Here is a 57671-nt window from a genome sequence, read left to right as displayed (position 1 = left end):
AAGGAAGCCTATCCGAACGTCACGATCGACCTGAACGTCGACACCAGCCTGAACCTGGCGCGCCAGATCCAGGACGGTCAGATCGATCTCGGCCTGGTCATGGGGCCGGTCGTCGCTCCCCATATCCGCAATATCGAGCTCTGCACCTTCGAATGCCTCTGGATCGCCTCGCCGAAGCTGCCCCTCAAGCCCGGCAGGCTCGCGATCGCCGATCTCGTCGACTATCCGATCTTTGCCTATTCAAAGGGCTCCCAACCGCATCAGGCCGTGCTGCGGGTGATCGAAACGGCGGGAGTTGACCCCAGCGCGATCCGCATCTTCAACTCCAACTCGCTCGCCACCATCACGCGGCTGATCCGCGACGGCGTCGGCATCGCCGTGCTGCCGCGCGTCGTCGTGCAGGAGTTCCTGGAGACGGGTGATCTACGCGTTCTCGATGTCGATGCGCGCTTGCCGCCGCTGAATTTCCATGCGGTTTTCGCCGATGATCCGGGCAACACATTACCGGCGCTGATCGCGGACATGGCCGTCGAGATCGCGGCCTCCAACTGACCATACGGCGGATGCCCAAGGAAACGGCAGGGCATGGCGCTGGCGTTCTCATAAGCAATTCTTGTCGAGGCGAACAAGAATTTCGCGTTTGCCGGGCCGGCTCGCGTTTGTTCTGCTGCGGCAACACCTGCAGGGAGAACGCCGTTGAAAGTCTCGCTCATCCAGATGAACTCGCAGGACGACAAGTCCGCGAACCTCAAGACGGCCCGGGCCATGATCGAGAAGGTCGTCGCCGAGGACCATCCCGATCTCATCGTACTGCCGGAATACTACGCCTTCCTGGACGGCAGTCCGGCGGCGATGCGCGAGAGCGCCGAGACCTTTCCGAACGGCGAGAGCTATCGCCTGATGTCGGGCCTGGCCGAGAAGCACGGCGTCACCATCCATGCCGGCAGCGTCTGCGAGCGCGACGGTGACGACTATTTCAATGCGACCCTCGTCTTCGGTCCCGATGGCAAGCAGATCGCGCATTACCGCAAGATCCACCTGTTCGATGTCGATGCTCCCGGCGGCTCGAGCTACCGTGAGTCCAACATGGTCTCGCGTGGCAAGGAGGTCGTGACCTATAAGGTCGGGGACGCCACGGTCGGCTGCGCCATCTGCTACGACATCCGGTTCCCGGAGCTCTTCCGCAAGCTGCGCGACGCCGGTTCCGATCTGATCGTGCTGCCCGCCGCCTTCACCCTGATGACCGGCAAGGACCATTGGGAACTGCTGGCCCGGGCCCGCGCGGCCGAGACGCAGACCTGGTTCCTGGCGACCGGACAGACCGGCACCCATGCGCAGGGCAAGAACGCCTGCTACGGCCATTCCATGGTCATCAACCCCTGGGGCCATATCGCCGCCCAGGCTTCCGACGGTATCGGCACGACGAGCGCCAGGCTCGATTTCGACTACACCGCCAAGGTCCGCGCTGCGGTCCCCGTCGCCAATCATCACGTCATCGGCTGACCGGAGCGCAGCATGTTCATCGTCAATCCCATGCCGGCGCAGATTCCGGCCAGCCTCGTTGCGCTGCTCGAGAAATGCGAAGTCGCGACCATCGGTCATGTCCTGCATTCAGGCTTCGTCGACCGCGAGATCCGCGCGGTGCTGCCGACCAAGCGCATCGCCGGCACGGCGGTCACCATCCGCATCCCACACGCGGATTCGACCGCGTTGCACTACCTGACCAAGCTCGTCCGTCCGGGCGATGTGGTCGTGATCGACCGCTGCGGCGACACCAAGCATGCCTGCTGGGGCGGCGTCGTCACCCACGCCATGAAGAATGCCGGAGTGGCTGCCGGTGTCATCGACGGCCCGGCCACGGATTTCTCCGAGATCGTCAAGACCGACATGCCGATGTGGTGCCGCGGTCCGTCGCCGATCACGACCAAGATCCTCGGCACCGAGGGCGCGATCAACGTTCCGGTCAGCGTCGGCGGCCAGACGATCGAGCCGGGGGATGCCGTGCTCTGCGACGAGAGCGGCATTGTCGTCCTCAAGGCCGCGACGGCCGAAGCCTATGCCCGCCGCGCCATCGAAATGCAGGAGCAGGAACTCGTCCTGCTCGAGCGCCTGCGCAAGGGCGAGAAGCTGCCCGATATCTCCGGCGCTACCGCCATGGTCGAGGGCAAGCTCGCCAGGGTCTGAATGTCCGACATGTCGAAGCGGGCGGCACAAAGCCGCTCGCGCAACCATAAACAGAGGGGAAGTCGCATGAAGACATATGCCAAGATCGCGATCGGAGCCGGGCTCGCGACCGCACTCCTGTCAAGCACCGCCATGGCCCAGCAGACCGTGACGGTGATGGCCTATTCCGGTCTCTTCCAGGAGCGCTACACCAAGGCGGTGGTCGAGCCCTTCATGAAGGCCAATCCCGGCATCAAGGTCGAATATTTCCCGATGCCGAACTCGGCCCAGATGCTGGGCAACCTGCGCGCCCAGAAGGCCGCGCCGCAGGCCGATGTCGTGATCATGGACGTCTCGGTCTCGAAGGCTGCGACCGACGAGAAGCTGCTCACCAAGATCGACGAGAAGAACACCCCGAACGTCGCCGATCTCTACCCCAGCGCGCGCATTGCCGATGTCGACGGCGTCGCCGTGACCTTCGACAACCTCGTGCTGCTCTACAACATCGATACGGTGAAGGAGACGCCGAAGTCCTGGATGGACCTCGCCGACAAGAAGTTCGCCGGCAAGGTCGCAATCCCCGGCATGCCTGACATCCAGGGCCTCTCGCTCGTGCTGATCACCGACAAGGCGCGCGGTGGCACCGACTATCTCAAGAATGTCGACAAGGGCATCGCCGCGCTCGGCGAGATCGCGCCCAACGTGCAGACCTGGGAGCCGAAGCCCGAGGTCTATGTCACGATCATCTCCGGCCAGGCGACGGTGGGCGCCGGTTGGAACGCCCGTGCGCAGGTGAACATCGACACCTCGAACGGCAAGCTCGGTGCGACCCTGCCGAAGGAAGGCAGCGTCTTCCAGATCAACACCATCAACCAGGTCGCCGGCGGCCCCGGCAAGGATGCCGGCGCGAAGTTCATCAACTACGCGCTCAGCCCCGAGGCGCAGAAGGCTTTCACGGAAGCGATGTTCTACGCGCCGACCAATGCCAAGGCGCAGATCTCGGACGCCGCGATCGCGCGCACGGCGGTGAAGTCGATGGACAAGGTCATCCCGGTGGATTGGATCGCACTCGCCAAGGTCCGCGAGCCGATCATGGACCAGTGGCGCCGCAAGGTGATCCCGCTGAGCCGCTGAGCCAAAGGAGGATGTCGACCATGACCAGCCGAACCGATGCACCAGAGGGCTTCCTTTCGATCCGGAGCCTGACCAAGCGCTATGGCGACTTCGTCGCGGTCGACAATCTCGATCTCGAGGTGCCGAAGGGCGAGCTCGTCGCCTTCCTCGGCCCCTCGGGCTGCGGCAAGACGACTTCGCTGAGAATGATCGCGGGCCTCGTGCCCGCGACCTCCGGACGGATCGTCGTCGGCGGCAGCGACCTGACCGAGGTCGCGACGCATCGGCGCGACATGGGTCTGGTCTTCCAGAGCTATGCGCTGTTCCCGCACATGAGCGTGGCGCGCAACGTCGCTTTCGGCCTCGAGATGCGCAAAGTCGACAAGGGCGAGATCGCCAAGCGGGTGAAGGAGGCGATCGCGCTCGTCCACCTCACCGGCAAGGAGGAGCACCGGCCGGCCCAGCTCTCCGGCGGCCAGCAGCAGCGCGTGGCGCTGGCGCGTGCGCTCGTCATCCGTCCCTCGATCCTGCTCCTCGACGAGCCGCTCTCCAATCTCGATGCCAAGCTGCGCGACGAGATGCGCAACGAGATCCGCGACATCCAGAAGCGCCTCGGCATCACTGCGATCTTCGTGACGCATGATCAGGTCGAGGCGCTGACCATGTGCGACAAGGTCGTGGTGATGAATCAGGGCCGGCTCGAACAACTCGGAACCCCGGTCGAACTCTATGAGACGCCGAAGACGGCCTTCGTCGCGAGCTTCGTCGGCCGCAGCAATCGCCTGACGGCGGTCGCCCGCAATGGCGCGGCCGAGTTCGCAGGCCAGCGCATAGCCGCTCCCGCCGGCCTCGAGGGACCGGTGCAGGTGATGATCCGCCCGCATCGTCTCGGCCTTTCGCCGGACTCTCCTGCAGCCGCGGATTCCGCGCGCCAGCACGTCACAGGCACCGTCGCCCGCGCGATCTTCGCCGGCGACATCCTGCAATATGACGTCGATGTCGGCGGCCAGATCGTCTCGGTCGAGCTCGCGACCCGCGGCGGCGAGAGCGTGATCGAGCCGGGCCGCCCGGTGACCCTGTCCTGGCGGCCGCAGGACATCTTCGTCTACGGAGCGGCAGCATGAGCGCCGTCGCGCCAGCCGCAGCGATGGCGGCCCCGATGCCGGCCGCGGAGCGGAGCAGCGGCCTGCCGCTCGTCGTGCTGCTGCTCCTGCCGATCGCGCTCGTGAACGCCTTCGGCTTCCTCGCACCCGTCTTCAACCTCCTGCGCATGTCGTTCTACGAGTCGCAGGCGACGGGCGCGATGGTCGAGGTCTATACGCTCGCGACCTGGGCCTCGGTGCTGCGTGACAGCTTCTACGCCGAGCTCATTCTCAACAGCATCCTGGTCAGCCTCGGCATCACGCTGATGACGCTGGTCTGCTCCTATCCGATCGCGCTCTATCTTCATCGCTCCAGCGGCACATGGCGCACGATCCTGCTCGTGCTGGTGATCTCGCCGCTGCTGACTTCGGCGGTGGTGCGGACCTATGGCTGGGTCGCGATCCTCTCGGAGAACGGACTCGTCAACAATGCGCTCGGTGCCATCGGCATCGCGCCGCTCAAGCTGATGTTCAACAAGACCGGCGTGGTGATCGGGCTGACCGAGATCCTGATGCCCTACATGATCCTCGCGCTGCTTGCCGGCTTCGGCCGGCTCGATCCGCGTGTCGAGGAGGCCGCCTCAACGCTCGGTGCGCCGCCCTGGAAGGTGTTTCGCCATATCGTCGTGCCGCTGACCCTGCCGGGCATCGCGTTGGGCTCGCTCCTTTGCTTCGTGCTGGCCGTCTCATCCTTCATCACGCCGAAGCTCCTCGGTGGCGGCCGTGTCTTCCTGCTTGCGACCGAAATCTACGACCAGGCCATCGTGACGCTGAACTGGCCGCTCGCCGCGACGCTCTCGATCCTCGTGCTCGTCATCTTCGGCGGTGCTCTCGTGCTCTACACCCGCGCCCTGCGCGCCATCATGTGAGGGGAGGACATCATGGACGAACGCCCGATTTCTCCCGCCCTGAAGATCCTCGCCGGTGCGATGTTCATCTTTCTGCTGGCCCCGCTGATCGTCGTCGTACCGATCTCGTTCTCCGGCGACAGCTACATGATGTTCCCGCCTTCGAGCTGGAGCACCAAATGGTACCCGGCGATCTTCGCGGACGGAAAGATGGTCTCCGCTTTCTGGACGAGCCTGTTGCTCGCCTTCGTGGTGACCGTGCTCAGCCTGCTGATCGGCCTGCCGGCGGCCTATGCCCTGGTCAGGCTCAAGCCGCGCGGCGCGGAATTCCTGTCGAGCCTGTTCACCGCGCCGCTGCTGCTGCCGACGATCGTGCTCGGCCTGGCGATCCTGATCGTGTTTTCCGGATATGGCCTACTCGCGACCTTCCAGGGTCTCGTCGCGGCACATCTGGTCGTGACCTTGCCCTACGCCATTCGCGTGCTCTCGACCGCTCTCGCCACCCTGCCGATCCCGGTCGAGGAAGCGGCCGCGACGCTGGGCGCCTCGCCGCTGACGGTGTTTCGGCGCGTCACCCTGCCGATGATGCGCTCGGGCATCGTCGGCACCACGGCGCTCTGCTTCCTCGTCTCCTTCGACGAGGTCGTGCTCTCGCTCTTCATGACCGGCCCCCGCATCTCGACGCTACCGGTTGCGATGTATCACCGCGTCGAACAGCAGGCCGATCCGCTGGTCGCGGCCTTGTCCGTGCTGCTCGTCGTGCTCACGCTCGTCGTCGTTCTCGTTGTCGACCGGACCTCCGGCCTCGCCAAGACCTTTGTCAAATGAACACCTTGGTCGCATCAGGACTGCCCGACAAAGGAAGCCTCATGGTCTCGAGCTGTCGTGAAGCAGGCCGCTAGCCCGGCCGAACACTGAAGGCGGTCGGGCAGGGCCCGCCGCCGCGCCGAAACGCCCACTCTTCGAACCTGGCCTGCTCGCGGCGCGAGCGGGAACCCTGGAGCTTTGCCTGATGGAACAGGATATCCGCATCGCCGTCGACATCGGCGGCACCTTCACCGATATCGAGATCCTCGATGCCGGTACCGGCGCGATCCACCAGATCAAGACCCCGAGTACACCGAAGGATCCGTCCGTCGGCCTCCTCACCGGCATCCGCCAAGCGTCGGAGCGCTTCGGTTTCCCGCTGGAGGCAGTGCAATACCTGCTGCACGGTACCACGATCGCGACGAACGCCGTGCTGGAACGCAAGCTGCCACTCGGGGCAGTGGTCACCACGGCGGGCTTCGAAGACGTGATGCAGATCGGCCGGCACGGCCGCAAGGACGTCTACGCGATCACCCTGGAGCAGCCGGAGCCGCTGGTCGCCCGCCGCTTCTGCTTCGGTGTCGAGGAGCGCGTCGGTGCAGACGGGCGGATCATTACTCCGCTGCATGAGGACGGCGTTCGCAGGATCGCGTCCGAAATCGCCAGTGCCGGCGTCAGGTCGGTCGCGGTCTGCCTGCTGCACGCCTATGCCAATCCGGCCCATGAGCGGCGCGTTGGAGAGATCCTGTCTGACTTGCTGCCGGGCGTCGCCATCTCACTCGCCAGCGACATCTCGCCCGAGATCCGCGAATATGAACGCATGTCGACCACGGCGCTGAACGCGCTGCTGGTGCCGATCGTCCAGAGCTATACCGACCGTCTCGCCGGGCGCCTCGCCGAGGAGGTGCCGCAGACGCAGGTCTACCTCGTCCAGTCCAATGGTGGTGTGTCCGGCCTGGCCAAGGCCGGGCGTGAGCCCGCCCGCCTGCTGCTCTCCGGCCCCAGCGGCGGTGCCGCGGCCGCCAGGCGCCTGTCGGCCGAGCTCGGCGAGCCCAATCTCGTCGCGGTCGACATGGGTGGGACCTCGTTCGACGTCTCCGTGGTCCATGACGGCGTGGTCTCGATGGTCAATGAGGGGGAGGTCGATGGCCTGCCTGTGCGGCTGCCGATGATCGAGATGCGCACCATCGGCGCCGGCGGCGGCTCGATCGCCTGGGTCGATGACGGCAATCGCCTGCGCATCGGCCCGCACAGCGCCGGAGCCGACCCTGGCCCGGCCTGTTACGGCAAGGGTGGTACCGCGCTCACCGTGACCGACGCCAATCTCCTGCTCGGTCGGCTCGACGGCAAGAGCTTCATGGGCGGGGCGATGCCGCTCGACCGTGAGGCCGCGCGGCGCGCTGCCGAAACCGTGGCGGCGCCGCTCGGGCTCTCCGTCGACAGGACCGCGGCCGGCGTCATCGACGTCGCGAATTCGGCGCTGGCCATGGCGATCCGGCTCTCGCTCTTCGAGAAGGGGCTCGACCCCGAGGATTTCGCCATGCTGTCCTTCGGCGGTGCCGGTGGTGTCCATGCCTGCGAGGTGGCGGAGGAACTCGGCATCCGCCGTGTCATCTTCCCCGCCCATGCCTCGACGCTCTCGGCCTGGGGCATCCTCTGGTCCGATATCGCCCATGATCTCGGCGCCACGCAGATCGGCCTCTTCGATGAACTCGCGCCGGGCCTGGAAGCGACCGCGTCCCGCCTTGTCACGGAGGCGGAAGCGCTGCTCGCCGAGGACGGTGTCGCGCCCGCGGCACGCCGTTTCGAATGGGCCGTCGACCTGCGCTATGCCGGTCAGGCCTTCGACCTGCGTGTGCCGCTGGACGAGGCTGATTTCTCGGCCGCAGGTGTCGCCAAGGCGAGTGCCGCCTTCCACGCCCTGCACAAGCAGCGCTTTTCCTATGACGAGCCCGAGGTCCGGGTCGAAATCGTCGCCCTGCGCCTAAAGGCAGTAGGAGCGCTGGCCAAGCCCGTGCCGGCGCGCCAGGCCGCCGGCTCCGCGAAACCGGCCGCACAGTCGCGCCCGGTCCATGGCCGGGGAGCGGCAGTCGACACCCCGGTCTGGGAGCGCGATGCGATCGGTACTACCGATCCCGTCAGCGGCCCGGCCGTCGTCGAAGAGCCCTACACCTCGATCTACCTGCCGGCCGGCTGGAACATCGTCACCCATTCCGCCGGCGCCCTGATCGCCGACCGCATCACCGCGCAGTGAGGCCCGACACCATGAGCGACATTTTGAAGGGCATCGACCCCGTCCGCCTCGAAGTCATCCGCAATGCGCTGGTCGCTGCGGCCGAGGAAATGAGCATCACGATCTGGCGCACCAGCCGCTCGACCGTGGTTCGCGAAATCCTGGATTTCTCGACCGCCGTCTTCGATGCGCAAGGCCGCAACATCGCCCAGTCCGCGCGCATCCCGGTTCACCTGAACTCGATGTCGGACTGCCTGCGCACGATCCTCGATCGCTTCATTCCACTCGACCAGTGGAACGACGGCGATGTCATCGTCACCAATGATCCCTATTCCGGCGGCCAGCATCTGCCTGACATCCAGACCTTCCGGCCGGTTTTCGTTGATGGCGAGCGGGTCGGCATCGTCGGTACGCTCTGCCACCATGTCGATGTCGGCGGCGGTGCGGCCGGCAGCTACTATGCCAATGCGACGGAGGTCTTCCAGGAAGGCATCCGCATCCCGCCGCTGCGCCTCGTCGACAGAGGCGTGCTCAACACCGGCGTCTTCGAGATGCTGCTGCACAATGTGCGCCAGCCCGACGAGACGCGCGGCGACCTCAACGCGCAGATTGCCGCACTCGGCATCGGCGAGCGGGCCGTGGCGCGCATGGCCCGCAAATACGGCTCCGCCTCGCTCGCAGCCGCAATGTCGGCCATCCTCGACGGCTCCGAGCGCATGGTGCGCGCCGCGCTGAAGGCGCTTCCCGACAGCGAATCCTCCTTCGTCGAACTGGTCGATGATGATGGCCAGTCGGAAGAGCCGATCCGCCTTGCGGTGAAGATCATCAAGCGCGGCGAGACCATCACGCTCGATTTTGAGGGGTCGAGCCCGCAGGTGAAGGGGCCGGTCAACAACACCCCCGCCATGACCTGCTCGGCCGTCTACTACGCGCTGCTGGCGGCACTCGGCGGCGAGATCCCGGCCAATTCCGGCTGCTATCGCGCCGTCACCGTGAAGCTGCCGGAAGGCAGCGTGGTCAACGCGGTCTTCCCGGCGCCCGTCGCCGGCCGCATGGTCGTCAACCATCGCATCGCGACCGCCGTCTTCGGCGCGCTGGCGCAGATCATGCCGGAGCGCATCCCGGCTGCCTATTACGCGATCTCCTATGTCTACGCGCTGCAGACGACGAACCCGAAGGGCAAGCGCCAGGTCTATTTCGACATTGAGGTTGGCGGTTGGGGCGGACATGCCAGAGGCGACGGCGCGAGCGCGCTCTCCTGCGGCCTGCACAACAATACCAATGCCCCGATCGAGATGGTCGAGGCCAAGTACCCGGTGACCTTCACCAGATACGGGCTCATTCCCGACTCCGGCGGCGCCGGTGAATTCCGTGGCGGGCTGGGCCTCGTGCGGGAATGGCGATTGGACGCGGCCGAGGGCTCGCTCTCGACCAATTTCGAGCGTTTCCGGCATGCGCCCTATGGCATTGGCGGCGGAGAGCCCGGTTCGCTCAGCCGCACCACCGTGACGCGCGCGGACGGCTCGAAACTTTCTCTCCAATCCAAGGTCTCGGGCATCCCGTTGAAGGCCGGCGACACCGTCACCATCGAGACATCCGGGGGCGGCGGGTTCGGCGATCCGGCGCGGCGCGATCCGAAGCGCCTCGCCAAGGACCTCTCCGACGGGCTGGTGACGCCGAAGGCCGCGTCCCGGTTCTACGGCGCCGAACAGGACAAGGAGGAGGCGGCATGAACACGCAGAGTTCCGCCGACGGCGTTCAGATGACGCTCGCCCAGGTCGAGGCGCTGACGCGGCGCGTGCTGCTCGCCTGCGGGGTCGATCCGCGCAACGAAGCACCGATCACGGCTTCCGTCGTCGCGGCGGAGGCCGAAGGCGTGCATAGCCACGGCCTCGCGCGCCTGCCGACCTATTGCGAACACGCCCGCGTCGGCAAGATCGACGGGAAGGCGCGCCCCGTGCTCGATAGCCCGAAGCCGGGCCTGGTCCGCATCGATGCCAAGGGCGGCTTTGCCCATCCGGCGATCGATTTCGGCCTGCCGGCTTTGTGCGAGGCGGCAAAGGCCCAGGGCATCGCCGCGCTCGCCGTCACCAACTCCTATAATTGCGGCGTGGTCGGCTATCATGTCGAACGCATCGCGCAGAATGGCTTGCTGGCCCTGGCCTTCGTCAACGCTCCGGCCTCGATCGCGCCGGCGGGCGGTGCCAGGCCGGTCTTCGGCACCAATCCGATCGCCTTTGCGGTGCCACGTGCGGGGCGCGAGCCGTTGGTGCTCGACCAATCCTCCAGCGTCGTCGCCAAGAGCGAAATCGTCGTCCACCAGCAGCGCGGCGAGGCGATCCCGCTCGGCTGGGCGTTGGACAGGGAAGGCAATCCGACGACCGATCCCAAGGCGGCGCTTGCCGGCGGTTCGATGGTCCCGTCCGGCGGCTACAAGGGCGCGGGCCTCGCCTTGATCGTCGAGATCTTCGCAGCCTGGCTGACCGGCGCCAGTCTCTCGATCGATGCGTCCTCCTTCGCGGATAATCTCGGTGGCTCCCCACGCACCGGCCAGTTTTTCATCGCGATCGACCCTGGCGAACTGGTGGGCGAGGGCGCTTCGTCCCGCCTCGAGCGCCTGTTCGATGCGGTGGCCGGTCAGCCCGGCGCCCGCCTGCCGGGCGAGCGTCGCGCCGGCGCCCGCACACGCACGGCGACCGACGGCATCATCATTTCGCGCAAGCTCTTCGACACGATCGAGGCCTACGCCAGACCGGCATAGGCTCTGCATGGGGGTGGCGCGGCTTGCGCTCCGGCACGGCCGCTCCCACACTCGTACGGGCAGGATCCGGGGGACAGCTTGATGACATACCGCGTCACGGTCGGAGGGCATGTCCACGTCTTTGCCGATCTGAAGCAGTTGATGGCGAAGGCGACGCCACTGCGTTCCGGCGACATGCTGGCCGGCATCGCCGCCGCCAGCATGGAAGAGAACATGGCGGCGAAGATCGCGCTCGCCGACCTGCCCCTGCGAACCTTTCTCAATGAGGCGCTGGTGCCTTACGAGGAGGACGAGGTCACCCGCCTGATTCTCGATACCCATGATGCGGCCGCCTTCGCGCCGATCGCGTCGCAGACGGTCGGCGAGTTCCGAGACTGGCTCTGCGCGGAGAAGGCGACGCCGGAGGTCCTGGCCGCTATCGCACCCGGCGTGACGCCCGAAATGGCAGCCGCCGTTTCCAAGCTGATGCGGAACCAGGATCTCATCCTGGTTGCCCGCAAATGCCGGGTCGCCACGCGCTTTCGCGACACGATCGGCCTGCCCGGCACGATGGCCGTGCGCCTCCAGCCGAACCACCCGACTGACGATGCCGCCGGCATCCTCGCCTCGACGATCGACGGGCTGCTCTATGGCTGTGGCGATGCCGTGATCGGCATCAACCCGGCGTCCGATTCCCTGCCGGTGCTCGGTGATCTCGTCCGCCTGCTCGACGAGTTGATCCACCGCTTCGACATTCCCACGCAAAGCTGCGTGCTGACCCATGTCACCAGTGCGATCGCGCTGATCGGGCAGGGCGCGCCGGTCGATCTCGTCTTCCAATCCGTCGCCGGCACGCAGAAGGCCAATGAATCCTTCGGTATTTCGCTGTCTGTGCTCCAGGAAGGCCTGGAGGCCGGGCGTTCGCTGAAGCGTGGCACAATCGGCGACAACGTGATGTATTTCGAGACCGGACAGGGCTCCGCGCTCTCGGCCGACGCCCATCACGGCGTCGACCAGCAGACGCTGGAAGCGCGGGCCTATGCCGTCTGCCGGCCCTTCGAGCCGCTGCTGGTGAACACCGTCGTCGGCTTCATCGGTCCGGAATACCTCTATGACGGCAAGCAGATCATCCGCGCCGGACTGGAGGATCATTTCTGCGGCAAGCTGATGGGCGTGCCGCTCGGATGCGACGTCTGCTACACCAACCATGCCGAGGCCGATCAGGACGACATGGACACGCTTCTGACCCTGCTCGGCACGGCCGGGGTCAATTTCGTCATGGGCGTGCCCGGCGCCGACGACGTCATGCTGAATTACCAGTCCACCTCCTTCCACGACCAACTCTATGTCCGCGAAGTGCTCGGGCTGCGACGCGCACCCGAGTTCGAGGCCTGGCTGCGACGCATGGACATCACGGATGAGGCCGGGCGGTTGAGCAGCGGGCGGGGTGGGCAAGCCTTGCTGGCGGCCATGCAGGGGCAGGCGGCGTGAGCGGCGACGACATGCTCCCGGCCGACGAGCGCTGGGCCGCGCTGACGCGGCTGACGCCGGCCCGCATTGCGCTCGGCCGCGCGGGTGCTTCCTTGCCGACGCGCGAGGTCCTGCGCTTCGGCCTCGCCCATGCGCAGGCACGCGACGCGGTTCATATTCCGTTCCGCTCCGACGAGGTCGCGGCCGAACTCGCAGCGCTCTCGCTGGAGACGGTGCAGGTTGAGAGCGCCGCACCCTCGCGCGATCTCTATCTGCGGCGGCCCGATCTCGGGCGGCGTCTCTCTCCCGAGGCGCAGGCGATGCTGCAGGCCCGACGCGGTGCGTTCGATTTCGCCTTCGTCGTCGCCGATGGCCTGTCCTCGACGGCAGTCCAGCAGAATGCGGCGCCGCTCATCGCAGCCATGCTGCCGTTGCTGCAGCGCCAGGGGCTGACACTCGCGCCGGTCGTGATTGCGAGCCAGGCACGCGTCGCGCTGGGCGACGAGGCGGCTGAGGCACTGGGCGCACGCCTCGTCGCGGTGCTGATCGGCGAGCGACCCGGTCTGTCTTCGCCGGACTCGCTTGGCGCCTATCTCACCTTCGCGCCGCGACGCGGCCTCAGCGATGCCACGCGCAACTGCGTCTCGAACATCCGCCCGGGTGGGCTCTCCTTCGAACACGCGGCCTTCAAGCTCGCCTGGCTTATGCGGGAAGCGCTCCGGCGTTCGCTGACAGGCGTCGAGCTCAAGGACGAGAGCGAGCCTGCATTGGAGGCGGGTGAGACGGCGACCAGGCCTTCGATCACGACGGGATGAATCCGTCTTGATGCCGACCTCATCGCGACTCTGCCGCAACCTCGAGCCGCCCCCCTGCATGCCCCAGCCAGGCTGACCGCAGATTCCTGCGCGGCGAGGACGTCAACGTCGTCGGGCATCGTCCCGGATCATCTGGGCACCCTTTTCAGCGATCATCATCGTCGGGGCGGCCGTATTGCCCGAGGTGATGCGCGGCATGGCGGAAGCGTCGATGACGCGCAAGCCCTCGACACCGCGCAGGCGCAGGCGTTCGTCGAGCACGGCGCCGGCATCGTCGTCTCGTCCCATCCTGGCGGTTCCGGCCGGGTGGAAGATCGTCGTGCCGAGCCGGCCTGCCGCCTCCAGAAGCTCCGCATCCGACGTCACCGAGGGACCAGGCACATGTTCCTGGGGCTTGAATCGTGCGAGCGGCTGCTGCGCGACGATCCGGCGCGCGAGCTTCAGCGCATCGACCGCGACCTGCTTGTCCTCATCCGTTGCGAGATAGTTCGGCGAGATCGCGGGAGCGTCGCTCGCGTCGGGGCTCTTCAGATGCACGCTGCCACGGCTCGAAGGTCTCAGGTTGCAGACACTGGCGGTGAAGGCGCCGAACGGGTGCAGCCCGTCGCCCCATTTGTCGAGCGAAAGCGGCTGGAAATGGAATTCGAGATTGGCCGTGGCGTAATCCGGCGAGGATTTGGCGAAGGCTCCGACCTGCGAGGGCGCCATGGTCAGCGGCCCGGTGCGCAGCGCCGCATATTCCAGCGCCATCAGCGGCCTGCGCCAGAGTTTGGCATAGTCGCTGTTGAGCGTGCGCACGCCTTCCACCTTGTAGACGGGCCTGATCTGCAAATGGTCCTGAAGGTTCTCGCCGACGCCCGGCAGATGGCGCCGCGTCTCGATGCCCAGAGCCTGGAGCCTTTCGCCGTCGCCAATGCCTGATCGCTCGAGAATGGCAGGTGAGCCGACTGCGCCGGCGCTCAGCACAACCTCGCCACTCACGTCCACCCGCAGCTTCTCGCCCTGATGGATGAATTCGACCGCGCGGGCGCGGCCCTCCTCGATGATGATGCGCTCGACCAGCACATGGGTTTCCAGCCGGATATTGGAGCGGCCAAGCGCCGGAACCAGGAAGGCGCGATAGGAACTCACCCGCCGGCCGCGCTTCTGGTTGACCTGAAAATAGGCCGAGCCCTCATTGTCGCCGGTGTTGAAGTCGTCGATCTTGGCGATGCCCGCCGCTTGTGCCGCATCCCGGACGGCATCGAGAATGGCCCAGCGCACGCGCGGGTTCTCGACGCGCCATTCACCGCCGGAGCGATGCAATCCGCCGGCCGGCGGCGCGATATGGTCCTCGTGCTTCAGGAAATAGGGCAGTACGTCGTCCCAGCTCCAGCCCTGCAGGCCGAGTTGCCGCCAGCCGTCGTAATCGGCCGCCTGGCCGCGCATGTAGATCATCGCATTGATCGCCGAACAGCCGCCGACGACCTTGCCGCGCGGATAGGCGAGCGCCCGCCCGCCCAGCCCCGCCTGCGGCTCGGTCTGGAACAGCCAATCGGCACGCGGATTGCCGATCGCGTAGAGATAGCCGACCGGGACGTGGAACCAGATCCAGTCGTCCATGCCACCGGCTTCCAGCACGAGCACGCGCTTGGATGGATCGGCCGAGAGCCGGTTCGCGAGCAGGCAGCCCGCCGAGCCCGCACCGATCACGACATAGTCGAAGGTGCCGATATTCCTGCGATCAGACATGGCATCCTGCTGGCAAAGGGGAGGCGTGGGCTTTGCCACCTTTCGGGAGCGGCGCCCGAACCATCGGGAAGACCGAAGGAAAAGCCAAGCCCCGGGGCAAGGGCGCGCATGCGTCTTTAGTTCTGATTGTGCCAGTCCTGTGCTGCCTGGCTCAGATGGGCCGAGAGCAGGGCGACGGCACGCGGGCGATCCCCCGCTGCCAAAGCGTCGAGGATGGCGAGATGATCCTCGCAGGACTGTTTGATCTGGTCAGGCGTCAATTGCGGGAAGTCGACGAACTGATGCATGCGCCGCAGGGCATTCTGGCGCTTGACCGCCTGCAGGAAGAAGCGGTTGCGTGACCATGAGGCGAGCGTCTCATGGAATTCCGCATTCACCTGGAACCACATGTCCGGCGCGATCTCGGAGGCGGGCTTGCGCATCAGCGCCTCATGCGCATTGCGCATCCGTTCGAGCGCGGCGCCATCGATGCGGTAGTCGGGTTGGCTGAGCGCCGCGGTCTCGACCGCCTCGCGGAAGGCATAGCTCTCGAGGATAGCCTGCGGGTTATCGAGGCTTTCCGAGAACTGCCAGCCATGGCCGCGCTGGCGCTGGACGATTCCTTCCGCGGAGAGGCGCAGCAAGGCGCGCCGCAGATCGCCGCGCGACGCGCCGAAATGCACAAGCAACGCGTTCTCCGTCACCGATAGCGGGATCAGGCCCGAGGCGCGGTCGTTCAGGATCTTCCGGTAGAGCTCCGCGCCGCCGGCAGCGTCATTGCTGCATTCCGCGACGACCGCGGCATCGATCGGGCGGTTGAGCTTGAAGCCCGAGCCGAGTTCCCGCCGCAGAATGCCGCGTTCGCTGAGATCAATCAGGGCGCGGCGCACAGGCGTTCGTGAAACACCGAGGCGAGCGGCCAGTGGCTTTTCCCCGACCGGGGCATCGACCGCCCATCCTTCGTCCCGACCGAGCCGCAGGATGTCACCAATGATTTCGCGATGCAGTCCGCTCGACACGTGGGCGTCTCCGAAGCTTCCCTTTCTTGCCATTGACAATAAGGTTTGGCGATGGTCCAGTGTATATAACTGCAATAAAAAACACAGAGCCTGTGGATGATTGCACCATTTCCCTTCGTCTCGGTATCTGGGTCGCCTTACGAGCGAGGGCGGCAACATGGTGCGGCGGTGACAGATCGCGTGCATCGCAGCGCACGGTTCTACGCAGGCCAGCTCGACAGGCTCGGATCGAAGCCAGGTGAACGTGAAGCGTTGATCGCCGAGTTCAGCCGGGGAATTGCTGCCTTCGACGAGGCCTATCTCGAGGAAATGCGCGGCATCGCCGACGGGGCCGGGCTCGACCTCTCGGCGATCATCATGATCAATGCACGGACGGAGATCGTCGCCAAGGCGCGCCTCCTTGCCTCCCGCCCCATCGATGAGGACGATGAGGAGGAGGAGGAGAAGATGGCCGATGGCTGCACCGGCGCCATCATCCTGCCGGAGCGAAGCTGGAGCGGGGGCATCATCCAGGGCCAGAACTGGGACTGGCAGCCGGAATGCGCGGAAACCGCGATCGTGTTGCGCGTGCACCGGCAGGATGGGCCCGATCTGCTCACTTTCGTCGAGGCGGGCGGCCTCGGTCGTCACGGCATGAACGAAGCCGGCATCTGCGTGACCGGCAATTATCTGCGCAGTGATCGCGACTACCGCCAGGAAGGCGTTCCGCTCGCCTTGGTGCGCCGCAAGGCACTGGAGCAGGAGCACCTGGCACTGGCGATGAAGGTAGTGGCGACCACGCCGAAGGCCTGTTCGACCAATATGATGCTGAGCCAGGACCGGGGCTTTGCCATCGACCTCGAATGCGCCCCGGACGAGGCCTTTCCGGTCTACCCGGAAGATGGGCTCATCGTGCACGCGAACCACTGGATCAGTCCGGTCGCGCTTGCCAAGCTACGCGATACCGGCTTCGGCTCACCCGACAGTCACTACCGCGACTGGCGTGTCAGGCGATTGCTGACCGAGCCGCAGCGTTTCCTGACACGGGAGGATCTGAAGGCCGCGCTCTTCGACGATTTCCTGTCGCCCTATGCCGTCTGTCGCCCGCCACGAGCCGGAGCGACCGGCGATTTGACGGCGAGCGTCGCGATGATCGTGATGGAGCCCGGGCTCGGCATCATGGAGGTGGCGCCGCTGCCCGCGCTCAACCGACACTTCACCCGCTACAGCCTTTCCGGCGATCCGGTCGCCGTCGCGGCTGCGGCCTGACACGGGGATTGGGAGGTCCTTGCTCATGAGACGTGCTTCACGAACGCGCATTGCGACGATGGCGCTGCTCGCGGCACTGTCGAGTGCTCCGGTGGCGGCGCAAACCCTGACCATCGCCCTCAGGGCCGATATTCGCGGCACGAATCCGGGCGTCAATCGCGACGACGACAGCGACGCGGTGACCCTCCACATGGTCGAAGGGCTGGTCGCCTATCGCGAAGGCGGCACCGTCGGGCCCATGCTGGCGGAGAAGGTCGAGACTTCACCGGATGGGTTGAGCTACACCTTCGAACTGCGCAAGGGACTGACCTTCCACAACGGTGCGCCGCTGACCGCCGCGGACGTCGTCTGGAGCTGGCAGCGCTATATGGACCCGAAAACGGAATGGCGTTGCCTTGCCGATTTCGACGGCCGCAGCGGGCTCAAGGTCGAAGCGGTCGAAGCCGTGTCGCCAACCACCGTGCGAATGCGCATCAACGAGCCCAACGCGCTCTTCCTGTTCTCGCTGGCGCGCACCGATTGCGGCAGCGCCGCGGTAATCCATAAGGATTCATTGAATCCTGACGGTTCGTGGAAAGCACCGGTCGGAACCGGCCCGTTCAAGTTCGGCGAGTGGCGTCGCGGCCAGCAGATCAGCCTGACGCGCTTCGATGGCTACCAGTCGCTGCCTGGCGGCCTCGACGGCTTTGCCGGCAGCAAGCGGCCGCTCGTTCCGGAGGTCAGGTTCCTGGTCGTCCCGGATGCAGCCTCGGTGAAGGCCGGCCTGATCGCAGGCCAGATCGACATTGCCGAAGTGCTGGGCTCTGATGTCTCCGAGCTGAAGAAGGCTCCCGGCATAACGGTCCAGACCGCGACCACGGCAGCGCGCCATGCACTGCTCTTCCAGACCAACGACCCGGTCTTCAGGATGCCGGCGATGCGCCAGGCGCTTGCGGCGGCCATCGATTTCAGCCAGCTCGTCGCGATCGTCTCCGATCTCGGCGTGCAGCCGAACAACTCCACGATCCACGCCAAGTCGGCCTATCACAGCGACGTGCAGAACCTCTCGCACGGCTACGATCCGGCGCGTGCGAAGAAGCTTCTCACCGAGGCCGGCTACAAGGGCGAGCGGCTGAAGATCACCACCAATAACCGTAAATCGGCGCCAAGCTTCAACATCGCAGTCGTGCTGCAGTCGATGTTCCAGGCCGTCGGCGTCAACTCGGACATCGATGTCGTGGAGTGGGCGACCCATATGGATCGCTTCCTCAAGGGCAATTACCAGCTGATGGTGCATTCCTACTCGGCGCGGCTCGACCCGGCGCTGAGCTTCGAGCATTTCACCGGGCCGAAGGCGGACCAGCCCCGCAAGGTCTGGGATGACCCCGCTGTGATTGCGCTGCTCGACAAGGCCTCGAAGATCGAGAGCCCGGCCGAGCGTCAGAAGATCTTCGACGAACTGCACAAGCGGATGATCGACGACGTGCCGCTGGTGATGCTGTTCAACTCGATCGAAGCCTGGGCCTCGACGGCGCGCGTCTCCGGCTTCGTGCCGTGGGAGTCGCGCGCGCGGGCCTGGGAGGTTGCGATCAAGTCCTGAAGAGCCGATGCATCAATCGATGCTGAGCAGGGCTGTCGCGATGGTCGCGAAGACCAGGTCGATCTCGCCTTCCGAGACGATGAGCGGCGGCGACAGCACGATCGTGTCGCCCGACCCGCGCACCAGCACGCCGGCCTCATAGCAGGCCTTGGCGCAGGCCGCTCCGCGCGCGCCGGGCTGCCCTGGCCGCGGTGTCAGCTCCACGGCGCCGAGCAGGCCGATGCTGCGGATGTCGGCAACATGCGGGGAGCCCTTGAGCGCCAGCGCACGCTCCTGCCAATGCGTGCTTGCCGCCTTTGCGCGCGCCACGATGCCCTGTTCGGCAAAGACATCGAGCGTGGCGAGCCCAGCGGCACAAGCGAGCGGGTGAGCCGAATAGGTATAGCCGTGGAACAGCTCGATCACCTCGGGCGGGCCGGCCATGAAGGCATCATAGACCGTATTCGAGACGATGACGCCGCCCATCGGCACCGCGCCATTGGTCATGCCCTTGGCGCAGGTGATGAGATCGGGCGTCACGCCGAACGCCTGCGCCGCGAATGGGGTGCCGAGGCGTCCAAAGCCCGTGATGACCTCGTCGAAGATCAGGAGCACGCCATGCTTGTCGCAGATCGCGCGCAGGCGCTCGAGATAACCCTTCGGCGGCGGATAGACGCCGCCCGAGCCGGTCACCGGCTCGACGATGACGGCAGCGACGCTGGCCGGATCGTTCATCTCGAGCACGCGCTCGAGTTCCTCGGCATAGGCCGCGCCGGTGTCCGGCTGGCCGCGCGAGAACGCCATGCCGGCATCATAGGGCAGGGCGAGATGGGCGACTTCCGGCAGCAGCGGGCCAAAGCCGCGCTTGTGCCGGCCGAGGCCTGCCACGGACAGCCCGCCAAAACCCATGCCGTGATAGCCCTTGGCCCGGCCGATCAGCTTGGTGCGGCGCGCATCGCCGCGCGCATGGTGATAGGCGCGTGCGATCTTGAGCGCGGTATCGACCGCCTCGGAGCCGGAATTGACGAAGAAGACGTGATCGAGCCCCTCGGGCGCGAAATCGCACAGCCGTGCCGCATAGGTCTGCGCGGCAGGATGGCTCATCTTGAACGAAGAGACGAAATCGAGGCGCCCAGCCGCCTCACGGATCGCCTCGACGATGCGCTGCTGGCCGTGGCCGGCATTGACGCACCAGAGGCCTGCCATCGCGTCGAGGACCTGGCGCCCCTCGGGAGTGAAGTAGTGCATGCCCTCGGCGCGCTCGAACAGCATCGGCTCCTGCTTGAAGCCGCGCATCGGCGTGAACGGCATCCAGAAGGCGTCCGGAGCGTTGCTGCGGTCGGTTTCGCTACGAAGGGCGGTGGCTGGCATGAAGCGATCCTCGGGCGGGGGCGATCCCATCACGGGCGCGCCATTGGCGAGAGGCGATACTGTCTTTATTCCGTACGAAAGACAATATCACTTCACATGCCTTGCTAGCCGGCCGTGGGCGGCGGTTGCCGGACTCTCCGCTTGAGTTCGCTGGCGCGCTGCAAATGCCGGCGCATCAGGACCGAGGCGATTTCCCGGTCTCCGGCTTGCAGGCGTTCGAGGATCTCGATGTGCTCGGTGCAGCTGACCTGGACCCGTTCGGTGCCGGAGCCCCAATCATAGTTGGAGAGCCGTCGCATCTGGTTTTCTCGGCGGATGGCGGAGTGGATGAAGCGGTTGCCCGATGCGGCCGCGAGGCCTTCGTGAAAGGCCGCGTTCATCTCGTAGAAGGCGACACTGGAGGACTCGCGCCAGGGCTGGGTGAGGGTGTGGCGGTGCCGCCTCAGCATCTCCACCGCCCAGTGCTCGTCGAGGCGAAAGCCAGGTTCGAGAAAACCCATGGGCTCGAGCAGCATCCGGAAGCGATAGCGCTCCATTCGCAGTGACGAATCCGAGGATTCATGCAGGAAGCGCCAGCCATAGCCTGGCTTGCGCTCCACCATCTCCAGCTCGGCCAGGCGCTTCAGGGTGCGCTGGATTTCCGGTCGCGCCATCTCGTATCGGCGCATCAGCTCCAGCTCGGAAACGTCATCGCCAAGCGCGCCGCTCTCGCGGTCGCGTGCGATCCTGACCAGAGCGAGGTCGGTCTCGTCGGGCGAGCCGGCACTGTCTGCCGGAAGCGGAAGCGCGCTGACCAGTTCGACGCCCTTGTTGGGGTGACGAAGCACGATTCCCTGGCCTTCGAGATGGCTGAGCGCCGCCCGAACCGGGGTCCGCGAGACATTCAGGCGCTTGGCCAGATTATTTTCGTTGAGCCATGCGCCCGCCGCGAGACCATCCTCGCGCGCCAGTTGGATGATGCGCTCGGCCAGATCCTGCTGGAGCCGGGTCGGTTCGGCCATGAATTTCCTCTTGATTGTCTTACTGCGTGATGAAATACATTAACTGTTAGCCGGGCGCCAGAGCCGGCGCGGAGATTTGGTCCATGGTTGAGCCCTTTCCATTCATCGATGTTTCGGGATCGCCCTATGAGCGCGGCCGGCAGCATGGCGCCGCGGTCCCCGCGCGCGTCAAGCGCAGCATCGAGCTCTATGGCGGCCAGCTCACCGAGCTCGGCTACGATGCCGTTGCCAAGTCGCGATTGATCGCCGAATTCGCCCGCGAGATCGAGGCTTTCGGCGCCCATTATGTCGAGGAGATGCGCGGCATAGCCGACGGTGCCGGCGTCACGCTCGAAGATATCGTGATGGTCAATGCCCGCACCGAAGTGATGGCCAAGGCACGGCTCGAGAAGGCCAAGCCGGTCGAGGCCGGCGAGGAGCTCGACGATGGTTGCACGGGCGCGGTCATTCTGCCCGAGCGCAGCGCGACGGGGGAACTCATCCACGGCCAGAACTGGGACTGGAAGGCGGAATGCGCCGAGACCGCCATCGTGCTGCGCGTGCGCCGCGATGACGGCCCGGATTTCCTGACCTTTGTCGAGGCGGGCGGTCTTGCTCGCTGCGGCATGAACGCCGCCGGCGTTTCGATCACCGCCAACTATCTGGAGTCCGAGCGCGACTTCACCCAGGCCGGCGTGCCGCTGGCGCTGATCCGGCGCAAGGTGCTGGAGCAGGAGCATTTCGCCATGGCGATGAAGGCCGTGGCGACGACGCCGAAGGCCTGCTCGAACAACATGATGCTCTCGACGGTCGCCGGCTTCGCCATCGACTTCGAATGCGCTCCGGACGAGGCCTTCCCGATCTACCCGAGTGATGGCCTGATCGTTCATGCCAACCATTGGGTCGGCTCGATCGCGCTCACCAAGATCAAGGACACTGGCATTCCGCGTGTGCCGGAGAGTTTCTACCGCGACTGGCGCGTCCGCAAGCTGCTCGACGATGCCGGCCGCAAGCTCAGCGTCGCCGATCTCAAGAATGCGTTCTTCGACGACTTCCTGTCGCCCTATGCCGTCTGCCGCCCGCCGCGCCCCAACGAGACCGGCAACCTCTCGGCCACTGTGTCGATGGTGATCATGCAGCCGGCGAAGGGCATCATGGAAGTGGCCCCGCTGCCGGCCCTGAACCGGCGGTTCACGCGCTACAGCCTGACTGACGATCCGGTGACGCTGGCCGAAGCCGCCGAGTGAGTTCTTTGCATGCGTCGGAGCCGTAGAGGGCGGCCCGACGCCATTCGCTAACAAAAATCAGGAGGGGATCGAACATGGCTTTCAAACCGATTGCAGCAGCAGCGCTTGCCAGTGCGGCAATGACCGCGCTGCTGGCAGGTCTCGGCCCGTCGCTCGCGGCGCCGACGAGCATTCGCGCGCATCTCAATGCCGATATCCGCAGCATCAATCCGGGTGTGAACCGGGACGACAATACCGACGCCGTCGTGCTGCATATGGTCGAGGGCCTCGTCGCCTATGGCGATGATGCCGAGGTCAAGCCGCTCCTTGCCGAGAAGGTCGCGCTGTCCGAGGACGGGCTGAGCTACACCTTCACACTGCGCAAGGGGGTGAAGTTCCACAATGGCGCGCCGCTGACGGCCGCCGACGTCGTCTGGAGCTGGAACCGCTACATGGACCCGAAGACCGAATGGCGCTGCCTTTCGGAATTCGACGGGCGAGGGCGGGTCAAGGTCGAATCCGTAACGGCGCCGGATGCTTCGACGGTGGTGTTCAAGCTCGACAAGCCGAGCTCTCTCTTCCTTGCCAGCATCGCCCGCACCGATTGCGCCATGACCGGGATCATGCACAAGGATTCGGTGAAGGCGGATGGCAGTTTCGACAAGCCGATCGGCACCGGGCCATTCAGCTTCGGTGAATGGCGCCGCGGCGAATATATCCGGCTCGTGCGCAATGCCGACTACGCCAGCCTTCCCGGCAAGATCGATGGCTATACCGGCAGCAAGCGTCCGCTGGTGGATGAAGTCCGCTTCCTGATCGTACCTGACAGCTCCACCGCCAAGGCCGCATTGCTGCGCGGCGACATCGACGTCATCCCCGACGTCGCCAATGCTGAAGTCGGCGAGCTGCGCAAGAACCCCAAGGTCGAGGTCTCGCTCGTCTCGAACATGGGCTTGGTCGGCCTCTTGCTGCAGACCCGCGATCCGTTGCTGCAGAACCAGAAGCTGCGCCAGGCGATTGCCGCAGCGCTCGACGTCAACGAGATCGTCTCCGCCGTCACGGACGGCCTGGGCAAGCCGAACAATTCGATCGTCCCTGCGATGTCGTCCTATTACGGGCCGGTGCAGAAGCAGGGCTACAAGCACGATGTCGCGGCTGCCAAGAAGCTGCTTCAGGAAGCCGGCTACAAGGGCGAGCCGATCGTGATGCTGGCCAACAAGCGCTACCCGCAGAGCTTCGATTCCGCGGTGATCGCGCAGCAGATGCTGCAGGGTGCCGGCATCAATGTCTCGATCGAAGTGCTGGAATGGGCGACGCAGCTCGACCGCTACAGCAAGGGCAACTACCAGATGCAGGCCTTCCCCTATTCGGCCCGCCTCGACCCCGCACTGAGCTTCGAGTCGATCGCCGGTCCGAAGGCGACCCAGCCGCGCAAGGTCTGGGACGATCCGGACTCGCTCGCGCTGCTCGACAAGTCGATGGTGGTTTCGGACAAGGCCGAGCGCCAGAAGCTGTTCGACGAACTGCACACGCGCTTCATCGCCCAGGTGCCAATGGTCATGCTCTATAATGGGCTCGATGCCGGCGTCTATGCGAAGCGCGTGAAGGGCTACCAGTCCTCGATCCTGTCCAAGCCCAGACTCTGGGAAGTCAGCGTCACCGACTAAAGGTCCCCCGGCTCTCTCTCGGGTGCATCCTTGAGAATATGAGCTGCAATCAACTGCGAGAGGCGCGCAATGTCGCGCTTCTCGATGGCTTCGAGCATGGCGTGATGGTCACGGTCGCTGCGCAGCAGCGACTCGTGGGAGGCCCATACCGTGACGTTCGACCCGCGCCCGCGATCACGCAGGTTCCAGATCAGCTCCTCCAGCACGGGGTTGCCGCTGAGATGATACATCACTTCGTGAAATTCGGCGTTGACCCGGCTCTGGTCGGCGCGCGTGCCCTCGCGCACCGCCACGCCGAACTCCTCGGCGAGGCCACGAAGCGTCGAGAGGGTTGCCGGCGTCATCCGGCCAACGATTGCGGTCGCGACGGAGGTCTCGATCACGATCCTGACAGACCGGATATGGCGCAGGGTCTCTCGATCGATCTCGGCCACGCGGTAGCCCCGGTTGGGGACATGTTCGATCGCCTTGCGCACGACGAGTTCGTCGAGCGCGGTGCGAACATCAAAGCGCGTCGCGGCGAATTTCTGCTCGATGTCGATCTGGCGGAGCCATTCGCCGGAGCGGAACTGGCCGAGCTTGATCGCCTCGGCGATCTCGCCAGCCAGGGCGTGTTTCGATTTCGGCTTACGCTTCACGGTCGTCATCGTCATTCCCTAGCTCATCTCGCCGCGATTTCGCTACCGGGCGAAGCGACCGATCCAAGCTTGCCAGCCTGAATGCAACGTGCAACATAATTGGCGCCAATTTAAAAGCCAATAAAGGATATCCGATGGCTGCGATGACTGCGACGCGTGAAGCGCCCGAAGCCAAGAAGGCCGACAAGGCCGCCGCGCTCTACGACATGGACCGGACCACGGTCTTCGCCAGCCGGCACGATCCCCGCTTTGCCTATTGCCTCTACGTGCCGCCGTCAGTGGGGCAGGGCGGCGAGCCGCCGGCGCTGGTCGTCGCCATGCATGGCACCGGCCGCAGTTTCATCACCTATCGCGATGCCTTCACCGAGTTCGCGCGCTGGAACAACTGCATCGTGCTCGCGCCGCTCTTCCCGGTCGGGGTGCGGGGCGACGGCTATCGTGACGGCTTCAAGTACATGCGCGAAGCCGACATCCGCTACGATCACGAACTGCTTGCCATCGTCGATGAGGTCGGCGAGCGCTACAATCTCGACTTCAAGCGCTTTGCCCTGTTCGGGTATTCCGGCGGCGGGCACTTCGCACATCGCTTCATGCTTCTGCATCCCGACCGCCTCTGGGCTGCCTGCATCGGAGCACCGGGTTCGGTCACGCTGCTCGATCCGACGCGCGACTGGTGGGTCGGCACGCGCAATTTCGCGGCGCTCTTCGGACAGGAGATCGACTTGGCGGCCCTCGCCAAGGTGCCGGTCCAGATGATCGTCGGCGCGGCCGATCTGGAGACCTGGGAGATCACCCACAAGGAAGGCGGCCGCAACTGGATGCCGGACGCCAACCATGCCGGCAAGACGCGCCCTGAGCGGCTCGCCAGCCTGCAGCGCTCCTTCGAAGCCGCAGGCGTGAAGGTGCGCTTCAATCTGGTGCCGAACATGCCGCATGACGGCGTCAAGGCTGTGCCGCGCGTCGAGGAATTCCTGGCGGAAACGCTGACCCGCCTGCGTGCAGATGCTGCGCCTCTCACCGTGCTGAAGGGGAAATGAAGTGAACCTGACGTCGTCCCTGGCTATTGCTTTGACCCTTGTTGCTGCGCCGGTTCTGGCCCAGCAATCGACGATCAATGTCGCGCTCAATGCGGACATCCGTTCGACCAACCCGGGCGTCAACCGGGACGACAATACCGATGCCGTCGTGCTGCACATGGTCGAGGGCCTGGTCGGCTACCGCGAGAACGGCGCGGTCGCGCCGCTTCTGGCGGAGTCGATCGCGGTCTCGCCCGACGGGCTGACCTACACCTTCACGCTGCGCAAGGGCGTGAAGTTCCACAATGGCGCGGTCATGACCTCGGCCGACGTGCTGTGGAACTGGAACCGCTACATGGACGCGAAGACCGACTGGCGCTGCCGGGCGGAATTCGACGGCCGGACCGGCATGAAGGTCACCAGTGTCGACGCACCTGATCCGTCGACCTTCGTCATGAAGCTGGAAAAGCCCAGTGCGATGTTCCTCGACACCATGGCGCGCACCGATTGCGCCATGGTCGCGATCATCCACAAGGACTCGGTGAAGGCCGACGGCAGCTGGGACCGGCCGATCGGCACCGGCCCCTTCACGCTCGGCGAATGGCGCCGCGGCGAATTCGTCTCGCTGAAGCGCTTCGACGGTTACGTCTCGCCCCCTGGCGAGCAGCGCGACGGCTATGTCGGCCGCAAGCGTGCCCTGGTGCCGGAGGTGAAATTCCTCTCCATCGCCGATGGCGCCACGATCAAGGCCGGCTTGATGTCGGGCGCATTGCATGTGGCAGACGTCCCTGATTCCGACGTGCCGGAAATGAAGAAGATCCCCAATCTCGAGGTGATGAGCGCCCCGAGCGCGACGAAGCACGCCTTCCTGTTCCAGACGCGCGACGCCCTGCTCGGCGATGTCCGGATGCGCCAGGCAATCGCGGCGGCGCTCGATCTCGACCAGATCGTCGCGCACACCTCGAACGAGCTCGGCAAGACCAACAACTCGGCGATCTATGTCACGTCGCCTTATTACAGCGAGGTGCAGCGCCAGCGTTACACCCAGGACCTCGCCAAGGTGAAGAAGCTGCTCGCCGAGGCCGGCTACAAGGGCCAGCCGATCAAGCTGATCGCCAACAAGCGCTCGACGGTGCCGAGCTTCCCGGCCGCGGTCGTGGCCCAGGCCATGCTGCAGGCCGCCGGCATCAACAGCGAGATCGAGGTGCTGGAATGGGCGACCCAGCTCGACCGCTATTCCAAGGGCAACTTCCAGATGATGTCCTTCAGCTATTCCGCCCGCATCGATCCTGCCCAGAGCTACAACCAGTTCAGCGGACCCAAGGACGCATTCCCGTCCAAGGCCTGGGACAGCCGGCGTGCCGACGAGCTGATCGAGAAGGCGACTCTCGTCGGCGATCCGGCCGAGCGCCAGAAGCTGTTCGACGAGCTCCACAAGCTGATGCTCGCCGAAGCTCCGCTGATCTTCCTCTACAATCAGGTCGACACGGCCGGTGTCTCCAGGAAGCTGCGCGGCTTTGCCCCCTGGGTCGCAGGGAAGCCGCGGCTCTGGGAGGTCAGCTTCGCCAATTGAGGCGTTGCTCCTGGCCCGCGCCGGACCCGGGCCAGCTCATCTCAAAACCAAGAAGAACGACGACAACAGGAACATCGACATGAACCGCATCTATGCCTCGGCCTTCGCACTGGCGACCTCAGCGCTCGTCGCTGCTCCGGCCGCCGCCCAGTCCGTCACGGTCGCGGTCGCTGCCGATATCCGCAGCTCCAATCCCGGCGTGAACCGCGACGACAACACGGATGATTTCGTCCTGCAGCTCGTCGAGGGCCTGGTCGGTTATGCCGAGGATGGCACGGTTGGACCGCTTCTCGCCGAGAAGGTCGAGATGTCGGCCGACGGCAAGGCCTACACCTTCACGCTGCGCAAGGGCGTGAAGTTCCACAATGGCGCGGAGCTGACCTCGGCCGACGTCGTCTGGAGCTGGAACCGCTACATGGATCCGAAGACGGAGTGGCGTTGCCTGTCCGAATTCGACGGTCGCAATGGCCTGAAGGTCGAGGCGATCGAGGCTCCCGACGCCAACACCGTCGTGATGCGCATCAACTCGCCCAGCGCGCTCTTCCTCGACGCGCTGGCACGCACCGACTGCGCCATGGCCGCCGTCATCCACAAGGACTCGCTGAAGGCAGACGGTTCCTGGGACAAGCCGGTCGGCACCGGGCCGTTCAAGATCGGCGATTGGAAGCGCGGCGAGTATTTCACCATGACCGCCTTCGACGGCTATGCGTCGCCGAAGAGCGCCAAGCGCGACGGCTATATCGGCCTGAAGAAGCCGCTCATCAAGGACGTGAAGTTCCTTGTCGTGCGCGATCCCGCGACGGTGAAGGCCGGCCTGATCTCAGGCGCCATCGACATGGCCGAAATCCTGCCGAGCGACGTCGAGGAACTGCGCAAGAATCCCAAGCTCGACGTGAAGGTCGCGCCGAACGCCGTGCGCCACACCTTCCTGTTCCAGACGAACGACGCGCTGATCAAGAACGTCAAGCTGCGCCAGGCCATCGCCGCTTCGCTCGACATGACCGAGCTCGTCGCAGCCGCCTCCAGCAATCTCGGCACGCCGAACAATTCGGCGATCTATCCGAGCTCGGCCTATTTCGGACCGGTCGAGAAGCAGGGCTTCAGCTATGACCCGGCCAAGGTGAAGAAGCTGCTCCAGGATGCCGGCTACAAGGGCGAGAAGATCTCGATCATCGCCAACAAGCGCCCGACCGTGCCGAGTTTCCCGGCCGCCGTCGTGGCTCAGGCGATGATGCAGGCCGCCGGCATCAATGCCGAGATCGAGGTCCTGGACTGGGCAACCCAGCTCGATCGCTACAACAAGGGCAACTACCAGATGCAGTCCTTCTCCTATTCGGCACGCTTCGACCCCGCGCTCGGGTTCGAGCAGTTCGCCGGGCCGAAGGACAAGCAGCCGCGCAAGGTCTGGGACAATGCCGAGGCGCAGGCACTGATCGACAAGTCGATGGTCGTTTCGGACAAGGCCGAGCGCCAGAAGCTCTTCGACGACCTGCACAAGCGCATGATCGAAGAGGTGCCGCTGATCATCTACTTCAACGGCCTCGACGTGATCGCGCATTCCAAGCGCGTGCGCGATTTCCAGCCATGGCAGTCGAAGATGCGGATGTGGGGCGTCAACCTCGCCAATTGAGGCGCAGGTCTGACGGGGAGGGGAAGCACCAATGCTGCGTTTCGCGCTCACGCGCATCCTGATGGCGTTGCCGACACTGTTCATCGTGGCAGTCTCGGTTTTCGTCCTGATCCGGTTGATCCCGGGTGATCCGGCCCAGCTCATGCTGGGCGACCTCGCCGATCCGGCGAGCCTGGCCGATCTCCGGGCACGCCTGGGCCTCGATCGCAGCCTGCCGATGCAGTTCGCGATCTGGTTCGGCAATCTGCTGCAAGGCGATCTCGGTCAGTCGATCAATTCGCAGCAGGCGGTCCTGCCGCTCATCGCCCAGCGCTTCTTCATCAGCGCGCAGGTGGTGCTGGTTGCGGTGCTGTTCGCCTGCCTGGTCGCCGTACCGGCCGGCGTGATTGCCGCCTGGCGCCAGAACAGCTCGCTCGATCTCACCCTGGTGGGGCTGGCGACGCTGCTGCTCTCGATCCCGACCTTCTGGCTCGGCCTGCTCCTGCTGCTGTTCTTCGGGCTGAAGCTCGAATGGCTTCCGGTCGTCGGCTATGTCTCGATCGGCGAGGACACGACACGCGGCATCCTCTACCTCGTCATGCCGATCCTGACGCTGTTCCTGCACGAGATCGGCGTGATCCTGCGCATGGCGCGCGCCTCGACGCTGGAGGTGCTGCGGCTCGACTACATCACCCATGCCCGCGCCAAGGGCCTCTCGGAAGGCGCCGTGCTCTGGCGCCACGCCTTCAAGAACGCCTTCGGGCCGACCTGGACGCTGATCGGGCTCGTGCTCGGCAACCTGCTCGGCGGCATCGCCGTGGTCGAGACCGTCTTCACCATTCCCGGCCTCGGCCGTCTGCTGGTCGATTCGATCTTCGCGCGCGATTACCCGGTGATCCAGGGCTGCCTGCTCTTCGTCGCCTTCACCTATGTCCTCGTCAATCTGGTGATCGACCTGTGCTATCCCATCTTCGACCCGCGGGTGACAGCCGAATGAAGCTCCCCGCACCCAACGCCCTGCTGGGCGGTCTGCTCATCGGTGTCCTGCTCGTCGTCGCCCTGACCGGCGCGGTCTGGACCCCCTACGATCCCCTGCAGCTCTCGTTTCGCGCCAAGCTCGCGGCGCCGAGCGCCATGCACTGGCTCGGCACCGACGAGTTCGGCCGCGACGTGCTCTCCCGCCTGATGGCGGGCGCTGCGACCAGCGTCTGGATCAGCCTGCTGACCGTCACGCTCGCCGTGACGCTGGGCACCGTGATCGGCGTCTTCAGTGGCTATCTCCGCGGCTGGTTCGACCGCATCGTCATGGCCTTCAACGATGCGCTGCTCGCCTTTCCCGGAATCCTGCTGGCGCTCGGCCTGCTCGCGGTGGTGGGTGCCAACAAATACGGCATCATCGTCGCGCTCGGCATCGCCTATGCGCCCTCGGTCGCCCGCATCGTGCGCGGCACGGTGCTTTCGCTGCGCGAGCGCGAATACATCGCTGCCTCCCGCGTGATGGGCAATTCCGAGGGCTTCACCATGGCCCGCCACATCCTGCCGAACTGCATCGCGCCGCTGACCGTGCTGGCGACCTCGATGTTCGGCTATGTGCTGCTGGCGGAGAGCGCGCTCTCCTTCCTCGGCCTCGGCGTGCCGCCACCCGCCCCGACCTGGGGTAACATGCTCGCCGGTTCGCGGCCCTATATCGGCCAGGCTGTCTGGCTCGGCATCTTTCCCGGCCTGTGCATTTCGCTGACGCTGCTCGGGATCAATCTTCTCGGCGATGCTGTGCGCGACAAGCTCGACCCGCGCATGAGGGGAATGTGATGGCCTCGTCCGAAACACTTCTGCGCGTCGACGACCTCACGCTCGAGATCGGCAGCACCGGCAAGCGCGTCGTCAACGGCGTCAGCTTCTCGGTGTCGCCAGGCGAGATCGTCGGCATCGTCGGCGAGTCCGGCTCCGGCAAGACCCTGGCTGCGCGCGCCCTGATGGGCTTCATCCCGCCCGCAGTCAGGCGCGTCGCCGGGTCGATCAAGTTCGAGGGCCAGGAGGTCACGACCATGGAACCGAAGCAGCTGCGCGCCATGCGCGGTTCGCGTGTCGGCATGGTCTTCCAGGAGCCGATGACCTCGCTGAACCCGTCGATGCTGATCGGCCGGCAGCTCGACGAGGGCCTGGCGCTGCATCGCAAGCTCAGCACCAGCGAGCGCAAGGAGCTGATCCTCGACATGCTCCGGCGTGTCGGCATCCGCGATCCCGAGGGCGCGTTGACCTCCTATCCGCATCAGTTCTCCGGCGGCATGCGCCAGCGCATCATGCTGGCCTCGGTGATGTTGCTGAAGCCGGCGCTGCTGATCGCCGACGAGCCGACGACGGCACTCGACGCTGTCGTGCAGCGCGACGTGCTGGAGCTGATGGTCGACCTGACCAAGGCCAACAACACCGCCGTGCTGATGATCAGCCACGACCTCGGCATGATCGCGCGCTATTCCGACCGCGCCATCGTGATGTGCCAGGGCGATGTCGTCGAGCAGGGCCGGACCGAGGAGCTGCTGGCGCGGCCGAAGCACCCCTATACGCGCAAGCTGCTGGCCGCGATGCCGCATCGCGGTCCGGCGCGCGCGCTGCCGGAAGCCGGAACGCCGATCGTCTCGGTGCGTGATCTCGTGATCGACTATGGCGGACGCCAGGGCTTCTTCCGCAAGGAGGCGCCGAAGCGCGCACTGCATGGCATCAGCCTGGATGTCGCGCCGGGCCAGGTCGTCGCCGTCGTCGGCGGCTCGGGCTCGGGCAAGACCACGCTCGGCCATGCGATCGCCGGCCTGATCAAGCCGACCAGCGGCGAGATCCGCTTCGAGGGCAAGCCGATCGACAAGAGCGAAACGGCCTATTGGGATTACCGGCTGAACTGCCAGATGGTCTTCCAGGATCCCTATTCCTCGCTCGATCCGCGCATGACCATCGGCGATCTCGTGGCCGAGCCGCTCCGGCTGGTGCCCGGCATGACGGCGGCCCAGAAGGCGGCGCGGCTGCACGAGGTGCTGGCGGAGGTCGGCCTCGCCGACGGCTTCGCGTCACGCTATCCGCACGAGCTCTCGGGCGGCCAGCGCCAGCGCATCGCGATCGCACGCGCCGTGGTGCGCCGTCCGAAATTCGTGATCGCCGACGAGCCGGTCTCGGCCCTCGACGTGACGGTGCGGGCGCAGGTGCTGGAGCTCTTCGCCGAGCTGCAGCGCAAGCACGGCTTCTCCTGCCTGTTCATCAGCCATGATCTCGGCGTGGTCGAGCAGGTCGCCGACCGTGTCGTGGTGATGAACGAGGGCCGGATCGTCGAGGACGGGACCCGCGACGAGATCTTCGACCGGCCGCAGCATGCCTATACCCGCAAGCTGCTCTCTGCCGTGCCCGGCCTCGAAACCGCGCCGGACGGAGGCGTGCGCCTGTTCTGGCGGCTGGTCGACGAAACCGAAGCCGCGCTCGCCTGATCCCCAGCTTCCGGCGGCGGGCGCTACGCGCCCGCTCGCTCTCCTGCTATGAGGCAGGCCCCTGGCAGGGAGCGACGGATCAAGGCGATGCAGGTGAGGGTGATGTCCGGCAGGCGTAGCGGCGACGGGAGTATTCGCCCGTGAGCATGGTTCTCGCCTGCGATCTCGGCGGCACCAGTTTTCGCGCAGCTCTCGTCGACGAGGCGGGGCAGCTTCGGGCCCGCCATAGCATCGTCATGCGGGTGCCAATCGAGCAGGGCGGCGCCGCCGAGATCGATCCCGACCTCTGGTGGAGCGCGCTCCGCGAGAGCGCAGCCGTGCTCCAGGCTTCCCATCCCGCGCTCTTCGGGCAGATCGAGGCATTGGCGATCTCGGCGCTGACGCGCACGCAGGTCTTCGTCGATCGCGACGGCCAGGTGCTCCGTCCCGCCATGCTATGGCGCGATACGCGCGCCGACACGACGCTGCCCTCGCTTCTGGCCACGTGCCCGAAGGAGCATCCAGAGACAGCGGGCCTCAATGCCTTCCACCCGCTCGCGCGGCTCTGGTGGCTGAAACAGTCCGAGCCCGACATCCTCGCGGCCACGGCACATGTTCTCGATCCCAAGGACTATCTGAATCTGCGCCTGACCGGGGTCGTGGCGAGCGATACCGTTTCGCTCGCGCGGCTGGAGGCGGCCGCAGCGGCCGCGCCCGCCGGCGGTTCGCTGTTCGACGCTGCCGCCCTGCCGGTGACGCTTCTTCCGCCGCTGCGCGAGCCGGTTTCGATCATGAGCCATGTCCAGCCCGGGCTGGAAGGCGCACTTGGCCATCTTGCCGGCCGGCCCGTGATCGCCATGGCGAACGACACCTGGGCGAGCGTGGTCGGATTGGGCGCCATGCGTCCGGGTTTTGGCTACAACCTGTCCGGGACGACGGAGGTGCTGGGTCTCGTCAATGCCCGGGCTGCCTGGGCCGAAGGGCTGATGACGGTAGACTGGGGCGCCGGCCTCACCCAGCTCGGCGGCCCCAGCCAGACAGGGGCCGACACGCTGATCTGGCTGCTCGAGCTGCTCGGTCGCTTCCAGGGCGAACCGGCGCAAGCCGGTCGCGAGCTTGGCCGCGTCCTTGCGGAACCGCGCGATGCCGCCCCGGTGATCTTCCTGCCCTATCTCCAGGGCGAACGCGTGCCGTACTGGGATCCGTCGCTGCGCGGAGCTCTGGTCGGGCTCAATCGCCGCCACCGCGCGGTTGACCTCGCCTGGGCGGTGATGGAGGGCGTCGGTTTCCTCAATCGTGTCGTGCTGGAGCGTGCCGAGGCAGCGTCAGGCCGGCCGATCGCGGAACTTCGCTTCGGCGGAGGCGGCGCTGCCAATCCCCATTGGTGTCAGATCAAGGCGGATATCCTCGGCCGTCCGGTCGGCGTCGTCGAAGGCGAGGAGCATGGTCTGCTCGGTGCTGCCATCGTCGCCTGGACCGCTCTCGGACGCTTTCCGGATCTCGCCTCAGCGCAGGAAGCGCTTGTCAGGCTGGCGCGGGTCTACCAGCCGAACCCGGCCTCACGCGCCCCCTATGACCGGCTGTTTGGACTCTTCCGACAGGCAGAGCAGGCTCTGGCGCCAATCGGGCGTCAGCTTGCCGGCTGGCGCGAGTAAGGGAGCAGCACGTGCAGCAGGGCCTGACGTTGCGCAATTGGACGTGGAGAATTCGCTCTCAACCCGTTGCGCCGGCTCGCATTCGCTTTGGCCCCGCACTAGGGTTGGGTTGTTCCATTCGGTACGGCTTCGGCCGGTTCGGATGAAATGCCCGCTCGCCCGCTGTCATGACATGATGCCCCGACACTCGATCCCGTCTCCCCATCAGCCCTTTGCGACGCCCGGAGGCCGCATGGCGCTTCCGTTGCGGGGAACGCACTGAATGCGCACGCTTGTCGAACGGCATGGCACTGCATTGGCGGGGCTCGCCCTGATCGGGTTCTTCGTCGCCTTTGCGCCGAATTTCGCAAGCCCGGGCAATCTCCTGAACATCGCCAAGGACACGAGCTTCCTCGCCATCCTTGCACTCGGCTTTGCGCTCGCCTTGACCATCGCCGAGCTCGATCTCTCGATCGCCGAGGTCGCGAGCCTGGCTGCAGTCGCCGCTGGCTGGTTCATCCAGGCGGGCTATGACCCCGCGATCGCGGTCCTGGCCGCTCTTGCGGTGGGCGCCGGGCTGGGGGCCTTCAACGGTTTCGGCGTCACGGTGCTGAAGGTTCCTTCGCTGATCGTGACGCTCGGCACGGCCGCCATCGCCAAGGGGCTCGCCTTCATGATCACGCAGGGCGTCGCCTTCGTCGGGCGCTGGCCGGCCGGATTCACCGGCCTGGCACGCGGCACGACGCTCGGCCTGCCCAATCTGATCTGGTTCCTGCTTGCGGCGACCGGCATCTCCTATGTGCTGCTGAAATGGACCCGCACCGGCGCCCATATGGCGGCAACCGGCGAGGCTGATGAGGCGGCGCGGCTCGCGGGCATAGCGACCATGCGGATGAAGCGGCTTGGCCTGCTGCTGGCCGGCGTTTTCGCCTCGATCACCGCCGTGCTGCTCGCCGCGAGCCTATCCTCCGCCGCTCCGAACATGGCCGGCGACTATTTTCTCTACGCCATTGCTGCCGTGCTGCTCGGCATGACGATGTTCGAGCCCGGCAAGCCCAATGTGGCCGGCACGGTCTTTGCCGCGCTTGTGCTCAAGGTTCTTGGCAACGGGCTCGTGCTGATGGGCGCAGCCTATTACGTGCAGGATATCGTGCTTGGCATCATCATCATCGGCTCGGTCGCATTCTCGGCCAGCGTGGTGCGGAAGGCAGCCTTCAAGGTTTGAACGCAACAACGCCGCGCAGCCATCCGCGCGGTCCGGAGGGGGTAGTCATGAAGTTCGTGAAGATGGTTGCAGCCAGCTGTCTGGCGCTGGCCTGGGGCGTCGGCAGCGCCTCCGCATTCGAGCTCGGCGTCATCGGCTTCCAGTTCACCTCGGAGACGCATGCGCGCGTTGCAAATGCGGCTGCGGCTGCGGCCAAGGCCAAGGGCTGGAACGTCACCCTGCTGAATTCCGAAGGCGCGCTGCCGAAGCACGCCGAGCAGTTCGAGGCGCTGATCGCCAAGAAGGTCGACGCCATCATCGTCGCCATGGGCAAGCCGGTCGAGGCGGAAGCCCAGTTCAAGGCCGCGAAGGACAAGGGCATCCCGGTCATCACAGTCCAGTCCGGCGCCGGGCCGTACTCGCTGTTCGACATCCAGACCAATGAATACAAGGTCGGTGCGGACGCAGCCCTCTATCTGCTCGGGCAGATGGGCTACACCGGCAACCTGATGTCGGTGCGTTTCGACGGCAATATCGCCTCCCGCATTCGCGGCAAGGTGCTCGACGTCGTCCTGTCCGAGAACACCGCGGTCAAGGAAGTCGGCAAGCACGGCATGGCGCGCACCCAAAGCTGGCGCGACGATGTCCGCAGCGGCGTGCAGGCGCTGCTCCTGCGCAATCAGGGCAAGATCAACGGTATCTGGGCCTCCTTTGACGGTCAGGCCTACATCATCGACGATCTGCTCAAGGCGCAGGGCGTCAAGAAGGGAGAAATTCCGCTCGTTTCCGTCGATGGCGGTGCCGAAACCTATCGTCGCATTGCCGACCCGGACAGCACCTTCCTCGCGACCGTCACCGTTCCCTTCGAGGAAATGGGCGTGAAGGCTGTCGAGGCTGTCGAGGCCATCGCCGTGAAGAAGCAGCCGGTGAGCGCCATCACGACCGGCCCCTATCTCTTCATGGACGCGGTCGTCGTCGACAAGAACAACGTCAAGGACTTCCTGAAATAGGGCGCCCCTCGGCCGGGCCGGCCTTTGCAGCCGGCCCGTTTGCGCGCCCTCCGGAGAGCATGCGGATGACAGAAATGGCGGCCTCGGAGCCCATCTTCGCGATGCGCTCGGTCGGCAAGAATTACGGCGCCGTCCAGGCACTGAGCGGCATCGATCTCGACGTCCATGCCGGCGAGGTCCTGGCGATCTGCGGCGACAACGGCGCCGGCAAATCGACGCTGATCAAGATCATGTCGGGCGCCGAGGCGCCGACCGCGGGCACCATTCGCCTGCGTGGCCGCGAGGTGCATTTCCGCTCGCCGCATGACGCGCTCGAGCAGGGCGTGGCGACGATCTACCAGGAGCTTGCCCTCGCGCCGCGCCTGTCGATCGCCGCCAATGTCTTCATGGGGGCCGAGCTGACGCGCCCGCTCGTGCTGCCTTTCCTGCGCGTGCTCGACAAGGCGCGGATGGCGGACGAGGCGAGGGGCTATCTGCGCCGGCTGTCGGTGCAGATCGAGGACATGACGCGCCCGGTGGAGCGGCTCTCCGGCGGGCAGCGTCAGGCCGTGGCGATCTCGCGGGCGCTTCGCTGGAACGCCGAGGTCATCATCATGGACGAGCCGACGGCTGCGCTCGGCGTCAAGGAAACCGCGCAAGTGCTTGATCTTGTACGCCATCTCAAGGCGGAGGGGCGGACTGTCCTGCTGATCAGCCACAACATGCGCGACGTGGTCGCGCTGGCGAGCCGGGTCGTCATCCTGCGCAGCGGCCGCAAGCTGCATGACCTGCCGATCGGCGATCGCACCCCCGACGATCTCAGCCATCTGATCATGTCCGCCCCGGCGCTGGCGGCCTGAGATGGCACGGCCGATCATCATCGACACCGATCCCGGGCAGGACGACGCAGTTGCCCTGCTGCTCGCCTTTGCGCAGCGGGACGAACTCGACATTCGCCTGGTCAGCACGGTCGCGGGCAATGTCGGGATCGACCTGACCACCGCCAACGCGCTGCGCGTCCGCGATCTGGCGGCGCGCCCCGATGTGCCCGTACAAGCGGGCATGGCGCGGCCGATGCTGGAGCCGCTCGAGACGGCGGAATTCGTCTCCGGACCCGACGGCCTGAGCGGCGCCGGGCTGCCGGCCGCCGCCTCTTCGGCGGCTCCCGGCCATGCCGTCCAGGGGATCGTCGAGGTCCTGCGCGCAGCCACAGACGGCAGCATCACGACCTGCGCGCTCGGCCCGCTGACCAATGTCGCGATGGCCTTGCGGCTTGCCCCGGAACTTGCGCCCAAACTGCGCGAGATCGTGGTGATGGGCGGGGCCATGGGCCTCGGCAACATGACGCCGGCGGCCGAGTTCAATTTCTATGTCGATCCGCATGCCGCGGCGGTCGTCCTTGGGGCGGGCGTTCCTGTCACGCTGTTTGGCCTGCATGCGACGCATCAGGCCATCGCCTCGTCGGCGGCCATGGCGCGGTTGGACGGGCTCGGCACCCGCACCGGGCGAGCGGTCCACGGCATGTTGACGCGTCCGCGCCCAGGGGGCCTGGGCACGGCGGCCCACCCCATGCACGACCCCTGCGTCATCGCCTGGCTGCTCTGGCCCGAGCTGTTCAAGGGCCGGGATTGCCATGTCGAGATCGAGCTCGCCGGCAATGTCCGGGGCCGCTCGACCATCGACTGGAACGGCCGGACGAAGCGCCCGGCAAACGCCTTCGTCGTCAACGAGGTCGATGCCGACCGCCTGTTCGAGCGCATGATCGATGCGCTCGCCCGCCTGCCTTGAGGATTGCTGGATCATGACCCATCCGGTCGACGAGTGTCTCGCCGAGGCCGAGGCCGCGATTGCGCGCATGAAGGAGGCCGCGATCGCCGCGCGTCACCAGCACGCGCGTGCCGAGCTGATGCGCCATATGCGGACCACGGCCCGCAAGGTCGTCTCGCGCCCGCTCGATGAGGCGGTCGCACTTGTCTCGCATGAATGGATGAAAGCCTGGAGCCTCGATGCAAGCGCCTATCCCGAACTGGCCCATGACATCACTGCCTTCACCGCTGCCTTCTGCGCCGATGCGCGCGAGAGCACGGAGCAGACGCAGGCTGCGATCCGGGATGCCGTTGCCGCGCTGGAAACAGGCTTCCGGGCCATCGGCACGAGCCTGAGCGACCAGATGGCGTTCCGCTCCGAATGCGCCCATGGCTGGTGGCAGAGCGTCGTGGCGCTGCCGGCCGAATTGCGGGCCACTGAGCGCCGCAGCATTCCGCGCGCCGGCGAGGATGCGCCCTTCTGGAGCGCCGGCGCCCAGCCGCATTGCGGCTGAGGCCTCACTCTCCCCGCGTCGGGGACGGCAGTCGCGCCCGGCTGCCTGCCTCGGCGAAAGGTTCTTCTCTTCATTTTGTGAAATAAGAAAAACCACACTACCTCAAGTGAATTGCCCCGGTGGGCGTTCGGGTATAGCTGAATTGTTCGATTTACAGAACAATACAGGCGGCCAAGACCATGGCCAGAGACCCCATCGATCCGGGCCTTTCCGCCCAACAAGGCGCACCGGCTGAGGCAATTGACTTGCCCGAGCGCGCTGCTGACCTCGTTCGCGCGTTCGGCAAGTCGGATGCGCGCGACCGTCTCATCGGACTGCGTCAGGCGGTTTCGGGACGGATCGTCTTTACCACCAGCTTCGGCCTTGAGGATCAGGTCCTCATCCATCTAATTGCTCGTGCCGGGCTTCCCATCGAGATCGTCACCCTCGACACCGGCAGGCTCTTTCCGGAGGTCTACAGCCTCTGGCAGGAGACTGAGCGCAACTATGGCGTGGTGATCCGCCCCTTCTACCCGCGCCATGACGCGATCGAACTTTTTGTCCGTCAAAACGGCATCAACGGCTTTTATGCTTCCCGCGACGCCCGCAAATCCTGCTGCGACATCCGCAAGGTCGAGCCACTGGGCCGGGCCCTGGACGGGGCGGAGATCTGGATCACCGGCTTGCGGTCCGACCAGTCGGCGGCGCGCGGCGGCGTCGCGCTCGCGGAGGCCGAAACGGAGCGCGGCCTCATCAAGTTCAACCCCTTGCACGACTGGTCGCGCGAGGCCGCGCTGAGCTTCTCCAAGACTGAAGGAATCCCGCTCAATCCTTTGCACGACAAAGGCTTTATCTCGATCGGCTGCCAGCCCTGCACCCGAGCGATCGCGCCGGGCGAGCCGGAGCGGGCCGGGCGCTGGTGGTGGGAAGACGACGCGGCCAAGGAATGCGGCCTGCATGTCGGGCCGGATGGGAATCTGGTCCGGGCCAAGGCTGCCACTGCGGTGGAGGCGCGACCATGATCCAGCTCAGCCGTCTGCAGAAGCTCGAAGCCGAGGCGATCTTCATCATTCGCGAGGTTGTGGCGACCTGCGACAAGCCGGTGCTGCTTTATTCGATCGGCAAGGATTCCGCCGTTCTGCTGCATCTCGCCCTGAAGGCGTTCTATCCGGCGAAGCCGCCATTCCCGTTGCTCCATGTCGATACGACCTGGAAGTTCCGTGAGATGATCTCCTTCCGGAACGAGACGGCGGAGCGGCTCGGGCTCGATCTGATCGTCCATGTCAACCAGGACGGGGTCAGGGCCGGCATCGGGCCCTTCGCCTCGGGCTCCCGCGTCCATACCGACGTGATGAAGACGCAAGGGCTGAAGCAGGCGCTTGACCTGCACAAATTCGATGTCGCCTTCGGCGGCGCGCGGCGCGACGAGGAGAAGAGCCGCGCCAAGGAGAGGATCTTCTCGCTGCGCAGCGCCGAGCATCGCTGGGACCCGAAGAACCAGCGCCCGGAGCCCTGGCAGCTCTTCAACACCCGCAAGCACAAGGGCGAGAGCTTTCGCGTATTCCCGCTCTCCAATTGGACCGAGCGTGATGTCTGGGACTACATCGCACTCGAGAACATACCGGTCGTACCGCTCTACTTCGCCGCCCCGCGCCCCGTTGTGCACCGCGACGGAGCCTGGATCATGCGCGACGACGAGCGCATGGAGCTCGCGCCCGGAGAGGTCGTGGAGACCCGCATGGTCCGCTTCCGGACGCTCGGCTGCTACCCGCTGACCGGCGCGGTCGAGAGCGAAGCCGCAAGCCTCACCGACATCATCGCCGAGATGCGCTCATCGCGCGCCTCCGAGCGCCAGGGCCGTGTCATCGACCATGACGGCGCCGGCTCGATGGAACAGAAGAAGCAGGAAGGGTACTTCTGATGGCTGTCGCCGCCGAGAAGAAGCGCCCAGGCGCCACGGCTCCGCTCCCTGCGAACGATTCCTCCGGACTGAGCGAAACCGCCCAGCATTCGCTGCTGCGCTTCATCACCTGCGGCTCGGTCGATGACGGCAAGTCGACGCTGATCGGACGCGTGCTCTATGAGGCCGGCGCGGTCTTCGACGACCAGCTCCGCGCCCTCGACGCCGATTCCCGCAAATTCGGCACGCAAGGTGCGGAGCCCGACTTCGCGCTGCTGGTCGACGGGCTCTCGGCCGAGCGCGAGCAGGGCATCACCATCGATGTCGCATATCGCTATTTCGCGACGGAGAAGCGCAGCTTCATCGTCGCCGATACGCCGGGCCACGAGCAATATACCCGCAACATGGCGACCGGCGCCTCGACCGCCGATCTCGCCATCATCCTGATCGACGCCCGCAAAGGCCTGCTGCCGCAGACGCGGCGCCACTCCTTCATCGTCTCGCTGGTCGGCGTCCGCCACGTCGTGGTTGCGATCAACAAGATGGACCTCGTCGGTTACGACGAGGCAGTCTTCGACCGGATCGCTGCGGATTATCGCGCGGCCGTGAAGAACCTCGGCTTCAGGTCGATCGACATCATCCCGGTTTCGGCGCGGGACGGCGAGAATGTGATGCGCCCCTCAACCACGATGCCCTGGCATAAGGGACCGGCGCTGCTGCCTCTGCTGGAGGCCATCGTCGTCGAACAGGAGACGCGCGACGAGGCCGGCTTCGTCCTGCCCGTGCAATGGGTGAACCGGCCCGATCTGGATTTCCGTGGCTATGCCGGCACAGCGGCCCGCGGCCGTGCCCGCGTCGGCGATGCCGTCACGGTGCTGCCGTCCGGGCGCAGCAGCACGATCGCGCGGCTGATTACCCCGTCAGGCGAAGCCAGCAACGCGGCGGCGGGGCAGGCCGTCACCCTGACCCTGGCTGACGAGGTCGACATTTCGCGCGGCGACGTCATCGCTTCCGCGGCGAGCCCGGTTCCCGTCCGGCGCGAGCTCCGGGCGCGGCTGCTCTGGACTGGCGAGCGCGCCATGCTGGAGGGCGGTCAGTTCGTGCTGAAGCTCGCGACCCAGGCCGTGAACGCCACGATCGGCGCGCTGGATCACAGCATCGACATCGAGGGCTTCAAGCCGGTGCCGGCGCAGGTCCTGCGCATGAACGGGATCGGCCTGGTGACGCTGCGGCTCGACCGGCCGCTGGCCACCTTGCCTTATCAGGAGAGCCGGGATCTCGGCGGCTTTATCCTGATCGATCGGATCAGCAACGAAACGGTCGCCTTTGGTTTCGTGGTCGCCGAGCCGGGCGCGGGGCGAAGCCTGAACCCGGCGGAGGCGCTCGGTACGGCCGACCGCCTGCGACAGGCGCGCAACCGCCTGATCGGCGCTCCCGGCACGCCGGATCGGCGGCTCTGGTGGAGCGCCGTGAGTTGGCGCCTGCTCAGCACGGCAGGACTGTTCGGAGCAGCCCTTGCACTGACCGGCCGGCCCGGCGTCTCGGGTGTCCTCGCGCTCGGCGACCTCGCCCTGCGCCCGACCTTGCGCGGCCTTCACGCCCGGCTGTGGCAGAAGCACCCATCAGCCGCGCTTCAGGACGGCGCCGGCATCTGATCGATCGAGATCGTTTCGCCGGATGCACGATGGCGTGGGTCGCGGCGTCCTCAGCCCGCGACCACCGCCGTCGCCTCGATCTCGATCAGCGCCTGCGGCTCGACCAGCGCGACGACCTGAACGACCGCCATCGCCGGAAAATGCCGGCCCAGGGTCTCGCGATAGATCGGCCCCATATCCTTCAGGCTGGCGCGATAGGCCTCGATGTCCGTGACATACCAGGTCAGCCGCACGATATCCTCGATGCGACCGCCGCCGGCCTCGACCACAGCCTTGATATTGGCGAGGGTCTGACGGAGCTGCGGCAGAAACCCCTCGGCGAAGACGCCGTGCTCGTTCCAGCCGACGAGGCCACCGGTCACGATCACACGGCCTTCGGCGACCATGCCGTTGGCATAGCCGCGCGGCACCGGCCAGCCCTCGGGCAGGATCGCGCGTGATGCTGGAAGATTCGACATGGCGGAGCCTCGGTCTTCGGCCGTTTCGGCCTGTTCTTGGGGGAATCAGGTCTCGGTGAGCGCCAACTGACGCAGTGCGAAACGCTGGAGCTTGCCGGTCGGCGTCTTCGGCAGAGCCGGAACGAACGCGATGGCGCGCGGGTATTTATAGGGCGCGATACCCGCCTTCACATGCTCCTGCAATGCCTTGGCCAGGGCCGTATCGCCGCGAATGCCCTCGCGCAGCACGACATAGGCCTTGACGATCTGGCCGCGGTCCGGACAGGGCGCGCCCACCACGCCGCACTCGGCGACATCGGGATGGGCGAGCAGGCAGGCTTCGACCTCCGGCCCGGCAATGTTGTAGCCGGCAGAGATGATCATGTCGTCCGAACGGGCCTGGTACCAGAAATAGCCGTCCGCATCGCGCAGATAGGTATCGCCGGTGATGTTCCAGCCGTCCTGCGCATATTTCGCCTGCCTGGGATCGGCGAGATAGCGGCAGCCGGTCGGTCCGCGCACGGCGAGGCGTCCGGGCGTGCCATCGGGCAGGGGATTGCCGGCCTCGTCGACGATCCGCGCCTCGTAGCCCGGAACGGGCAGGCCGGTGGCGCCCGGCCTTATCGCCTCGCGCGGCGCGGAAATGAAGATATGCAGCATCTCGGTGGCACCGATGCCGTCCATCAGCGGCAGCCCCGTCCGCTTCAGCCAGGCTTCGAAGGTCGCCTTGGGCAGGGATTCCCCGGCCGAGACGCAGATGCGCAGGGAAGAGATATCGCGGCCGTCGAGCTTGTCGAGCATGGCGCGATAGGCCGTCGGCGCCGTGAAGCAGACGCTCGCCTTGTGGCGCTCGATCGCTGTGACGAGATCGGCGGGGGCGGCCTTGTCGGGCAGCACCATCGCGGCACCGATCCGCATCGGGAACAGCACGAGTCCGCCGAGCCCGAAGGTGAAGGCGAGCGGCGGCGAGCCGATGAAGCGGTCTTCCGGCGCCGCCTTCAGCACGCGCGCGCCATAGGTGTCGCAAATGGCGAGCAGATCCTGGTGGAAATGCATGGTGCCCTTCGGCTCTCCAGTGGTGCCCGACGTGAAGCCGATCAGGCAGACATCATCGCGGGCGGTATCGGCGGCGGTGGCGTTCTCATAGCCCGCGCGCGCCATCAGCGCTTCGAGATCGGTCGGCGTGCCTCCGCCCCAGGTCACGATGCGCGGGAGCTCGGGAGTCTGTGTCTGGGCCGTCCGGAGATCATCGATCAGGCGGTGATCACACAGGGCCAATGTGATCTTCGCCTTGCGGATGGGGTAGGCGAGTTCGCCGGCGCGCAGCATCGGCATGGTCGCGACCGCGACGCCGCCCGCCTTCAGCACGGCGAGATAGGCCGCGACCATCATCGGCGTATTGGCGGCCCGCAGCAGCACGCGGTTGCCCGGCCGCATCCCAAGATCGCGGGTCAGCACATTGGCGATGCGGTTCACGCGCTGGGCGAGTTCGGCATAGGTCCAGACCTCGCGGTCCGAGATGATGGCGATGCGTTCGCCATGCCCCTCGCTGACGTGACGATCGAGCAGTTCGGTCGCGACATTGAGCCGCTCGGGATAGGCGAGGCCGGCATCTGCGACCTTGAGGTCGGGCCAGCTGTCGCGCGGTGGCAGATTGTCCCGCGCGAAACTGTCCAGATGTCCTGACCGCACGAACTCCGCCTGCGCCATCTCAGCCTCCGCTCATGGCATGCGCCTTCAGGAGATCGCGCGCGATGACGACCTTCTGAACCTCGCTGGCGCCCTCATAGATTCTGAGCGCCCTGATCTCGCGATAGAGCTCCTCGACCTTGACGCCCCTGGTCACGCCGAGCCCGCCATGGATCTGGACGGCGCGGTCGATCACGCGCTGGGCGTTCTCGGTTGCGACGAGCTTGGCGAGCGCAGCTTCGCGCGTGACGCGCGGCGCACCCTTGTCCTTCGTCCAGGCCGCCCGATAGACCAGCAGGGCTGCGGCATCGACCTCGGCCGCGCTGTCCGCGATCGCGGCCTGCGAGAGCTGGAGATCGCCGAGCGTTCCGCCAAAGAGCTTTCTGCCATTGGCGTGCGACACGGTCTCGTGTAGCGCGCGCCGGGCGAAGCCGAGCGCCGCGGCACCAACCGTCGAGCGAAAGATGTCGAGTGTCGCCATCGCGACCTTGAAGCCGTCGCCGGGGCCGCCGATCCGGTTGCCGACCGGGATGCGGCAGGCCTCGAATCGGAGCGTGGCGAGCGGGTGCGGCGCGATCACATCGATGCGCTCGGCAATGCTCAGGCCGGGCGTATCGGCCTCGACCAGGAAGGCCGAGAGACCGCGGGCGCCGGGTGCTTCGCCCGTCCGCGCGAAGACGACATAGTGGTCCGCGATGCCGCCATTCGAGATCCAGGTCTTCTCGCCGTCGATGCGGACATGGCCGTTGCCGTCGGGCGTGGCCGTCGTCGCCATGGCGGCGACATCCGAGCCTGCTTCCTTCTCGGAGAGGGCAAAGGCTGCGATGCGCCTGCCGTCGCGGATGCCTGGCAGGATGCGGGCTTTCATAACCTCCGAACCGGCAAGGGAGATCGAACCGGTGCCAAGCCCCTGCATGGCGAAGGCGAAATCCGCGAGTCCGTCACGTGCAGCGAGAATCTCGCGGGCGAGGCAAAGCGTGCGAACATCCAGCGCCTCGCCGAGCCCGCCTTGGGCCGCCGGCACGACAGCCCTCAGGAAACCGGCCTCGCCAAGCGCCTTCACCCGGGCCCGGCAGGCGGCATCGACATCGTCATGCGGCAGGCCGGGCAGAGTGGCATCGGCCCACTCTGCGAGATCCCTGGCAAAGGCGCGATGACGATCCTCGAAGAACGGCCAGTCGAGCGTATCGCCGAGAATCCCGGTCCCGATCATCTCAGTTCCCCTCGAAGACCGGCTTCTGCTTGGCGGCGAAGGCGTGATAGGCGCGGGCGAAATCCTCGGTCTGCATGCAGAGCGCCTGCGCCACGGCTTCGGCCTCGATCGCCGCCTCGACCGACATCGCCCACTCCATCTCGAGCATGCGCTTGGTCATCGCGTTGGCGAAGGTCGGCCCGTCCGCCAGTTCGCCGGCGAGCGCCTGCGCCTCGCCGAGCATCGCTTCCTTGCCGACGAGCCGGTTGAGGAAGCCCCAGCGCTCGGCTTCCTCGCCCTTGAGCACACGGCCGGTATAGAGCAGCTCAGCTGCGCGGCCCTGGCCGATGATGCGCGGCAGCATCGCGCAGGCGCCCATGTCGCAGCCGGCAAGGCCGACGCGGTTGAACAGGAAGGCGATCTTGGTCTCGGGCGTGCCGAAGCGGATATCCGAGGCCATCGCCATGATCGCACCCGCGCCGGCGCAGATGCCGTCGATTGCCGCGATCACCGGCTGCGGGCAGCCGCGTATCGCCTTGACCAGATCTCCGGTCATGCGGGTGAACTTGAGCAGATCCTTGGTGTCCATCGCGACCAGCGGTCCGATGATCTCGAAGACGTCGCCGCCGGAGGAGAAATTACCGCCGGCTCCGGTGATCACGATCGCCTTGACCTCTTCCTCCTTCTGCGCGGCGAGGAAGAAATCGGTGAGCTCGCGGTAGCTCTCGAAGGTAAGCGGGTTCTTCTTGTCCGGCCGGTTCAGCGTCACTGTCGCGACCTTGCCGGCAACGGCTAAACCGAAATGCGCCGGTTTGAAACCGGCGAGCGGCAAGGTGGTGGCGTTGGCGATGCTCATGCGTTCTCTCCCCGGCCCGCCGCTTCATCGGCGCGGCGCTTGATGGCCTGGTGCAGAGAGGCCTTGGTCTGTCCGAGCAGGCGGAAGAGCTGGACGATCTCGGGCTGATCGAGGCCTGCGAAGAGCTCGGCGATCCAGCCCTCATGCCGCTCCGCCATGGCGCGAAAACTCTTGCGGCCCTGCGCCGTCAGCGTCAGCACCTGGACACGCCGATCCTGAGCGGCCGGGCGCTTGTCGACCAGCCCGTCGGCCAGCAGGCCAGCGACGACGGCGGTGACGTTGCCGTTCGACACCATCAGTCGCTGCGAGACCTCGCCGACCGTCATGCCCGTCGTCGATTTGTCGAGCTGCGCCATCAGGTCGAAGCGCGGCAGCGTCGTCTTGAATTCCTCGCGCAGGCGATTGCGGATCTCGGTCTCGATCAGGGTCGAGCAGGTCAGCATCCTGAGCCAGAGCCTGAGCTCGTCCTTGTGATCGCCGGGACGCTCGCTTGCCTTGGTCTCACGGTCGAGAATGAGGCCGGGGGAGGGTGTTTCCATCGCTCTAGAACTCCCCGCCATTGATCAGGATCGACTGGCCGGTAATCCCGGCACTGGAGGGACCGCAGAGGTAGAGCACGGCTGCCGCGACCTCTTCCGGAGCGATCAGCCGGCCCTGGGGGTTGCCCTTGACCAACTCCGCCAGCGCCTGCTCGCCCGGCTTTCCGGTTTTGGCTGTGATCGCCTCGATGCTGTCTGCCACCATGCCGGTATCGGTATAGCCGGGGCAGATCGCATTCACCGTGACGCCGGATCGGGCGGCCTCCAGCGCCAGCGAGCGTGTCAGCCCGATGACCGCATGCTTGGCCGCGACATAGGCCGAGACATAGGGATAGCCCCGGTGCCCGGCGGTGGAGGCGATCGCGATCAGCCGCCCCTCGCGGCGCTCGGTCATGCCGGGCAGGGCCGCCCGGAAGGCATTGACCGTGCCGATCAGGTTCAACTCGAACATCCGCCGGAAACGCTCGGCGTCGCTCTTCAGGAACGGCCCGGTCTCGACGCCGCCTGCATTGGCAACGACGATATCCAGCGGCCGTTCTCTGGAGAGAGTGCCGATCGCCGCCGCGACGGCTGCCTCATTGGTGACATCGGCGAGCGCGAAGCTGTCGGCATCGCCCTCGGCAATGGCGCTCTGCAGGGTCGCTGCGTTGCGGCCGATGATCGAGACATGCGCACCGGCCGCCTTGAGAGCGCCGGCAACAGCCCGGCCGATGCCACGCCCGCCGCCCGTCACCAGAGCATGTCGTCCCGTCAGGTCCATGACACCGAGCCTCCTCATGCCGAGCAATATATTTTAGGTCTGAAGCAATTTGCAAGCGAGGCTTGGAACGAGCGCATGATCGTGAATTGCGCGCCGCAATCGCGGGATACGTATAGGATTGGACTTGCTCCCGCCTTCCGCGCGGAAGCCACGGCGATCCCCCTTGAGGAAAAAATATTTCAGGCTTAAAATAATATCCGTCACAGCCGGGGAGGATGGGTGATGCGCATTGCGGTCGTCGGGGGCGGTCCTGCCGGACTCTATTTCGCGCTGCTGATGAAACGTGACTGGCCGGCGCTGGACGTCACGGTCTTCGAGCGCAACCAGCATGACGACACGTTCGGATTCGGCGTCGTCTTTTCCGACCAGACGCTCGATACCTTCAAGGCGGCCGACCCCGAAAGCTACGGCGCGATCGTCGACAATTTCGCCTACTGGGACGATATCGAGATCCGCTTCAAGGACACGCTCCATCGTGTCTCCGGCAACGGCTTTTGCGGCTGCTCGCGCCGCTCGCTGCTGATGCTGGTGCAGGAGCGCTGCCGAGAACTCGGCGTCACGCTGAAATTCGGAACGGAAGCCGATGATATCGAAGCGCTGAAGCGCAACTTCGATCTCGTGGTCGCGGCCGACGGCATCAACAGCCGCATCCGCGAAGGCTGGCGGGAACGCTTCCGGCCACAGGTCGATCTCAGGCCGAACAAGTTCACCTGGATGGGCTCGACCCGGCCCTTCGACGCCTTCACCTTCTTCTTCAAGGAAACCGAGCACGGGCTCTTCATTGCCCATTGCTACCAGTACGAGGCCGGGCGCTCGACATGGGTGCTGGAGACGGACCCCGAGACCTTCGCGAAGGCCGGTCTGGAGGGCATGGATGAAGCCGCCTCGGCCGCCTTCCTCGAAGGCGTCTTCGCGGAGGAGCTGCAGGGTCACAGGCTGATCACCAATCGCTCGCTCTGGCGCAATTTCCCGATGATCCGCTGCGAGAACTGGGTCTCGGACAACGTCGTGCTGATCGGAGACGCCAAGGCGACGGCGCATTTCTCGATCGGCTCCGGCACCAAGCTGGCAATGGAGGACGCGATCGCGCTGCATCGTGCCTTCGGCAAGGCGCAGCTCGACGTCTCCGCCGCCCTGTCGCTCTACGAACGGACCCGGCGCGAAGAGGTCGAGAAGACGCAGCACGCGGCGGATGTCTCGCTGGTCTGGTTCGAGCAGCTGCGTCGCTTCTGGGATTTCGATCCGTTGCGCTTTGCCTTCGGTCTGATGACGCGCTCGAAGGCGATCACCTATGACAATCTCGCTTTGCGCGCGCCCGCCTTCGTCGCTGCCATCGACACGCTAGTGGCAGACGAAGTCGGCCCTACAGCGCGGCGCAAGCGCGACGGTTCCCCCGTGGCACCCGCCTTCCAGCCCTTCCGGCTCCGCGAAATGCAGGTCGAGAATCGTATGGTGCTCTCGCCCATGTGCCAGTATTCGGCGGTAGAGGGCCTGCCGACGGACTGGCACCTGATGCATTACGGCTCGCGGGCCATCGGCGGTCCGGGCTTGATCGTCAGCGAGATGACCTGCGTCGCCCCCGACGCCCGCATCACGCCCGGTTGCACCGGCCTCTACAGCGACGAGCAGGAGGCGGCCTGGACACGCATCGTCGACTTCGTTCACGCGAACTCGGCCGCGAAGTTTTGCCTTCAGCTCGGGCATGCCGGCCGCAAGGGCGCGACCAGGCTGATGTGGGAAGGGATGGACCGGCCGCTTCCCGCAGGGGCCTGGCCGATCATCTCGGCCTCGCCTCTGCCCTATTATCCCGAGAGCCAGGTGCCGCGCGAGATGACGCGCGCCGACATGGATCGCGTGCGCTCCGAGTTCGTCGCCGCGGCCGAGCGCGGCGAGCGGGCAGGCTTCGACATGCTGGAGCTGCACTGCGCCCATGGCTATCTGCTGGCGAGCTTCCTCTCGCCGCTGACGAACCACAGGACGGACGCCTATGGCGGCTCGCTCGAGAACCGCCTGCGCTACCCGCTCGAGGTGTTTCGGGCGCTGCGCGAGGTCTGGCCTCGGGAGAAGCCGATGTCCGTTCGCATTTCGGCGACGGACTGGAAGGAAGGCGGCCTGTCGCCTGAGGATTCCGTCGCCATTGCGGCCGCCTTTGCCGGGGAAGGCTGTGACCTCGTCGATGTTTCCACCGGGCAGACCGTCAATGACAGCCGGCCGATCTATGGCCGCATGTTCCAGACGCCGTATTCCGACCGCATCCGCAACGAGGCGCGCATCGCCACCATGTGCGTCGGCAACATCACGACGGCCGATCAGGTGAACACGATCATTGCCTCCGGTCGCGCCGATCTCGTGGCGCTCGGGCGCCCGCATCTGGCGGACCCGTCCTTCGTGCTGCGCGCTGCGGCCTGGTATGGCGTCGATACCCCGCAACCCGTGCAGTACCAGCCCGGCAAGGACCAGCTCATGCGCAACACGCCGCGCGAGCGCGAGGACCTGACCGAGCTCAAGCTCAAGGCCAAGCCGGGGCGGCACGCGGACGCACATTAGCCATTCGCCCTTGCCGCGCGCGAAACGACGGGCGACAAGGCCCGGCGATCAGATACCGCCGGAGCCAAGCCCATGGATGCCGCCAACCCGCCGCTCGCCGGCCGCCAGCCGGCAATACCTGACGGCCTGCGCATCTATGCGGTGGGCGACGTCCATGGCCGCCTCGATCTGCTGCGCGAGATCGAGGCCCAGATCGAAGCGGATGCCCGTTCAGCCTCAGGCAAGCGCGTCATCCAGGTCATGCTTGGCGACTATATCGACCGCGGTCCCGACTCCTCCGGCGTGATCGCTCATCTCATCGACAAGCGGCGTGAACGTGAGCTCGTCACGCTGCGCGGCAATCATGAGGACTACACGCTCGGCATTCGCCATGCGCCCGATCTCGTGTTGCGCTGGTGCCGGTTTGGCGGCGTCGAGACGCTGGCATCCTACGGCATCGACGTGGCCGAGTTCGACGAGGTCGAGGAAGATCTGGCGTGCCGTCAGATCGTGCAGCGTTTCTTCGCAGCGCAACCGGCCGACCACGCCGCATTCATCGCGCAGGCGCCCCTGAACTGGCGCTGCGGTGACTATCTCTTCGTGCATGCCGGCATCCGCCCGGGCATTCCGCTCGGCGAGCAATCCGAGCAGGACATGCTCTGGATCCGGCACGAATTTCTCGACAGCGAAGAGGATTTCGGTTTCGTCGTGGTTCACGGGCATACGCCGACGACTGCGCCCGTCATCCGCCCGAACCGGATCGGTATCGACACACGCGCCTATGAAACGGGGCAGCTGACCTGCGTGGTGCTCGAAGGCACCGGCCGGCGAATCCTGACGACGGGCTGAGCCGGATCGCAACCCGGAACCTCGCCGGCCACCATTCGTTCGAGAACCAATGGCCCCGGCTCGTGCCGGACCTGTATCATGGGAATGACGGGGCAACCCGCCTGACCCACTCACGGGGACAGGCAGAGTCCAGATCATTGCATTTTCGCAATATCGTCGTGGCGACAGGTGATCTGTTGTTGCATTCGAAAGCGGTTATCTCTGCTGCGAACACTGGCCAACGGGCCAAGGAAGCGATCAGGAGGTCACCTATGAAGCTCACGGGCATCCATCACGTCACCGCAATCTCGGCCAACGCGCCGCAGAACCGGCGCTTCTATGTCGAGACGCTCGGCATGCGCATGGTCAAGAAGACGGTCAATCAGGACGACACCTCGGCCTATCATCTGTTCTACGCCGACGGCGCCGGCTCGCCCGGCACCGACCTGACCTTTTTCGACTGGCCGGCTCCTCCGGCCAAGCGCGGCACCCACTCGATTACCCGCACCTCCCTGCGCGTCGCTGACGAGACGTCGCTGGACTGGTGGCGCGAGCGGCTGACGGCGGCTGGCGTCGCGGTTTCGGATATCCGCGCCATCAACGGCCGCGCCGCGATCGATTTCGAGGATCCGGAAGGCCAGCGCCTGACGCTGATCGCCGATGGCGGTGCGATTCCCTTCGTGGCCTGGGACAGGAGTTCCGTGCCCGCCGAACATCAGATCCGCGGCCTTGGCCCGGTGACGATTTCCGTACCGAAGCTGGAGCGGACCGAGCTCGTGCTCGGCAAGCTGCTCGGCCTCGAGCGCACTGCGGACTATCGCGACGCGGCTCATGCGACCGGCGACATCCACGTCTTCAAGGTCGGCGACGGCGGGCCGGCGGCGGAGCTGCATGTCGCGGTCGAGCCCGACCTGCCACAGGCACGCGAAGGGGCCGGCGGTGTCCACCATCTCGCGCTGCGGACGCCGACCTTCGGCGAGTACGATGAATGGGCGGAGCGCCTGCGCGCGACCGGCTATCCCAATAGCGGTCCGGTCGATCGCTTCTATTTCCGCTCGCTCTATCTGCGTGAGCCAAATGGAATCCTGATCGAGATCGCCAGCGATGGTCCCGGCTTCGCAACCGATGAGCCGGCCGAAACGATGGGCGAAAAGCTCGCGCTGCCGCCGTTCCTGGAACCGAAGCGCCGGCAGATCGAGGCCAATCTGAAGCCGCTCTAAGAGCATCGGCCCGAAAAGTGGATTGCGGTTTTCGGGGCAAAGCCGATGCAAAGACAAAGGGTTAGATCATCGGACTGGATACGATGTCCGGTCCGACGATCTGGAGGCATCGGCCCGAGACTGGATTGTGGTTCTCGGGCAAGCGGTGCCCACACGAAAGGCGAGATCATCGGATCTGTATCCGGTCCGATGATCCAACGCACCAGGCGGCTCAGCCGAGCCGCTCGGCTCTGATGCGGATCCCGGCGGCGTCACGGTCGAATGTATCGGCCGTGACGCCTTCGCTGCGCAGAACATGCTTCTGCAGCTTGCCACTCGCCGTCTTCGGAAGTTCGTCTACGACGCGGATGAAGCGCGGCACCATGTAATGCGCGATGCGCTCCGCCAGGAAGCTCACAAGCTCGGTCTGGTCGAGTGCGCCGCCTGCGACCGGGGTGACGACGGCCAGCACCTCATCCTCGCCATGCTCGCTCGGCACCGCGACGGCAACCGCCTCGCGAACCCCGGGATGGGCCAGGATCTCGCTCTCCAGTTCAAAGGAGGAAATGTTCTCGCCGCGCCGGCGGATCACGTCCTTGAGCCGGTCGACGAAGAAGAAGCGCCCGTCCGGCATCTGGCGAAAGGCGTCGCCAGTGTGGAACCAGCCATTGCGCATCGCCGCGACCGTCGCCTCGGCATTCCCATAGTAGCCTTTCATCAGCGCCCAGGGCCGGTGCGAACGAACCAGCAGTTCGCCGACCTCGCCCCTTGGCATTTCGCGGTCATGAGCATCAGCGACGCGCAACTCGAACCAGGGGCGCGGCAATCCCGCCAGCCCTTGCTCTGCAATGTCGGGACCGGCGCTGAGCGGACTGGCGATCTCCGTCATGTTGTAGACGGTGTGCAGATCGACGCCGAAGCGCTCGCGGAACGAGATCGCGTCCTCACCGAAGGGCACGATAAAGGCCTTCTTCAGCGGGTGATCGCGGTCTCGCTCGTTGGCCGGTTGCTTCAGCAGGAATGTCGCCATGACGCCGAGCAGCAAGACCAGAGTGCTGCCGGTACCGCGAACGGCATCCCAGAAATCGGCGGTGCGGAACTCGCGGACCATGCCGATCGATCCGCCGCAGGCGAGCATCGCATAGACATAGAGCGTCGAGCCGCAATGGAAGATCGGGCCGCAGACCAGGCAGCAATCCTCGGGGCCGATGCAGTCGAATGCGTCAGGCCCCATCGTGTAGAGCTGGACATAGGACGACACCACGCCCTTGGCATTGCCGGTCGTACCGGAGGTGTACATGATCGCCTGGGTGTCCCAGGGCTCAATCGCGCGCTCCAGCGCTAGGGCATCGTCCGCGACCACGGCGGGGAGCTCGAACGGGGCGACGGTGACGCCTGCGAGCTGCGGCTCCTGTTGCTCGCTCTCGCCGACCAGCAGAACCTGCCGCAGCTTGCCGGGATTGACCTCCGCCAACCTTGGCACCAGCGCCCGATGGCCGACCATCAACGCCGCGTCGGCATCGTCGAGCACATATTCGAGTGGGCGGCCGCGCGCGGCGGTGTTCAGCGGGACATAGACGGCGCCGAGATAGTTGATCGCGAACCAGGTAGCCAGCAGGTCGGGGCCATTGCCCATCCAGCACAGCACATGGTCGCCCTGCTTCACGCCGGCAGCGGCAAGGGCGGCAGCGCGCAAACGCACCTGTCGCAGCGTTTCGCCATAGCTCCAGGTCGCGCCGGGCCAGAACTGGACGAAGCGCCGATCCGGAATTGTCCTGGCCTGGCGCTCGAGCATGTGGCGCAGAACGCACGCGTCGCTCCCGGGCACGTTCGCGGCATCTGCCAAATCCTTGCCAACCGTCATCAGCCGAGCTCCTCCAAGGCATCGCTCTGATCCGGCCCAGGGGCAGGGCGGCGATTTCGGGCGAAAGCCTGCGGCAGATCCGGCGGTATCGTCAATCGCGAGCGGCGCTCTGCGGCGTTGCCGCTGCTTCACGCCAGAGCGGAGGTCTCAACCCGGCGCCTGTTCACGGATCGCCCTGGCGGTCTCCTTCTGTATGTCGAAGGCGGCCCGCCGCTGCCGGATCTCATCGGGCGAAAGACGTTCGATATTGCAATAGTCGAGCTTCCAGTCCGAGGAGGAGCTCCAGATCAAGGGGGACTGCACCGTGGTCCTTGGCGCCGGTGCCCGCTCCAGCGTGGCCAGAGCCAGATCGAGCGTGACGTCCTGGGAGCTGCGGTCGTTCGGTCGCCCCGCGGAATTGCCGAGCGGAAAATCCGAAAACAGGAGGCGTGGCACACCGACATATTCAACGATGTCCTTGGCGCAACCCATGACAACGGTCGCGATGCCATTCTCCTCCAGTGCCCTGGCGGCGAGACCGACGCTCTGATGGCAGACGGGGCAATTCGGAACCAGAATCGCTGCATCGACCGCATCCGCCCTGCAGCGGGCGACGATCTCCGGGCAATCGACCTCTAGCGTCACGCGGTGGCTGCGATTGGTCGGCAAGCCATGGAAGCGCGGTGCAATCGAGCCGAGCCGCCCTGAGATCGCCGCCTGGCGCAATGCGGCCAGCGGGAAATAGCTCCCGAGATCGTCGGCGGTCGTATGCGTGCGGTCGATCGCGACATGGGCGATGCGCAGGTCGTGCTCGTCGCCGCTATCGGCGGAATAGACGGAATAGAACTTGGCTGCAGCGTTGTAGGGCGCTCCCGGCCCCTGATCGCCCTTGTCCGGTTGGTAGGGGGCAGCCGTCGTGATGATCGTCACCCGGCACTCCGAAAGCGGCTTCGCCAAAACCTGAAACGGCACAGCGGCGTAATGCGCCCATGCGTAGGGCTGACCATATCCCAGCGCCTGATAGTAAGTGCTAACGCGCTGAAGATAGGGGATCGGCGCATCATGGGCGGGCGCAAACCCAAATATGTCGCTGCGTTCGCCGACCATCGCGGGCGCTCCTGTTCCTGCCGCAGCGCGGCATGGCCCGCACGGTAGAGCAGCGTCGCGAGGCGCTGCAATGCGCGGATACCCGGAATTGGTCGGCCGCCAGTTCCGGCAGCGCTTGACCCTCCATCCGGTGGAGACCCTAGGACGACGCCATGAAGGAAGAACGGTACACGATTGGCGAGCTTGCAAAGCTCAGCGGCGTCTCGGTCAGGCGGATTCGGTTCTATTCGGACAGCGGATTGCTGCCGCCGGCGACGCGAACTTTCAGCAACTACCGTGTGTATTCCGCGGAGGATGTCGCGCGTCTCGATCTGATCCGGGCGCTGCGCGATATCGGACTCGGCCTCGCAGTCATCCGAAAGATCCTGTCGAGGCGGCTTTCGCTGACGGACGTTCTGACCATGCGCCTTCGCGCGCTGGAGGCGGAGATCGCCTCGCAGCGCCGTGTCGCCGCCGTCCTGCGCGCGACCTTGAAGTCACCTGACCCCACCGAAACCGATCTCAGGAGATTATGGACCGTGACGACCCTTTCCAATGCCCAGTTCCGCCTGCTGGTCGAGCGCTTCTACGACGAGGTCGCCGGAGGCGCGCAGATGGACGATGCCTGGAAGCGCCAGATGATCGAGGCCAGCACACCCGAGCTCCCGGACGATCCGACGCCCGCGCAGATCGATGCCTGGGCCGAGCTTACGGTGATCATCACCGATGAAAGCTACATGGCCGAGATGCGGGCGAATGCTGGGGCCATGTGGACCGCTGAGTTCGACCCCGCCGCCTATGCCGAAGCCGCGAACCGGACCCTCGCCAAGGTTCGCGCCGCGATGGACGACAGCGCAAAACCGGATTCCGCAAGCGGTGCCGCGATCGCGCGGGAATGGCTTGAAGACTCAGCCCGCGCAATGAAGCGCGCTCCCGATCAGGCTTTCCTGGATTGGCATCTCGATCAGTATCGGAAACACCACGCACGTTCGATCCGCTATCAGCAACTGCTCGCCATCTTGCGCGGCGACGATGCAGGAGGCCCGACCGGCTCCGAATGGCACTGGATCAATGAAGCGATGAGGCCGCTTCTGGCTCAACCGGAGTGAGATCCGGGACGCGGGGGGCGCCATGCCAGGCATCGGCGGCGCCCGTTCGGAAGGAGAGGTCGCCACCGCTTGGGATCCCGCGCGATGGCATCTGCCTCAGGAGCTTTGCGATATCATTGCGATGTCGCCTTGCGGAAGCGAATGGCCCCGAAGATGTGGTCGAGCTCTCTGGTGAAGCTCGTGCTGAAGATAACCGAGTCGGCTTCATTGCGCGGCACCGCCATCGACAGCAAGGTCTCCCTCACTTGCTCGCAATGGGCCCGGAGTTCCGCGAGGGTGACATGGGCCTCTTCTACGGAATCGGCTCCCAGCAGCGCCACCTGTCCGAGGATCACGATCACGGCTGCCTCCAGCGCGGTGATGCTCGCAAGCAGAGCGGTATTCCGTGCCGGGCCGTAAGGATCGACTGCATATCCCATGACGCGTTCCTCCCTCCACTCAAGTTCCGCCCAACGATAGGTTCGGCCACCTGACGAAGCTCCCCGGTTTCAATTGCTGGAGTGATGCCCGTCGCGTGTCCGTCTTCGGAAAGGTCTGCGCAGCGAAGTTCAGTGGGCTCCTGGCGGGAACCTCAGGCGCCGTTTTACCCGACAATTCGGCTCGCAAACCTGACATGACGTGTCAGCCTAATGTCAGCTTCAGCGTCGTAGGGTTGCGGGTTGCCGGGCCGAGATGCATGTCCGCTCGCGCCAGACGTGGAACGGCCGCTCAGACTGTCTTCCGCGCAAGGGATGGGAAAGACGAAGGTGCGCGCGGCCTTGCCGTGCGGGGGGACTTCGCTCCTGCCTAGTCATACATCCCGCTCTTGCAGCGATAGCCGACGAAGCAGCTCGCTGTGTCGCGGCTCGGAACCCAGGCGGGATCGGCATATTCATCGAGTTCGCAGAAGCTGCGGTCGCGCACGAAGCGGTCATAGGTGTAGCCACCGGTACCGAGCACGATGGCGCCGTTGGCAATGATATCGTGCCGGCTGGCACTGCAGGGCCTGTTGACGGTGGAGGGCCGGGGTTGAGCCACTGCAAGATCGGCGGCCAACATCAGCATCAATGACAGAACGGCTCGGTTCATCGTCGCCTCCGGTGCGAGCGAAGCTACGGCCGCATAGTAACCGCATCGGTTGCGCAACATACCAGTCTTCGCTTGCCGCACCGAACGGGCGAGGGGGCTGCGTTCCCAACCGGCCGCTGACGAGGTCGGTCACGCACGTCGCTGCCAGCGCGGCAGCGACGTCTCCGCCCGCTGGAGATGGAGATCAAGGCGACGCGCTGGCCTCGACGAGGATCTCTCGCTTGCCGGCGTGGTTGGCGGGGCCGACGATGCCCTCGTTCTCCATGCGCTCCATGATCGAGGCGGCGCGGTTGTAGCCGATCTGCAGGCGGCGTTGGATATAGGAGGTCGAGGCCTTCTTGTCGCGCAGCACGACCGCGACCGCCTGGTCGTAGGGATCCTCGCTCTCGGCCTGGCCCATGCCGCTCTTGTCGAAGACGGCGCCGCCATCCTCGTCATCGCTGCCGGCCTCCTCCTCGGCGGT

Annotated in this window: 51 protein-coding genes (1 of these 51 running past the window's edge); 35 read left to right on the top strand and 16 right to left on the bottom strand. The window is 65.8% G+C overall.

Annotation, left to right across the window (positions count from 1 at the left end; genetic code table 11):
* From AB4118_RS17100 to eutC, 12 genes are all read left to right on the top strand, one after another.
* On the top strand, positions 1-552 hold the 3' portion of the coding sequence (locus AB4118_RS17100; protein ID WP_441490861.1) for a LysR family transcriptional regulator. 336 nt of this gene lie to the left of the window's left edge; only the last 552 of its 888 coding nucleotides appear in the window; its start codon lies beyond the left edge, outside the window; its stop codon occupies positions 550-552.
* A 144-nt stretch (positions 553-696) separates the two neighbouring features.
* Positions 697-1503: a carbon-nitrogen hydrolase family protein gene (locus tag AB4118_RS17095; RefSeq protein ID WP_441490860.1), complete on the top strand. Its 807-nt coding sequence runs from the start codon at positions 697-699 to the stop codon at positions 1501-1503.
* Between the two features lie 12 nt (positions 1504-1515).
* On the top strand, positions 1516-2184 hold the full coding sequence (locus tag AB4118_RS17090; protein WP_441490859.1) for an RraA family protein: 669 nt from the start codon (positions 1516-1518) through the stop codon (positions 2182-2184).
* A 132-nt stretch (positions 2185-2316) separates the two neighbouring features.
* Complete coding sequence (locus AB4118_RS17085) at positions 2317-3297, top strand: ABC transporter substrate-binding protein (RefSeq protein WP_441491068.1); 981 nt, start codon at positions 2317-2319, stop codon at positions 3295-3297.
* Positions 3298-3317: 20 nt separating this feature from the next.
* The gene (locus AB4118_RS17080) at positions 3318-4400 is read left to right on the top strand and encodes an ABC transporter ATP-binding protein (protein WP_441490858.1); all 1083 of its coding nucleotides are present in this window, start codon (positions 3318-3320) and stop codon (positions 4398-4400) included.
* Complete coding sequence (locus tag AB4118_RS17075; RefSeq protein WP_441490857.1) at positions 4397-5287, top strand: ABC transporter permease; 891 nt, start codon at positions 4397-4399, stop codon at positions 5285-5287. The genes AB4118_RS17080 and AB4118_RS17075 overlap by 4 nt, the downstream gene beginning before the upstream one ends.
* A gap of 12 nt (positions 5288-5299) precedes the next feature.
* Positions 5300-6094, top strand: a complete 795-nt coding sequence (locus AB4118_RS17070) for an ABC transporter permease (RefSeq protein ID WP_441490856.1) — start codon at positions 5300-5302, stop codon at positions 6092-6094.
* A gap of 184 nt (positions 6095-6278) precedes the next feature.
* Positions 6279-8327, top strand: coding sequence for a hydantoinase/oxoprolinase family protein (locus AB4118_RS17065; protein WP_441490855.1), 2049 nt, complete (start codon positions 6279-6281; stop codon positions 8325-8327).
* An 11-nt stretch (positions 8328-8338) separates the two neighbouring features.
* Positions 8339-10039: a hydantoinase B/oxoprolinase family protein gene (locus tag AB4118_RS17060; RefSeq protein ID WP_441490854.1), complete on the top strand. Its 1701-nt coding sequence runs from the start codon at positions 8339-8341 to the stop codon at positions 10037-10039.
* Positions 10036-11067, top strand: coding sequence for an Ldh family oxidoreductase (locus tag AB4118_RS17055; RefSeq protein WP_441490853.1), 1032 nt, complete (start codon positions 10036-10038; stop codon positions 11065-11067). The genes AB4118_RS17060 and AB4118_RS17055 overlap by 4 nt, the downstream gene beginning before the upstream one ends.
* 81 nt (positions 11068-11148) lie before the next feature.
* Positions 11149-12537 carry an ethanolamine ammonia-lyase subunit EutB gene (locus AB4118_RS17050; protein WP_441490852.1) on the top strand — a complete coding sequence of 463 codons (1389 nt, stop codon included), beginning with the start codon at positions 11149-11151 and terminating at the stop codon, positions 12535-12537.
* Positions 12538-12548: 11 nt separating this feature from the next.
* Positions 12549-13331: an ethanolamine ammonia-lyase subunit EutC gene (gene eutC / locus AB4118_RS17045; RefSeq protein WP_441491067.1), complete on the top strand. Its 783-nt coding sequence runs from the start codon at positions 12549-12551 to the stop codon at positions 13329-13331.
* A 102-nt stretch (positions 13332-13433) separates the two neighbouring features.
* On the opposite strand, the gene AB4118_RS17040 is transcribed toward eutC, so the two are convergent.
* Positions 13434-15062 (bottom strand): GMC family oxidoreductase, encoded by a 1629-nt coding sequence (locus AB4118_RS17040; protein WP_441490851.1) that lies wholly within the window; start codon positions 15060-15062, stop codon positions 13434-13436.
* Between the two features lie 116 nt (positions 15063-15178).
* Positions 15179-16060, bottom strand: a complete 882-nt coding sequence (locus AB4118_RS17035) for a GntR family transcriptional regulator (protein ID WP_441490850.1) — start codon at positions 16058-16060, stop codon at positions 15179-15181.
* 96 nt (positions 16061-16156) lie between these two features.
* Between AB4118_RS17035 and AB4118_RS17030 the strand changes: the two genes are divergently transcribed.
* Positions 16157-17308, top strand: coding sequence for a C45 family autoproteolytic acyltransferase/hydolase (locus AB4118_RS17030; protein ID WP_441490849.1), 1152 nt, complete (start codon positions 16157-16159; stop codon positions 17306-17308).
* A gap of 25 nt (positions 17309-17333) precedes the next feature.
* A complete protein-coding gene (locus tag AB4118_RS17025; RefSeq protein WP_441490848.1) occupies positions 17334-18887 on the top strand; it encodes an ABC transporter substrate-binding protein in 1554 nt (517 codons plus the stop codon).
* Positions 18888-18899: 12 nt separating this feature from the next.
* On the opposite strand, the gene aptA is transcribed toward AB4118_RS17025, so the two are convergent.
* Positions 18900-20237 (bottom strand): omega-aminotransferase AptA, encoded by a 1338-nt coding sequence (gene aptA / locus AB4118_RS17020; protein WP_441490847.1) that lies wholly within the window; start codon positions 20235-20237, stop codon positions 18900-18902.
* Between the two features lie 104 nt (positions 20238-20341).
* Positions 20342-21238 carry a GntR family transcriptional regulator gene (locus tag AB4118_RS17015; RefSeq protein ID WP_441490846.1) on the bottom strand — a complete coding sequence of 299 codons (897 nt, stop codon included), beginning with the start codon at positions 21236-21238 and terminating at the stop codon, positions 20342-20344.
* Between the two features lie 83 nt (positions 21239-21321).
* Between AB4118_RS17015 and AB4118_RS17010 the strand changes: the two genes are divergently transcribed.
* Entirely contained in the window at positions 21322-22464 is a 1143-nt protein-coding gene (locus AB4118_RS17010) for a C45 family autoproteolytic acyltransferase/hydolase (RefSeq protein ID WP_441490845.1), read from the top strand.
* Positions 22465-22538: 74 nt separating this feature from the next.
* Complete coding sequence (locus AB4118_RS17005; protein ID WP_441490844.1) at positions 22539-24110, top strand: ABC transporter substrate-binding protein; 1572 nt, start codon at positions 22539-22541, stop codon at positions 24108-24110.
* Here AB4118_RS17005 and AB4118_RS17000 read toward each other — a convergent pair.
* A complete protein-coding gene (locus AB4118_RS17000) occupies positions 24107-24763 on the bottom strand; it encodes a GntR family transcriptional regulator (protein WP_069880967.1) in 657 nt (218 codons plus the stop codon). The two genes, AB4118_RS17005 and AB4118_RS17000, sit on opposite strands and share 4 nt — an antisense overlap.
* Positions 24764-24891: 128 nt before the next feature.
* Here AB4118_RS17000 and AB4118_RS16995 point away from each other — a divergent pair, with 128 nt between their 5' ends.
* The 15 genes from AB4118_RS16995 to cysN all read left to right on the top strand — a co-directional run bounded on the left by AB4118_RS16995 (position 24892) and on the right by cysN (position 42076).
* Complete coding sequence (locus tag AB4118_RS16995) at positions 24892-25785, top strand: alpha/beta hydrolase family protein (protein ID WP_441491066.1); 894 nt, start codon at positions 24892-24894, stop codon at positions 25783-25785.
* 1 nt (position 25786) lies between these two features.
* On the top strand, positions 25787-27337 hold the full coding sequence (locus AB4118_RS16990) for an ABC transporter substrate-binding protein (RefSeq protein ID WP_441490843.1): 1551 nt from the start codon (positions 25787-25789) through the stop codon (positions 27335-27337).
* A gap of 79 nt (positions 27338-27416) precedes the next feature.
* Positions 27417-28967 carry an ABC transporter substrate-binding protein gene (locus tag AB4118_RS16985; protein ID WP_441490842.1) on the top strand — a complete coding sequence of 517 codons (1551 nt, stop codon included), beginning with the start codon at positions 27417-27419 and terminating at the stop codon, positions 28965-28967.
* A 31-nt stretch (positions 28968-28998) separates the two neighbouring features.
* On the top strand, positions 28999-29943 hold the full coding sequence (locus tag AB4118_RS16980; RefSeq protein ID WP_069880964.1) for an ABC transporter permease: 945 nt from the start codon (positions 28999-29001) through the stop codon (positions 29941-29943).
* The gene (locus tag AB4118_RS16975; RefSeq protein WP_069880963.1) at positions 29940-30755 is read left to right on the top strand and encodes an ABC transporter permease; all 816 of its coding nucleotides are present in this window, start codon (positions 29940-29942) and stop codon (positions 30753-30755) included. Before AB4118_RS16980 ends, AB4118_RS16975 begins: the two co-directional genes overlap by 4 nt.
* Complete coding sequence (locus tag AB4118_RS16970; protein WP_441490841.1) at positions 30755-32416, top strand: ABC transporter ATP-binding protein; 1662 nt, start codon at positions 30755-30757, stop codon at positions 32414-32416. Before AB4118_RS16975 ends, AB4118_RS16970 begins: the two co-directional genes overlap by 1 nt.
* A gap of 146 nt (positions 32417-32562) precedes the next feature.
* The gene (locus AB4118_RS16965; RefSeq protein WP_441491065.1) at positions 32563-34050 is read left to right on the top strand and encodes a xylulokinase; all 1488 of its coding nucleotides are present in this window, start codon (positions 32563-32565) and stop codon (positions 34048-34050) included.
* A 262-nt stretch (positions 34051-34312) separates the two neighbouring features.
* Complete coding sequence (locus AB4118_RS16960) at positions 34313-35254, top strand: ABC transporter permease (RefSeq protein WP_441478038.1); 942 nt, start codon at positions 34313-34315, stop codon at positions 35252-35254.
* Positions 35255-35301: 47 nt separating this feature from the next.
* On the top strand, positions 35302-36243 hold the full coding sequence (locus AB4118_RS16955) for a sugar ABC transporter substrate-binding protein (RefSeq protein WP_113519288.1): 942 nt from the start codon (positions 35302-35304) through the stop codon (positions 36241-36243).
* A gap of 65 nt (positions 36244-36308) precedes the next feature.
* Positions 36309-37082: an ATP-binding cassette domain-containing protein gene (locus tag AB4118_RS16950; RefSeq protein WP_441490840.1), complete on the top strand. Its 774-nt coding sequence runs from the start codon at positions 36309-36311 to the stop codon at positions 37080-37082.
* A gap of 1 nt (position 37083) precedes the next feature.
* Positions 37084-38010 (top strand): nucleoside hydrolase, encoded by a 927-nt coding sequence (locus tag AB4118_RS16945; RefSeq protein WP_441490839.1) that lies wholly within the window; start codon positions 37084-37086, stop codon positions 38008-38010.
* Between the two features lie 13 nt (positions 38011-38023).
* On the top strand, positions 38024-38542 hold the full coding sequence (locus AB4118_RS16940; RefSeq protein WP_441490838.1) for a hypothetical protein: 519 nt from the start codon (positions 38024-38026) through the stop codon (positions 38540-38542).
* A 179-nt stretch (positions 38543-38721) separates the two neighbouring features.
* A complete protein-coding gene (locus AB4118_RS16935; protein ID WP_441490837.1) occupies positions 38722-39543 on the top strand; it encodes a phosphoadenylyl-sulfate reductase in 822 nt (273 codons plus the stop codon).
* Complete coding sequence (gene cysD / locus AB4118_RS16930; RefSeq protein WP_441490836.1) at positions 39540-40442, top strand: sulfate adenylyltransferase subunit CysD; 903 nt, start codon at positions 39540-39542, stop codon at positions 40440-40442. Before AB4118_RS16935 ends, cysD begins: the two co-directional genes overlap by 4 nt.
* On the top strand, positions 40442-42076 hold the full coding sequence (gene cysN / locus AB4118_RS16925; protein ID WP_441490835.1) for a sulfate adenylyltransferase subunit CysN: 1635 nt from the start codon (positions 40442-40444) through the stop codon (positions 42074-42076). Before cysD ends, cysN begins: the two co-directional genes overlap by 1 nt.
* 50 nt (positions 42077-42126) lie before the next feature.
* Here cysN and AB4118_RS16920 read toward each other — a convergent pair whose 3' ends face one another.
* From AB4118_RS16920 to AB4118_RS16895, 6 genes are read right to left on the bottom strand one after another with little or no spacing between them, the layout of a single operon-like run.
* Entirely contained in the window at positions 42127-42534 is a 408-nt protein-coding gene (locus AB4118_RS16920) for a RidA family protein (RefSeq protein WP_441490834.1), read from the bottom strand.
* A gap of 45 nt (positions 42535-42579) precedes the next feature.
* Positions 42580-44223, bottom strand: a complete 1644-nt coding sequence (locus AB4118_RS16915) for a benzoate-CoA ligase family protein (RefSeq protein WP_441490833.1) — start codon at positions 44221-44223, stop codon at positions 42580-42582.
* Between the two features lies 1 nt (position 44224).
* Entirely contained in the window at positions 44225-45415 is a 1191-nt protein-coding gene (locus AB4118_RS16910) for an acyl-CoA dehydrogenase family protein (protein WP_441490832.1), read from the bottom strand.
* Position 45416: 1 nt separating this feature from the next.
* Positions 45417-46250: an enoyl-CoA hydratase family protein gene (locus AB4118_RS16905; RefSeq protein WP_441490831.1), complete on the bottom strand. Its 834-nt coding sequence runs from the start codon at positions 46248-46250 to the stop codon at positions 45417-45419.
* Positions 46247-46789, bottom strand: coding sequence for a MarR family winged helix-turn-helix transcriptional regulator (locus tag AB4118_RS16900; protein ID WP_441478049.1), 543 nt, complete (start codon positions 46787-46789; stop codon positions 46247-46249). The genes AB4118_RS16905 and AB4118_RS16900 overlap by 4 nt, the downstream gene beginning before the upstream one ends.
* A gap of 4 nt (positions 46790-46793) precedes the next feature.
* Positions 46794-47549 carry an SDR family NAD(P)-dependent oxidoreductase gene (locus AB4118_RS16895; protein ID WP_441490830.1) on the bottom strand — a complete coding sequence of 252 codons (756 nt, stop codon included), beginning with the start codon at positions 47547-47549 and terminating at the stop codon, positions 46794-46796.
* A gap of 222 nt (positions 47550-47771) precedes the next feature.
* On the opposite strand from AB4118_RS16895, the gene AB4118_RS16890 reads away from it, so the two are divergent.
* From AB4118_RS16890 to AB4118_RS16880, 3 genes are all read left to right on the top strand, one after another.
* Entirely contained in the window at positions 47772-50096 is a 2325-nt protein-coding gene (locus tag AB4118_RS16890) for a bifunctional salicylyl-CoA 5-hydroxylase/oxidoreductase (RefSeq protein WP_441490829.1), read from the top strand.
* Positions 50097-50168: 72 nt separating this feature from the next.
* Positions 50169-50924 (top strand): metallophosphoesterase family protein, encoded by a 756-nt coding sequence (locus AB4118_RS16885; RefSeq protein WP_441490828.1) that lies wholly within the window; start codon positions 50169-50171, stop codon positions 50922-50924.
* 251 nt (positions 50925-51175) lie between these two features.
* Positions 51176-52123, top strand: a complete 948-nt coding sequence (locus tag AB4118_RS16880) for a ring-cleaving dioxygenase (protein ID WP_441490827.1) — start codon at positions 51176-51178, stop codon at positions 52121-52123.
* Between the two features lie 211 nt (positions 52124-52334).
* Here the strand turns inward: AB4118_RS16880 and AB4118_RS16875 are convergent, their stop codons facing one another.
* Positions 52335-53966: an AMP-binding protein gene (locus AB4118_RS16875; protein WP_441490826.1), complete on the bottom strand. Its 1632-nt coding sequence runs from the start codon at positions 53964-53966 to the stop codon at positions 52335-52337.
* A 147-nt stretch (positions 53967-54113) separates the two neighbouring features.
* Complete coding sequence (locus AB4118_RS16870; RefSeq protein WP_441490825.1) at positions 54114-55052, bottom strand: glycine reductase; 939 nt, start codon at positions 55050-55052, stop codon at positions 54114-54116.
* A 152-nt stretch (positions 55053-55204) separates the two neighbouring features.
* On the opposite strand from AB4118_RS16870, the gene AB4118_RS16865 reads away from it, so the two are divergent.
* The gene (locus tag AB4118_RS16865) at positions 55205-56140 is read left to right on the top strand and encodes a MerR family transcriptional regulator (RefSeq protein WP_441490824.1); all 936 of its coding nucleotides are present in this window, start codon (positions 55205-55207) and stop codon (positions 56138-56140) included.
* Between the two features lie 113 nt (positions 56141-56253).
* Here AB4118_RS16865 and AB4118_RS16860 read toward each other — a convergent pair whose 3' ends face one another.
* From AB4118_RS16860 to AB4118_RS16850, 3 genes are all read right to left on the bottom strand, one after another.
* The gene (locus tag AB4118_RS16860; RefSeq protein WP_441490823.1) at positions 56254-56559 is read right to left on the bottom strand and encodes a hypothetical protein; all 306 of its coding nucleotides are present in this window, start codon (positions 56557-56559) and stop codon (positions 56254-56256) included.
* 367 nt (positions 56560-56926) lie between these two features.
* The gene (locus AB4118_RS16855; RefSeq protein WP_441490822.1) at positions 56927-57208 is read right to left on the bottom strand and encodes a hypothetical protein; all 282 of its coding nucleotides are present in this window, start codon (positions 57206-57208) and stop codon (positions 56927-56929) included.
* A 184-nt stretch (positions 57209-57392) separates the two neighbouring features.
* On the bottom strand, positions 57393-57671 hold a 279-nt coding region (locus AB4118_RS16850), incomplete at its 5' end, for a DNA translocase FtsK (RefSeq protein ID WP_441490821.1).

This window comes from Allobosea sp. 2RAB26 (assembly GCF_052115465.1).
GTDB lineage: Bacteria > Pseudomonadota > Alphaproteobacteria > Rhizobiales > Beijerinckiaceae > Allobosea.
The sequence above is the reverse complement of the archived record's forward strand: the minus strand, read 5'-3'. Positions and strand labels throughout refer to the sequence as shown.

Coding starts and splice junctions, on each gene's coding strand:
- AB4118_RS17065 (WP_441490855.1), top strand. CDS start 6,279: ATGGAACAGGATATCCGCATCGCCGTCGACATCGGCGGCACCTTCACC.
- AB4118_RS17085 (WP_441491068.1), top strand. CDS start 2,317: ATGGCCCAGCAGACCGTGACGGTGATGGCCTATTCCGGTCTCTTCCAG.
- AB4118_RS17015 (WP_441490846.1), bottom strand. CDS start 21,238: ATGGCCGAACCGACCCGGCTCCAGCAGGATCTGGCCGAGCGCATCATC.
- AB4118_RS16945 (WP_441490839.1), top strand. CDS start 37,084: ATGGCACGGCCGATCATCATCGACACCGATCCCGGGCAGGACGACGCA.
- AB4118_RS16995 (WP_441491066.1), top strand. CDS start 24,892: ATGACTGCGACGCGTGAAGCGCCCGAAGCCAAGAAGGCCGACAAGGCC.
- AB4118_RS16965 (WP_441491065.1), top strand. CDS start 32,563: ATGGTTCTCGCCTGCGATCTCGGCGGCACCAGTTTTCGCGCAGCTCTC.
- AB4118_RS16975 (WP_069880963.1), top strand. CDS start 29,940: ATGAAGCTCCCCGCACCCAACGCCCTGCTGGGCGGTCTGCTCATCGGT.
- AB4118_RS17025 (WP_441490848.1), top strand. CDS start 17,334: ATGAGACGTGCTTCACGAACGCGCATTGCGACGATGGCGCTGCTCGCG.
- AB4118_RS17050 (WP_441490852.1), top strand. CDS start 11,149: ATGACATACCGCGTCACGGTCGGAGGGCATGTCCACGTCTTTGCCGAT.
- AB4118_RS17070 (WP_441490856.1), top strand. CDS start 5,300: ATGGACGAACGCCCGATTTCTCCCGCCCTGAAGATCCTCGCCGGTGCG.
- eutC (WP_441491067.1), top strand. CDS start 12,549: ATGCTCCCGGCCGACGAGCGCTGGGCCGCGCTGACGCGGCTGACGCCG.
- AB4118_RS16905 (WP_441490831.1), bottom strand. CDS start 46,250: ATGAGCATCGCCAACGCCACCACCTTGCCGCTCGCCGGTTTCAAACCG.
- AB4118_RS16875 (WP_441490826.1), bottom strand. CDS start 53,966: ATGACGGTTGGCAAGGATTTGGCAGATGCCGCGAACGTGCCCGGGAGC.
- AB4118_RS17060 (WP_441490854.1), top strand. CDS start 8,339: ATGAGCGACATTTTGAAGGGCATCGACCCCGTCCGCCTCGAAGTCATC.
- AB4118_RS16915 (WP_441490833.1), bottom strand. CDS start 44,223: ATGGCGCAGGCGGAGTTCGTGCGGTCAGGACATCTGGACAGTTTCGCG.
- AB4118_RS16940 (WP_441490838.1), top strand. CDS start 38,024: ATGACCCATCCGGTCGACGAGTGTCTCGCCGAGGCCGAGGCCGCGATT.
- AB4118_RS17080 (WP_441490858.1), top strand. CDS start 3,318: ATGACCAGCCGAACCGATGCACCAGAGGGCTTCCTTTCGATCCGGAGC.
- AB4118_RS16910 (WP_441490832.1), bottom strand. CDS start 45,415: ATGATCGGGACCGGGATTCTCGGCGATACGCTCGACTGGCCGTTCTTC.
- AB4118_RS17030 (WP_441490849.1), top strand. CDS start 16,157: ATGATTGCACCATTTCCCTTCGTCTCGGTATCTGGGTCGCCTTACGAG.
- AB4118_RS16920 (WP_441490834.1), bottom strand. CDS start 42,534: ATGTCGAATCTTCCAGCATCACGCGCGATCCTGCCCGAGGGCTGGCCG.
- AB4118_RS17010 (WP_441490845.1), top strand. CDS start 21,322: ATGGTTGAGCCCTTTCCATTCATCGATGTTTCGGGATCGCCCTATGAG.
- AB4118_RS16885 (WP_441490828.1), top strand. CDS start 50,169: ATGGATGCCGCCAACCCGCCGCTCGCCGGCCGCCAGCCGGCAATACCT.
- AB4118_RS16860 (WP_441490823.1), bottom strand. CDS start 56,559: ATGGGATATGCAGTCGATCCTTACGGCCCGGCACGGAATACCGCTCTG.
- AB4118_RS16955 (WP_113519288.1), top strand. CDS start 35,302: ATGAAGTTCGTGAAGATGGTTGCAGCCAGCTGTCTGGCGCTGGCCTGG.
- AB4118_RS17090 (WP_441490859.1), top strand. CDS start 1,516: ATGTTCATCGTCAATCCCATGCCGGCGCAGATTCCGGCCAGCCTCGTT.
- AB4118_RS16855 (WP_441490822.1), bottom strand. CDS start 57,208: ATGAACCGAGCCGTTCTGTCATTGATGCTGATGTTGGCCGCCGATCTT.
- AB4118_RS17075 (WP_441490857.1), top strand. CDS start 4,397: ATGAGCGCCGTCGCGCCAGCCGCAGCGATGGCGGCCCCGATGCCGGCC.
- AB4118_RS17000 (WP_069880967.1), bottom strand. CDS start 24,763: ATGACGATGACGACCGTGAAGCGTAAGCCGAAATCGAAACACGCCCTG.
- AB4118_RS16865 (WP_441490824.1), top strand. CDS start 55,205: ATGAAGGAAGAACGGTACACGATTGGCGAGCTTGCAAAGCTCAGCGGC.
- aptA (WP_441490847.1), bottom strand. CDS start 20,237: ATGCCAGCCACCGCCCTTCGTAGCGAAACCGACCGCAGCAACGCTCCG.
- AB4118_RS17005 (WP_441490844.1), top strand. CDS start 22,539: ATGGCTTTCAAACCGATTGCAGCAGCAGCGCTTGCCAGTGCGGCAATG.
- AB4118_RS16935 (WP_441490837.1), top strand. CDS start 38,722: ATGGCCAGAGACCCCATCGATCCGGGCCTTTCCGCCCAACAAGGCGCA.
- AB4118_RS16890 (WP_441490829.1), top strand. CDS start 47,772: ATGCGCATTGCGGTCGTCGGGGGCGGTCCTGCCGGACTCTATTTCGCG.
- cysN (WP_441490835.1), top strand. CDS start 40,442: ATGGCTGTCGCCGCCGAGAAGAAGCGCCCAGGCGCCACGGCTCCGCTC.
- AB4118_RS16870 (WP_441490825.1), bottom strand. CDS start 55,052: ATGGTCGGCGAACGCAGCGACATATTTGGGTTTGCGCCCGCCCATGAT.
- AB4118_RS16895 (WP_441490830.1), bottom strand. CDS start 47,549: ATGGACCTGACGGGACGACATGCTCTGGTGACGGGCGGCGGGCGTGGC.
- AB4118_RS16960 (WP_441478038.1), top strand. CDS start 34,313: ATGCGCACGCTTGTCGAACGGCATGGCACTGCATTGGCGGGGCTCGCC.
- AB4118_RS16900 (WP_441478049.1), bottom strand. CDS start 46,789: ATGGAAACACCCTCCCCCGGCCTCATTCTCGACCGTGAGACCAAGGCA.
- AB4118_RS17040 (WP_441490851.1), bottom strand. CDS start 15,062: ATGTCTGATCGCAGGAATATCGGCACCTTCGACTATGTCGTGATCGGT.
- AB4118_RS17055 (WP_441490853.1), top strand. CDS start 10,036: ATGAACACGCAGAGTTCCGCCGACGGCGTTCAGATGACGCTCGCCCAG.
- AB4118_RS16950 (WP_441490840.1), top strand. CDS start 36,309: ATGACAGAAATGGCGGCCTCGGAGCCCATCTTCGCGATGCGCTCGGTC.
- AB4118_RS16970 (WP_441490841.1), top strand. CDS start 30,755: ATGGCCTCGTCCGAAACACTTCTGCGCGTCGACGACCTCACGCTCGAG.
- AB4118_RS16880 (WP_441490827.1), top strand. CDS start 51,176: ATGAAGCTCACGGGCATCCATCACGTCACCGCAATCTCGGCCAACGCG.
- AB4118_RS16985 (WP_441490842.1), top strand. CDS start 27,417: ATGAACCGCATCTATGCCTCGGCCTTCGCACTGGCGACCTCAGCGCTC.
- AB4118_RS16980 (WP_069880964.1), top strand. CDS start 28,999: ATGCTGCGTTTCGCGCTCACGCGCATCCTGATGGCGTTGCCGACACTG.
- cysD (WP_441490836.1), top strand. CDS start 39,540: ATGATCCAGCTCAGCCGTCTGCAGAAGCTCGAAGCCGAGGCGATCTTC.